Consider the following 56,435-nt stretch of genomic DNA (forward strand, 5'->3'; position numbering starts at 1 on the left):
GTCGCCGATTATCGCGATCACTTCAAGGTCGGGACTTTGATCATTTGTCTGCTGAAGAATGTTATTCGCAACAGAAACGATCTGCGCCCGAAGTGGTGCCGGCAACGGATTGAGTGGATCGAGATTTGTAGCGAGAATCGTCTGCCAGAGCCTGCGGGCAGTTGCCAGTGCTCGTGTACGACTCAGATCATCGTCGGCCGCACGGAGCATAGAACTGACAGTGCGGAACACTTCGGCATCCTGCTCACGCTGACCTCGCAGTTGATTGGCGGATTCATAGGCTTTGAAGGCCTTTGCTGAATGAGACATTTACGATCCTTTTGATCACTGACATGACTGCAGAACGGCTGCTTCGTGGCGCATAATTCGCCGCGAAAGCTTAAGGGCTTCATAACAATCATCCGATTTTGCACATTCCAGCGCTCGGTCGAGGATCTCGCGGGCGAGCGCCGAAGTTGTCGCTTCCTTGAACTGCTCTATCAGTTCGCGGGCACGGACTAGCGCGGATTGGCGTTCTTCGTCCGTTCCGATATAGGCCGTCTGGAGAGCAAAATAGATCTGCTTCGCAGGCGTGTTGACCTCGTCTGGCCGCAGTATTTGTTTGCCGAACATGAAGCGTGCCTTCGCCGTCAACTCGATGCGTGACTTCGTGCGGAACCGGATCGGTGCGCCGTTGAGTATCATGATATCGCCTTGGCGAAGCTCCAGCACCAGAACCGACATATATTTATCCTTCGTAACGCGACTAGTAGGCCCGGCCTGCTATTGAAGCAGGCCGGGTTACGGCGGATGAATCAGATCAGCTTGGTGAGGATCGACGGCTGCTGGTTCGCTATGGAGAGGGCAGATGTTGCCAACTGCTGCTGGATCTGTAGCGACTGCAACTTTGCGGACTCCGCCGCCATATTGGCATCAACGAGCGCGCCGAGGCCATTGCTGAGCGCGTCCATTTTGTTCTGGTTATAGGTTATCTGCGCATCAACCTGGTTGGTCAGGTTACCGTAGGTGTTAAGATACGAACCGACATTGGAAACCTGGGTACTGAATGTACCACCAGCAGTCATCCAGTTTGTAATTGTGGTGGAACCTGCGGAGGCCGTGCCAAGCGACGTTCCAATCTTGCTTAGAGCAAGATAAACAGTTGTCATGCTCTGTGCTGCAATTTTAATCTGCCCGCCGGAGGCATCCGAAGAGACTTGCAGGGCCTTGCTCGTAAACGAAGATGACGAACTGGCCAGGGTGCCCGACGAAGCACCGATCAGCGCCTTACCATTATAGCTCGCGCCTTTGATGTAGTATTGTAAATTCTGAAGTTGCGACGAAAACTGCGCAACGTACTGGGACTTCTGGCTTGTAGAAATCGTTGAGCTCGACAGATTGACCAGTGTCGCATCCATGCTCTGCATAAGATTGGAGATATTGGTCAGTGCCGTGTTAGTGGTTGCAAGAAGTCCCTGGGTATCGCCGAGCTGCTGGTTCGCGGCAGTGAGGCCCGCCATATTTGTGCGAACCGACTGGGCAACAGCGAAAGCAGCACCATTGTCAACCGCGCTGCTGACAGAGTAGCCAGTGGAGATCTGGTTCTGAACGTTGTTCAGAGAAGTATTGATCGAGTTGAGAGTTTCAACGCCGACCATCGCGGCCGAGTTGGTGATGATCGAGCTAACAACGCCGGACATGCTTTGTATCCTTGGCTATAATTTAGTCTGTGGTCCGCGTTTTGCGGAGAAGACGTATTTTACGTCGAAGTCGTTAACGCCAGATGAAGTCCGCCTCAGATATATTGGGTAAGGCTCATTGTCTTCACCGCGGCGATAAGCTGGTACGAAGCCTGGAGTTGCGTTTGGGTGGCGGACAACTGGGAAAGGGTCTTGGTCATATCGACTTGATCGAACCCGGCAACCTGGTTGGTGAATGCGTTTGACGTCTGCTGGAGATCTGTGATTTGCGTATTCACCAGTGCCTGGTTGTTTCCCAGAGCGCCGGCGTCCTGTGCCATTGTATTGATTGCGTTACCGAGGCTGGTTGAGATCGCATTGGCGAAATTTGTGAAGCCCGAATTTGAAAGTTGCCCAGGCTGCAGGCTGCCGATAGCCGAAAGAGTGGCCAGAATATCCGTCATATAAGATCCGGTAGTATTCGTTCCCACGCTAGGACCGATGAACTGATTGGCATTTGCGGCGATACCGGTTGTAATCGGGACTCCCCCGGCACCCAGAACACTTGGGACGCCAGGATTACTAGCAAGAGTGCTTGAGAATGGGCTGTTCGTACTGTTACTTGCCGCCGCGAACACTCCAGAGACCGAAAGGCTGTTGGTAGCGCTCTGAATGCTGACATAGAACGCGGCACTCGTGAAACTGGTTGCATTCGGCACAGGCGGAACAGTACTGTCCTGACCTGAGAAGATGTATCGAGTTCCATCCTGACTATTGAGAAGGCTAGCGATCTGCGTGACCGCGCTACGCGCTGTGGCTGCTGCCGTACTCAATGCGCTCCCACTTAGGGAGTTGACACCTTCGAACTGCGTTAACGCTTTGGATGCAATATCGCTGATCGTCTGTATTGCATTCTGTTGCACGCCCATCTGGCCCTGTGCAACTTTCAAGTTTGAAATTGTATTGTTAAGCGTGGCGATTGACGAGTTCAAGATGAGCGTTTGGCCGGCGGATCCGGGCTGAGCAGTTTCGAGACCAGCATACGTCGTTGCGACATATCCTGTCTGCGATTGTATGGTTAGTTGCGCCAGTTTCTGACTTGTTATGCTCGAATCTGCTGCCAGTTGCTGGATTAGACCGAAGTTGCCAGTGGATAGGCTGGCAATTGATGTGCTCATTGGACCATCGCTTGGACGGCTTGCCACATTTGCTGTGCAATCGTCACTGTCTTTGCGTTTGCGGCGTATGCGTTTTGTAGTGTGACAAGAAGACTCATCTGTTGGTCGATATTGACGCCACTGGTTGAGGAGGCTTGAGCCTTGAGTGCGGTAACCAAGTTGCCGACATTTGAAACCTGGGTCTGAGCAGCGCTGCTTATCGAGGCTTCATTTGCCGTGAAGTTGGTCGCGATTGCCGACAGCGACCCAGACCCGGAGTAGGGAAGGGACACGGTGCCGGTTGCGTCGGTGTAAGCAGTGATTGCAGGAGGTTGAGCGCTCCCACCCACTGTGGTTGTGCCGAACGCGGAGTTCAGTACATTTTGGATCAATGCCGTGTAGCCAGCAGGGCCACCGGCAGGATTCGGTGGAATTGGCGTTCCGGAGGCGTTCGTGACGGTAACATTACCATCTCGGACCAGGGCGGGATTTGAAATGACTGCTGGATTTACTGTAATTACCGCAGAAAGACCTTTTGTTGCGGCCATTGGCACATTGCCAATAGGGTCTGTAAACAAGCTGAGGCCTGCTCCAGCGAACCGACTCGACAATGCCTGTGAGAATGAATCTAGTCCAGCTTGGATTTGTGGGAGTGTGGCGTTAATAAGTTGCTGCGCGCCGCCCAACTCGCCGCCAAAAGTAACTGGGGTTCCGCCAATCGAATACGACGTGTTATTTGTTGTGGTGGTTGCCGTGATCGGTGATGACCCATTAAGTGGCAATTGTATTCCGTTCGCCGTGAACAGGGCTATGGAGCCGTTCGTCTGCGTAAGTGCTTTGGCGCCGGTGAGCGATGCGATAGTTTGGATGGCTGCGTCACGCTGATTTGCTAGGTCGGCTGTACTTTTGTTCTGCTGCGCAAGATTGACGATCTGCGCATTCAGCGACCCAATCGTGCCGAGAGTCGAATTCAGTTTCTTGATATCTGCTGTAATCGTACTTGCCGCAGATTGGCCAGCCGATTGCAAGGTACTGGCAATTGAGTTGATCTGCCCCGTCAGTGTCTTTGCTGCACTTACGACCGTGTTCTGCTGTACGACATTCGATGGGTCGGTCATCAAGGTCTGGAAGCCAGACTGGACATTGGCGAGCAGGCTTGGCAGGTCGTTGCCTTGACCTGGCATGCCCATTACCTGATCAATGCCCGATAGTGTCGTTGATATGACGGCTTGATATGATTGCTGAGCGATCGAGTTGTTGACCTGTGTCTGTATGCTGGTGTTGACCTGACGGGTCGCCGGCGCGCTGATCACGCCGGAACCTTGGCCGCCCGCTGTCGCGGCGGACAGATTTGCGGTTTCAACTGAATAGCCGGACGTATTCGCGTTCGCAATGTTTTGCGAAACTACGGCCAATTGCTGATCGATCGCACTTAGGCCGCTGCTTGCGATCGCGAGTCCCGTGCCCACACTCATGCGTTGTATGATCCCGTGAAAAAATTACGGAAGGGTAAATTGTTACTGAACCATATTCACAGTGGTCGTGAGGATCTGCTGTGCAGCGGTGACGACCTTGGTATTTGCCGTATATGCCTGTTGGGCGTTGATTAGATCGGTAAACTGTGTGGCGATGTCGACGTTTGAGTTCTCGACGGAGCCGGTGACCAGAGCGCCTCCGCTGCCACCTACTGCATTGATTGTCGCGGCTCCGGAGGCTTGGGTGGCCGTCTCGATCTGTCCGCTCTTGTTTTGCAGCGCGTCGGGTGACGCGAAGGAGGCGAGGGGAATCTGGGCAATCTGTTTGGAGAAGCCGTTTGTATAGTTTGCGGTGATATTGCCTTGTGTGTCGATCGACAGGTTGCTGAATGCACCGGAAGGTGAGCCATTCTGGCTTACGCCCTGGAGATTCAGACTCGTGCCGGCGTATTGGGTGAGGCCGGCGGTGCTCCCGGGGGCTCCAAAATCCAGCGTGATGGGTTGCGCGCTGCCATTATAGCTCGGCGAGATCTGTAGTTGCCCGGCAGCAGGGGACGTTGTCCCAGTGCCCGCTGTGATCGAACTCAGCGTTCCGTTCGTATTGAAAGCCATAGTTGCGGAACCCACCGTCGAGGGTGTCGCGTTCGGTGAGGAGACGTTCAGTGTCCACGTATTTGCCGAACCAGTGACCGGAGACCAGCTTAGGTTGAGTGGCTGCATGTTGCCAAGCGAGTCGTAGACATCAACCTGAGTGGTGACGGGGGTCGAACTCGGTGTGGTTGGCAACGTCGCCGAAAGTGTAACATTGGAGGTCGGAACCGGCGGAGACGCCCCCTGCGAAACCTGGATCGGTGCGAGCGACGAAGTGTTGACGGTGCCTGTCGTCGGGTTGACGGACCACCCGTCAAGATAGGCGCCGGCGCCGTTTACAAGGTATCCGGATGAATTCAGGGTAAAATCGCCTGCGCGAGTGTAATATTGCTGAGCGTCGAATGTCTGCGTTGTCTTTCCAGCCGTGGTTGTGGTCGGACCGGGGAGACTGACGTTGAAGTATCCATTGCCGTTTATTGCCAGAGAGAGTGGATTGCTCGACTGCGTTATCGTCCCCTCAACCGTATTTGTGTATTCGGGATTGGCAACAACGGAATCGGGTCCATTATTGGAGGCCGTACTCTGAACAAGGTAGTTGGTGAAGTGAGTATTGACGCCCTTGTAGCCGATGGTCTGGGAGTTCGCGATGTTATCACTGATATTGGTGAACGCGCTGGACTGGGCCTGAAGGCCGCTGACCGAAGTATCCAAAGCACCGAAAATCGACATCCTGTCCTCAGCTCCATAGGGTTGGGGGCTTGCCCGTGGCACTATCGCACATGTCTTGTGCCGCAACGGGCTGCATCCGTTCGCTGACCGTCCTGCACGAAGCGTGCCAAGTGTGGGAACTGAGTTTTGCAGTCATTCGGTCCCATAGTTGAAATTGCCTACCCGGCAGAATCGGCCGGGTTTCATGGATACAGCCCTGCAAATTTTGCCGGCTTGCCTCCGAGAATGCAGCGCCAGCCGCCTTTCGTCGCGTATTTTTGTTTGGCCGATATCTTGCATGTGGGGCGGCATGAGCATTGGAACCGCCATTTCCGCCGTGCCGGCTACGTCGACTGCGAGCGCAGCCGCCGGCGCGACTTCAGGATGCGGAACTGCAGCGTCGGCGTCGACAAGCGCCGTGCCGACGTCGGATTCGTCCGGGCCCGCGAGTGTTTCAGGTACTCGCACCATAAGCGCGGGGCAGGGGAGTGCGGATTGCGGTGCCGGTAAGGCCGCTTCAGGCTCGTTTAGCGCGGCTCTCGCCGGCGCATCGGCATCATCGTCCCAGCACGCGGCGGGAAATGCGTCCCAGTCACCAAGCTCGACCACGGACGCGAAATCTGCGTCCGATCCACATGCTCATCATGGCAACAGTAATGGAACGTCATCCGCCGCCCTGATGCGCGATCGGACGGCCTCACCGCCGGGCGCTGCTTATGCCAATGCGCAGGGCATGGCTCCTGTCTCTACGGAACACGGCAAGGCGGCGAATAAGAGCGGCCATCATGATCTTGCCCGGGCCACCGCGGCGCCCTCTTCGGGCCAGGCGCAGCAGGCGCAGCAGGCGCAGCAGGCGCAGGCTGTGCAGACCTCGCAGCCACCGCCCGTATCAGCGGGCCTACCGGCTCAGGCCTCCGCCGCGTTGGCCGTCCAAGCATTGTCTTCGCATCAGGTCGCCGATATTGCTCCACAGTCTGACTCTCATGCGTCCGTGGTACCCGGTTTGGCGAGGCAAGTGACACCGGCTACCGACGCCAAGGCACAGTCGGTCCCTGTTGAGGGTTCCGCAGGCTCGCCCGGGTCAGCCACTACCGGGTCGTCGTCTCAACAGGCGGCATCTTCAGGAAGCACGACCTCGGGCGTCCCCCATTCAACAATCGACTCCCTGGCCCGTGAGGCGATCGGCCGTCTCCAATCGGCGGCAGGCGGGCAGGCCCACCACACGGCTGCTGCCGGTCCGTCATCATCCGCGACCGCTCATGCGAGTGCCGAGACACGGATATCTGCGACATCAGCCAATTCGACGGTCGCAAGACAGGTTCAACCGGCAATGTCGTCGGCAGGACCGGCTCCAGTGGTGAATGTCTCGTCATCTGCAGTTCCGGCCCTTCCAGGGGGAGGGGAGACGAATGGTGCGGCCAGTAGCGCCTCTTCGAATTCCGTGTCCGGACAGATCGCGGCCGCGTTGGTCGGCGTCAGCCAGATCCAGCCGCCTCAGGGCAGCTCAAGCGCGACGCCAGGCACACGTCTCACCATCGCTTTGGCGCCCCCTGCCATCGGAACCGTGACGCTTCAGATCGATCGCCATGCTGATGGGAGTTTGACTGTTGCGATCGGCGCATCGCATGCTGACACCCTCCAGCAACTGCAGAACGATCGGAATACTCTAAATCAGGTCCTGACGCAGGCCGGTCTGCCGGACACCCATCGAACAGTTACGTTCGACCTGATTGCGCCGCACGCAGACGCTTCTGGTTCGCATCAGGCTAGCGTTGGCGCCGGTGCGAACGGATTTGGTGGTGGCTTCTCCCTTGCCGGAGGCGGGCCTAACGGTGGTTCATCGGGTAGCGAGGGAAGTGGCCGGTTGCCCGTCTACGTACGGAGTCCCGCTGCCGCAGCGGGCATTGCATCAGCCGTGGACACGGTATCATCCGTTCCGGCCGTGACGTTGCGTCGCTTCGGCGTGAACGTCGTGGCCTGACCCAAATCTTCATTTGCAGCGCCGAATTCAATCCAAAAGGAGATCTTCATGACCAGCAGCGTCGCATCAGTTGCCTATCAGCAGAGTCAGCTCACGGCAGCCGCGAATGCCGCCGCTGCAGGCATCGGCTCGTCGACGTCATCAAGCGGTACGAGTGGTGCGTCTGGCACGAGCAGCACATCCGGCACGAGTGGCAATTCCACGACGAGCGCGCTCGGCGCCCTGTCGTCGAACTACAATGACTTCCTGACCATGCTCACGACCCAGTTGCAGAACCAGGATCCAACCAGTCCGATGAGTTCAAGCCAGTTCACCTCGGAACTCGTACAGTTCTCTCAGGTCGAACAGCAGATCAGCACGAACCAGAGCCTGACTCAGCTATTGCAGCTGACCCAGGCCGGCGACCTGACCCAGGCGAGTTCAATGCTGGGAAGCAAGGTGACCGCTACATCGAGCCAGTTGCCGCTGCAGAACGGAACCGGGACGCTCAATTTCACCGCGCCGACTTCGGGGCCGGTCGCCATCGCGGTGTATAACGGTGCGGGGCAACAGATTCTCGATACGTCGATGAACGCGACAGCCGGCAGCAATTCCTGGACCTGGAATGGCAAGGATGCAAGCGGCACTACGGTGCCGGACGGTGCCTACAAGGTTGCGGTGGTCGAAGGAGGCGCGAATGGCAGCACGACGACCCTGCCGTTCACGGTCACCGGAACCGCGACCGGTGTCACCAGCGGGTCGAACAGCGTCTCTCTCCAGATGGGCGGCGTTTCGGTACCTTTCACCGCGGTTACCAACGTCACAAAGTAACGGTCGGCCGGCGCTTACGGCTGAGGATCGACGCACAAAAAGAAGCGCGCCCGGGCACGATGCCAGGGCGCGCATTTTTAGTGGCCGGCTGTCTCAGAAGTTATATTCGAGATAGAAGCGGCTGCTGAAATAGGGATTATGATTGTATTGCGTGTAGCCAGCCCGGTTTTCTGCTTGCGCTATATCGGTATCCTCGGCGACCGAGAGCCCTTTCAGCACCGATGAGAGATCATACGATGCGCTAGCATCAAGTGCCCAAAGTTGCTGGTTCGGGATATAGTTCGTGCTCGAGAAACCGTAAGCGCCACCATACGTATAGTTTCTGGAGTCGCCGCCGAACCCATAGCGTGCAAGGTAGCGAATGTACGAGACGTCAACCTTCAGCTTCTTGTTGAGGAAAGCGTAGCTCGTCGTCACACCATATGCATAGCCTGGCCCCAGATTCGCGATGCCGGTTTGCATGGTATCTGTAAAGGAAGTGCCGGTATTATCGTTGTACGGGTGCACAACACCGCCATGATGGAACGAATTGTACTCGGTCGGCGCGTAGTCGCCAACCAGCGCAATGCTACCATCGCCGAAGGAATATCCTAATTTTGCACCATAGACATGTGCATTGACGCTACCAACATTATTATTCGTCAGAGCGGCGATATTGTTAGAATTTCCAGCGGAATTGCCTTCCGTCAGGGCCTGGACTGCGCCGAAGATGGCCTGGCCATTGCTCAAGGGTTGCACTACGTCGAGTTGGCCATAAACCATCTGCGCGTACTGATAGAAATCATAATACCAGGCCTGCGCGGTCAACTGCATAGAGCCGACGTCGCCGTGATACCGGGCGCCGATGGCGATAAAGCCGTTGGTCGGCTTCGTGCCGGAGTAGCGGTTGGCTGCAGTAAATGAGCTGCTGTAGCGGCTTTCGTAATCAAACATCCGGGTCATGAAGACGCTGAACGCAGCGGGATTATCTTCGAGACTCAGCGCGCCTGCATCGACCTTGTCGGAGCCATTGCCAAGCACGTTCACAACACCGGCAACGCCCATGAAGGCGCGCGGGTTGAACGTGTAGTAGTCCTGATTGGCGTAGGGCGTCTGGATCAGCTGACGGCCGAAACGGATTTCCACTTTCGGCGTCTGATACTGCAGATAAGCCTGCCGGAACGACTGGATGCCAAAATACGAACCGGTCAGTTCGCTGTCGTAGTGTGTGTCGTTCTTGCTGTAGAGGCCGAGCGACTGCGCCGTGTAACCGCCAAGGCCAACACTGAACCCGTTGAACGATCCGGTGTGGGCAATCAGATGCCCGCCGATCGCGAAGGAGTGAGTGCTCTTCGAAGTGTGACCATTATTTGCATAATCGAAGTGAATCGCCCCGATCATGCCCTGGAAGGTGGTCTGCCGCAGTGCGTCGCCCAGGCTCTGCGCGTGCGCGAGCGGTGCGAGGCCGAAAAGGCTGATCACGCCTGCGGCGCATGCTGCGCGGCGCAGCTTCCGCGTCGCAGACCGGGCCGGGACGTCGCCCGCCTGGTTGCTAATGTTTCGCATTATGGTTGAACCTCCATGTTGAAAGACTTTTTTGCTGGCGAAATCCGCGCCTTGCGCGCAGATCCTGCCCGCTGCTTCGCCATCTGCAACGGGTAGACGGGGGCATTGACCGCGCCGGGCCACGCCACGTGGAAGACGCGCGGAAACTGCGTCGCGCGCGAAATTGTGCAAACTGGATGATGTGCTTCAGTCGCCGACGTCGGCATTGTTCCGTCCCCGTTTGATTTCTGTGCCGCGCTGCCCCGAGCTCGCTTGCACGAATTATTTTTACTCTTTAAGAAACCACTAGAGAGGAGCGTTTTCAATGTCAAGAAAGATTCATATCGGTGGCGTCGCGGCTCGGACGGCGCGATGATTCGGCCGGCGAGGGGGCGCGGATGACCCGCGCGCGCGTGAATTCTGCCCTGGTGCGGCGCATCAATTCGGCGCGGCTGTTCCACATGATCCGCCAGAATCCAGGCATCTCGCAGCAGAAGCTTTCGCAGATTTCCGGTATCGATCCTGCGACCATTTCGATCATCATCAACAATCTTGAATCGGGCGGCATTGTTCGGCGCGACACTGATGCGCCGACCGGCCGAGCCGGGCGGCCAACCACGGCGCTGAGCCTTGATCCGCGAGCCGGATATCTCGCGGGTATCAGCGTCGAACCGGACGCCATCCGCATCGTGATCTCGACCATCGACGGTACCGCCTGCGCCGATCTCGCGGTGCCCGGCAGCACGGCGCCAGAGGCTGCAATCGCCGCCGCCCGCAGCGGCGTTACCGCAGCCTTGCGCTCGTTGCGCGCCACGCGCGCCACGCTTCTTGCCGCGGGAGTCGCCATGCCAGCGCTCGTCTCGACCGGCGGGCGTATCGTCTTCGCGCCCAATATCGGGTGGCGTGATCTCGATGTCGCCGAAAATCTCGCCCAGAAACTGAAGGTGCCGGTCCGTGTCGAGAACGACGTGAAGGCGGCAGCCTTGGCGGAGCACCTCTTCGGAGCAAGCCGCGACATAGCCGATTTCGTTTACGTGATGGGTCGTTCGGGCATCGGCGGCGGGCTCTATTTGATGGGTGAGCTTTACCGCGGCCCTCATGGACTGGCTGGCGAAATCGGCCACATGAAGATTGTGCCCGGCGGACGTGCCTGTGGTTGCGGTGGTCAGGGCTGCTTCGAAGCCTATGTATCCGAAAAGGCAATCCTGAGCGATCTCGCCGCCCGAGGCCACGGGGCGAGAGATGTCGCTTCCGTCCGCAAGGCCTGCGAGGCTGGCGACCCCGTGGCACGCGCCGTGCTCGCCGAGGCCGGGCGTCATCTCGGGCTCGCCTTGGCGAACCTGATCAACATTATCAGTCCGCGCCGTATCGTGCTCGGCGGCAGCCTCGCGCAGCTCGCGCCGTTCCTGCTGCCCGCGGCGATGGAGACGCTGGAAGCCAATGCGCTTGCGGCTATCTATAGAGATGTCGAGATCGTCGTCTCCGAGATGAGCGGCAGTGCGGCGGCGATGGGCGGCATAGCCCTCGCGCTCCAGCAATTTCTCGATGATCCGCCGGTTCGCCTCGATCGCGCGCGCCCCACGCCTTCGCCCTGAAATCCCGATCGACTCTCCGGCCACGCAAAAACCCAGCATGTCGCCGTTCAGTTGCCTCCCAGTTGACGGCACCCGAGCCGAGCGCCGCATGACTCTTACATATTTTGGGCAGTTTTTCCGGGTGCAGGCACGTGGGTCAAGTGTAAATGACAGAATTGCGTCGGCTGGCGAGCAACTAATGAAGAGTGTTGCAGATTTGCCAAACCTGGCGGCAGGAAATTTGAAGGTTGCAAGAAGGCATCGAGATTGTTCCAGATGTCTGATTTTCCGCCAGAAATGAGGCGTTGGCCCAATGCGTGGAAGAGGCCAACGGGCAATCTGATTTCGAGTTTTTGCGATGTCGAAAGTTATGGCGTCAGATATGCTGCGCTGCAGATTCGCCTGATCGGATCGCCCCTTCAATGGTCGAGGGCAGGCCGGTCGCGGTATAGTCCCCGGCGAGGCGCAGGTTGACGAGCCGGGTGCTTGAGCCCGGTCGGCGCGCAAGCTGTTCCGGTGTCGCAGCGAAGGTTGCACGCTTCTCCTTCACAACGCGCCACGGAGGCATGGCGCGTGGCAGACCGAAACCTCGGCGCAGATCGGACCACACTTCGGCGGCAAGGCGATCGGTCTCCTGCTCGAGACGGTCATTCGCCGCGCTGATGGTCACGGAGACCACTTCGGGTTTCTCGAACACCCATTCGGCGGCACCGCCGATCAGGCCGTAGAAGCCGGCCGGCCCCGGATCGATGCCGGCACGGAAATGCAGGTTGATGATCGCCTCGTGGGCGTCGGGCACGGTGAGGCCGGGCAGCAGTTCGGCCGCGACCCAGGGTGGAGTGGCCAAGATGACCCGTTCGTCGGACCCGACGATCTCATCGACATTGGGGCCGACCAGGCCGGTCACCCGCGCATCGGTCATCGTCAGTCCGGCGATCCGCGCACCGAAGCGCAATTCGGCCCCGCTTGCGCGCAGAAAGGCGAGGGCGGGATCGACAAGGCTCTCCGAAAGCCCGATCTTCGGCATACGCGGTATGGTCGCGGCGCCTCCGCGCGCGAGGCTTTCCCGGACAACCGCGGCCAGCGGCGCAGCGGAGGCCGTCTCCGGTTTCGTGTTGAGCGCCGCGATCGCCAGCGGTTCGAGCAGCCGATCATACAACGTGCCCAATCCGCCAAGCATCCCGGCCACTGTGTCTGTTACCGCCGCGCGTTCGAGCCGGCGCAGCGCGAGATAGTCCAGCGCGTCAGTGCCAGGCACGCGCCAATCCCGGCGCAGCACCCACCAAGGCAGCCTGCCGCGGTTGAGCCGCAGCGTCCAGGCATCGCCGGAAATAAGGTCGATGAACGGAAAAAGCGGGCGGCTCGGCCCGGTCAGCGTTTCCTCGGCGCCGATCCGCCGCAGATAGGCCATCGTGCTGCGGTTGCCCGACAGCAGAAGGTGGTTGCCATTGTCGATGCGGCAGCCAAGTGCGGCGTCGTGATAGGAGCGGCAGCGCCCACCGGCCCATTTCGCCGCCTCGTACAGCACCACCCGGCGCCCCCGCGCGGCGAGGGTTGTCGCGGCGGACAGCCCGGCCATGCCGGCGCCGATCACATGGACGCGGGTCATCGGTGCCGGTCGGTCCGGATGAGAAGCTCGGCGGCAAGGCGCAGCTTGCGCCAGGCTGGCAGGCTGGGCCGGCGCTCGGGATGGGCGAAACCCGCCGCGCGCATCACCCCCAGCAACGGCCGATAGGCATCCGCCATCATTCGTGCCGGCAGCACGGCGCGGCGGTCGCAGCCGCGCATCGCGGCAGCGGCCTCAGCGAAATGTTGCTCGGCCAGCCCGGCGATCTCGGCCATTGCCCGCTTCAGCCCCGGATCGGCCAGCAGCGTTGCCGGATTGGCAGCAGCATCGGCAGCCTCCAGCGCCTCGCGCGGGAGATATATTCGCCCCCGCGCCGCATCCTCGCCGACATCGCGCAGGATGTTGGTGAGTTGCAACGCCCGGCCGAGATGATGTGCCACCCTGTCGCCCTGTGCCGAAACCTCGCCGAACACCCGGATCGACAGGCGTCCCACTGCCGAGGCCACGCGGTCGCAATAAAGATCGAGCACCGCCATGTCGGGCGCGATGATCGGCTTGCCCGCATCCATCTCCATCCCGTCGATGATCGCGTGGAAATCCTCCCGCCGCAGCGCGTAGCGCAGCGAGGCATCGCGCAGCAGGCGGGTGACCGGGTCATCACCGCCTTCGGGCAGCGCGTCGATCCGCCGGCGCCAGGCATCGAGCCCTTCGCGCTTCGCCGCAAGCGGCGCCTCTTCGTCGGCGATATCGTCCACGATCCGGCAGAACGTGTAGATTGCATACATCGCGGTGCGGCGCGGCGCAGGGAGAACACTCATGCCGCGATAGAAGGACGTGCCGGCGGCGCGCGTCGCGGCGGCGACGGTTGCGGCGTCATCGGCGAAGCGCGCGGCGTTGGCGGGAATGAACATCAGAGCAGGCGTGGAAGGCCGGCGAGTACGGCGCTGATGGCGTCGTTACGGCGCAGCTTCACGCGCCCGGCCAGCGGGTCCTCCCGCAATAGGCGGCGGTGCAGCCGGCGGGCGAGGCCAACGATGATCGCCGTCTCCACCCGCAACCCGCGGGCGACCACGAATCCCGGAAGACGCGCCGCCTTCGCGTTCAACTCCGCCGTCCTTTTCAGCATCGCATCGAACACCGAGCGCAGTGCCGGCGGGGTCGCCTTCGCGGTGACGGCGTCCGGCCCGAGCCCGACCGCCTGCAACCAGTCACCGGGGATGTAGGATCGGTCGAGGGTGTCGAAATCCTTCGCGCAATCCTGAAGGTGGTTGAGCACCTGCAGGCTGGCGCACAGCGCGTCGGAGGCAGGCCAACTCTGGCGGCTCTCGCCGTGCAGATCGAGCACGTAACGTCCGACCGGCGCCGCCGAATAGCGACAATAGCGCATCAACTCGTCCCAACTCGCATAGCGTGTCTTGGTCGCATCCTGCCGGAAGGCAACGAGCAATTCGCGCGCATGGACCGGATCGACGTTGGTCTCCGCCAGGCTCTCGCGAAGCCGTGCCGCCGAAGGCGAACGCGTCGGATCGTCGCCGTCCAGCACCGCTTCCATTGCATCGAGGCGGGCGATCTTTTCCGCCGGAGCAAGATCGGGATGATCGGCGATGTCGTCGGCATTGCGCGCGAACGCGTAATAGGCATGCACGTGCCGGCGCAGCCCGGCGCGAATCAGCCAAGAGCCGACCGGGAAATTCTCGTCACCGCGGTCCTTGCCAGAAGCGTGTTCGATGCTCGCGGCGGCACTCATGCGTCGGCTCCATAATCGCGGCTTTTCCAGGCAGCCCCCGTGCCACGCCAGTAGCGCAGTGCGGAGGCCAACGTCGCCTCCATATAGACAAGCGCGATCAGCGGTAGTGCCAGCCCCCAATACCAGCCGCGTCCGTAGCGCCGCAGCGTCGGCTGATAGCTCAGCACCGCGAGCAGCGAGGCAATCAGCCCGCACAAGGCCGCGACTTCATGCCCGAAAACGAGGGCAAGCGGCGGCACCAGCCAGACGACCGCCAGCCCAGCCAGCGTGAGCGCGAGCAGCAGCCCGGAATAATGCAGCTGGGTAAAGGCAGTGCGCGAGATCATCGCCCTGATGTCGGCAAGCCGCGGATAGGGGCGGATCGAGCGAGCGAGGCCGGAATGCCCGAGGAACACGGCGCCGCCGCGCTTGACCCGGCCGGCCAGCGTGACGTCGTCGATCAGCGCGCCGTGCATCGCCGCGAGCCCGCCAGCCCGCTCCAGCGCCTCGCGCCGGATCAGCACCGTGCCGCCGGCCGCGGCGGCGGTGCCGTCGAGCGGATCGTTCACGCGGGCGAACGGGTAGAGCATCTGGAAGAAGTAGACGAAAGCCGGCACCAGCGCGCGTTCGGCGGCGCTTTCGCAGTTCAGACGCACCATTTCCGAAACCATGTCGAGCCGCGCGCCGCGCTCCGGTGTCACCAACCTCGCGGCCAGCGTCGCCAGATGCCGCGGATCGTGAACAATATCGGCATCGGTGAACAGCAGCACTGGCGCCGCGCCGTGCGCCACTCCCTGCTCCAATGCCCAGAGTTTGCCCGACCAGCCGGCTGGCTTGTCGCCGCCGCGCAGCAGGGCAAAGCGCGGATCGCCGTTCGCCGCCCGGATCGCGATGTCGCCTGTGCGATCCGTACTGCCATCGTCGACCAGGATCACCCGGAACGGCCCGGCATAATCCTGAGCCAGCAGCGATTGCACGACCGCCCCGATCGTTTCCGCCTCGTCGCGCGCAGGCACGATGATGTCCACCGGAACCGCGGTTGCCGGCCGCGCCGGGGCGAGTTCCGGGCCGCTCTGCCAGAACTGGCCGTGCAGCAGATATAGGTAGATCCAAGCCAGCAGCGCGAGCAGGGCAAGCAGGGTCATGCGGTCGCTCCATCCGGCTCGAAGGCGAGGCTCGGCAGCAGGCCGCGGCGGCAGAAATCGGCGAGCGCATCGCGCATCGCTTCCTCTGCCGGGCGGGCATGATAGCCGAGTTCCCGAACGGCCTTCTCCGAAGAATAGAACATCCGCTTTCGCGCCATGGTCAGCATGTCGCGCGTCATCAGCGGCTCATGGCCCGAGATCCGCGCCCAGGCTTCCATGAGCGCCGCAACCGGCATCAGCGGGCCGATCGGCAATTTTACCCGTGGCGGCGGCTTGCCGGCCAGCCGTGTGATCATTCGCCCGATTTCGGAGAGCATGAGATTCTCGCCACCGAGAATATAGCTCTCGCCGCGCCGTCCCCGCGTCAGAGCAAGCACATGACCCTCGGCGACGTCATCCACATGCACGATGTTCATGCCGGTCTCGACATAGGCCGGCATATGGCCGCGAGCGGCGTCCAGCACCATGCGGCCGGTCGGCGTCGGCTTGATGTCGCCTGGTCCAACCGGGGCGGCCGGATTGACGATGACGATATCCAACCCCTCGGCGACAAGCTTCTTCACCGCCAACTCGGCCTCGTATTTCGACCGCTTGTAGGGGCCGACATGATCCGCCGCCGCATGCGGCGTCGCCTCGTCGGCCGGGCTGCCATCGTGAGTCAGGCCGAGAGCGGCGACGCTGCTGGTATAGACCATCCGGCACGCCCCGTCCGCCTGTGCCGCGCGGAACAGGGCAATGGTGCCGTCGATATTCACCGCCCGCATCGCCGCCGGATCGGGCACGTAGAGACGATAATCGGCGGCCACGTGAAAGATGTGCGAGCAGCCCTCGACCGCTTGCGCCAACGAGTTTGGATCGGTGAGGTCACCGACCACCCGCTCGCCGGGCAGTTGCGCGAGATTGCGCATGTCGCTCGAAGCGCGGTGCATCAGCCGCAGCCTGAAACCGTGCCGGACCAGCGCTCGGGCCACGGCGGCGCCGACGAAGCCGGTCGCGCCGGTGACAAGAACCGGCCGGTCGTCGGCGATGGGGCGCGCAACCGTCTCGAGCGGAGAAGAAGAATCGCTGCTCATGCCTGCCATGGAAAAATCCTGCCGAGGGCATACTTGATTGCCGGCGCCGAGGCAAAGTGCAGGCCCCCCGGCGATGGCAATACCCCGGACCCGCGCGATCTGCTAAGGGCGAACCAGTGGTGTCAGGCCGCGCCCTTTTTCCGGCTTGCGGAGTGAGTGAAATCAAGTGTTAGGATCTTATCCTGCCCGTCTCTCCTTGCTGAGCGCCGTGTCGTGATCCGCCGTCTCGGCATCTGGCCGGCCGTGTTCGCGCTGGTCGGACTCCTCCTCTTCACCGGCACGATCGCATGGCTCGGCTGGGGCGATGTGATTCGCGCGCTCGAACGGATCAGCCTGCCCGGCTTCATCGCCTATCTCGGCGTGCAGATGGTGATCATCGCCGGACTCGCGTTGGCCTGGCGGCTTTTGCTGCGCCGCCGCTATGGCGGAAGCTTCCTCCTGCTCTACTGGGGCCGGATGGTGCGCGACTCGGCCGGTGAATTTCTGCCCTTCTCGCATGTCGGCGGGTTCGTGATCGGCGGCCGGGCCATCGCCCTAGGTGGGGTCGCCTTCGCCGACGCGGCAGCCTCGACGCTGGCCGACGTAACTCTCGAATTCCTTGCCGAACTCGTCTTCGTCGGCATCGGCGTGATTCTGCTGGTAGCCTTGGTGCCGGACAGCGCTCTGGTGCTGCCGATGAGCATCGGCCTCGCCATGGCGCTGGTCGCCGGCCTGTCCTTCCTGCTGATGCAGAAGGGGATGAGCCGCCTTTTCAGTGGGCTGGCGATGCGGATCGCCGGGCAATCGGCCGATGCCGCCTCGATCGGGATCCAGCGCCTGCAATCCGCGCTCGATACGATCTATGCCCGCCGCGGGCGGCTCATCGCCGCCGGCGCGATGCACCTTCTGTGCTGGTTCGGCACCGGCGTCGCCTCCTTCGTCGCCTTTCGCGCGCTGGGCCAGAATATCTCGCTCCGCGATGCCCTGGCGATCGAGGCACTTCTGCACGCGATCCTGTCCACCGGCTTCTTCGTTCCCGGCCGACTCGGCGTGCAGGAGGCGGCCTATACATTGCTCGGCGCCGTATTCGGCATTCCGCCCGACATTGCGCTTTCGGTCTCGCTGCTGCGGCGCGCGCGCGACCTTCTGATCGCTGTACCCGTCCTGCTTGCCTGGCAGGGCATCGAGGCGCGCCGGCTTCAGCCCGTCTCCGGCGACCTGGGCTGACAGGCGGCCTTGTCCGCACTGAGGCGGTCCCCCATCTCTTGTCTCACGAACGAAAGAGGGATTCGGGGAATGCACCTGATAGGTTTTATCATTCTTGGCCTGATCGCGGGCTGGATCGCCAGCCAGATCGTCGATAACGGCGGCAAGGGACCGATCCTCGATATCGTACTCGGCATCGTCGGCGCGCTAGTCGGCGGCCAGATTTTCCTTGCGCTTGGCTTCGCGCCCGGTGGCGGCTTTCTCTACAGCCTGTTCGTCTCGGTCGTCGGCGCGGTGATCATACTCGTTGCCTATCATGCCCTGCTCGGTCGTCGCCGATTGTAATATTCTGTTCAATACAATTTGAAGTTGTGATATTCTCCGCGCCATGGTGGCGCGGGAGGAAGGTTCTGCAATAGGCCGGCTGATCCGGCTTGACGGATTGCGCGGCGTTCTCGCGATATATGTGTTGGTCGGCCATCTGGTACCGTTCCTGCCATTGCCGCCGCTGGCCATGTGGGCTGCGCAAGGGCTTGTGAGCCACGGTCTCGCTGCGGTCGACCTGTTCTTTGCCCTGTCCGGGCTGGTGATCGTGCAGTCCATGACCCGGTTCGGTCGCCGCCCGGGATCGTTCCTCGTCGCCCGCGCACGCCGGCTTCTGCCCGTCTATATGATTGTACTGGTCGGCTCGACTCTGTTGATGCTCAAGGGGGGCTCGCCTTTCGCAACCATGCCATGGCTCGCGCCCGGCGACCCGGCGGCCGATATCTGGCCGGCTGGCCCGCCGCAGCACCCTGTCTTCGAGATACTGGCTCATCTGGTCTTCCTGCACGGGGCGTTGCCGCACCGCTTGCTGCCGGACGGCCCCTTCGCCCTCCTCGGCCCGGCCTGGAGCCTTTCGACCGAATGGCAGTTCTATGCGGTAATCGCGCTTGTCGCTCTCCGGTGCGATGGTCGCGATGGCACCCTTGTGCGTCTTTCGCTGGCTCTCATCGGACTGGCCGTTCTTGCCCGGATCTATGCCGCCTTTATCCCGGCTCCCTGGCGGTTCAGCAGGGCCTTTCTGCCGAACGAAGCCGCCTATTTCGCGCTCGGCGTCGCTGCCTCGCGGTTCTGGTCCGGCGATCGGGTAGGGGCGTGGAGGTTGTTCGTGATCATGCTCATCATGACGATGGCACTCGGCGCCAGTCACGGCGCGGGTTGGGGGCGGCTTGCCAAGCTCTTGCCGCCTCTTGCCTGGGCGATTGCGGTTGCCGCCCAGCGCGTGCCCGCATGGCGGCCGTTCAGGCTACTGGCGCGATGTCTCGGATCGCCGCCCGTGCTTTGGCTTGGGCTGATTTCCTATCCACTCTATCTGGTGAACGAACCTGTCGGCCGCGCGCTCGCCTTGGCGCTTGGCCCGGTTCTATCCGGCAGCCCCCTCCTGTTCGGGCTCTGCTGGGGCGGGGCGACGGTGGCTGGGTCGATCATCCTGGCCGCTATGCTGCACTACGGCATCGAGCGCCGGTTCCTGCGCCGCCGGCGGATTGTCAGGCCGCCGGTTGCGGTGCCGGCAACAGGCGGGGCGTAGACTCGGCATTCGTCCGGCGCAACCAGCCGAGCGAACCGATTGCCCCACATTTGCGGCAGGTCGGCTGCCACGCCTCGTGTTCGGTGTCGCAGGTCGCGCAGACCCATACGCCTTTGCCGCCGCCGTGCCGTTCGTGCCGTTCGGCCTCGCCGACCAGGTTCGCAGCGCGGGCCGTGCGCGCCAGTAACGCCTCGCTTTCCGGATGCCCGGGGTTGAGTTCGGCGAGTTTGGCCGCTGCCGTCGCCCGTTCCAGCGGCGATGTCAGCGCCGCCAGCCAGGCATCGGCAAGGTCGGGATGCGGCGCGATCCGCCAGCCCCGCTTCAGCGCCCGCTTTGCCCGCCAGGCCTGGCCAGCCTTCGCACGCGCCTCGAAAAGTGCGAGATGCGCTTCCGGCAGGCCCGGTGCCAAGCGCACGGCGTCCCGCGCCCAGTCGATCGCCAGCGGTTCGCCAGCCACCTCGCGTGAGGCCATGATAGCCAGCGCCGCGCGCGCCGCCGGATCGGTCGCCAGCCGCGCCGCCTCGCTGAACCGTCCCTGTCCCAGCGCGATCCGCACCCGCTGCTCGCGCAGCCACGCCGAATTAGGATAAGATGCCGCCGCCTGGCGGGCCTGTTCTGCCGAGCGCGCCAGCCTGTCTGGGTCATCTTGGGGCAGTGGGCGTGCGGTCAGCAGGCCGCGCCAACCGAGGAATCCGGCATCGCCATGTTTCGCCAGGCTGGAGAACAGCGCCTCGGCCCCCGCAGCGTCGCCCGCCTGCCGCGCCGTTTCGGCGCTCACATAAAGCGTGAGCGGCGCCTCTGGTGCATGCCGCCGTGCGGTTCGCGCATGGCCGGCGGCAGCTTCGGTGTCGCCCGCTGCGAGCGCCGAAAGCGCGCGCAGCGCGGCGGAATCGGCGGCATCACGCCGCGCGCGGCCGCGCCTCACCGATATCCGCCTGGGCAGGCTGAGTGCCCCGCGCAGCAAGCCAAGTACCAGGACAACGACAACAATCAGCAGAACCAGCAGCAGGATAGCCACCGGCGTCGATGCGGTGGCGGCATAGGTCCCGATCTCGACAGTCACATGCCCTTGCAGGCCGGCAAGAAACCAGGCGATGCCCAGCAGGGTGATCGCGACGAGGGCGAAGCGGAAAGCGCGCAGCATCAGGCCTTCTCCGCCATTCCGGCAAGCGCCGTTCGCGCCGCAAGAAGCCCGCTGGCTTTTTCGGTCCAAGGCTTCATTGCCGTGGCTGCGTCCGGCGGAAGTTTCGCGAGGACAGCGAGGGTTGCCTTCAGATCATCCCGTCCAAGCGCGGCCTGCGCCTTGCCGAGAATGCCCTCGGCCAGGCTGCCGATCAGGACCTTGTCGCCATGCCGCACGGTGACGAGGCTTTCCACCCGCGCTTTCGTCCTCTGCCAGAACCCGCCTTGCGGCGCGGCGTCACCGGCAGCGTGTGTGGCGGCTTCCGCATAGGTCGGGAAGCTTGCCTTCAGCCCGGCAAGCGTCGGTGGCTTTGCGGTGGCGTAGGCGGCGAGGGCAGCCGGTGCGCCGGGAATATTGCCGAGCGGCAGTCCGTTCTGCAGGTTCAGGCTCGCCTGCGCGATCAGAGCCAGGGTCTTCGCCTTTGCCGCGAGTGCGGGCAGGTCGCCGCTCTGCTGCCGCAGCCGCGTCACCGCGGCGTGATCGGCGAGGGTGGTGGTCGACAGCGCTGCGATGCTGGACTCGATCTTGCCGATCCGCGCTGCGAGATCGGCGGGCAGGGCGGGCGCCGGTTCGGCGGGCACTGGCTTTTTCGCCTCCGCGGCAACAGTGGTCAGTTTCTGCTCCAGCGATGCCACCCGATTTCGCAGCGCGCCGATCCGGGTTGACAGCTGCGCGATCCGGGCTGATTGCCCCGCCGCGTCGAACTGGGCGCGAAGCAGAAAGACCTCGCCGACAGCAAGCGCGAGAATGGCGACGGTCACGAGGCCGAGCGCCGTGCGCCTGTGCCGGGGCACGTCCGTCGCGGCCTGTGCGGTCGCGGGGTCGGCAGCCTGAGGCTCTGGCGCGGCGGCTAGCGCCGGTTCGCCGGTGGCGGAGGGAGCGGTCGGGGTCTGGTTCGGGTCGTGCTCGGTCATGCCAGTATCGTTATCATGTGATCCTGATCGGGCGAAACCGCGCTGCGGATGTCGCGGAAGGGCAGGCGCGTGAGCGGGGCCGCAGCCGCCGGACTGATTGCCACGGCAATCGCCCCGGCCAGCGCCCCGTCGAGCCCCGCCTCGGTGATGAGGGTCACGAAACGCCGCGCGCTGGCTGGTGAGAATACCATCACCCGGTCGATTTCGCCTGCCTCCAGCGCCGCCTGGGCTGCCGCGTCGAGCTGCCGGGCCGGGCGCGAGCGGTACACCACCCGACGTGTCACCCGGAAGCCGCGGCCGCGAAGATCAGCAGCGAGATCCATGCTGTGCCCCGCACCACAGGCCAGCAGCAGCCGTGCGCCGGGAGCGAGCCGCTCACCCAACAGCGCCGCCAGTTCCCGTGCCGTTCCGGCGGCACTCGCGACGTCGATGAACCCGGCTGCCCGCGCGCGGGCGGCGGTGGCATCACCCACCGCGAACAGCGGCACGGCCCGCAGTGCCGGTGGCAGGCCGGGCAGCGCCTGGGTGCTGGCGATCACGATTCCATCCACCAGCGTCGGCAAAGCCCCCGGCAATGGTTCGATCTCAAGACAGGGTGCGAGAACCGGCACATATCCTGCCGCGCGGAGGGCGGCGGCGGTGGCGCTGCCGCCCGGTTCGGGGCGCGTCACCAGGACGGTGAGCGGCTCTGTCGCACCGGTGTCAGTCAAGAAAGATGTCGGCCGGGCTGTCGCGCCGCAGCGAGGCACCGAGTTCCGCCCCCAGTCGCGCTGCATCGGCGGCGTTCGCCACCTCGCTGCGCTTCAGCAGGAAACTGCCATCCGGACGCGCTGTGAGCCCTGTCAGGTGCAGATTGCCATCCGGCAGCAGCCGTGCATGTCCGCCGATCGGCGTGCGGCAGGAACCGTCAAGCGCAGCGAGCAATGCCCGCTCTGCCTTGGAGACTGCCTTCGCCTCGTGATTCTCGATCGCCGCGAGCAGTTCGGCGAGCCGGCTGTCTGCCGCCCGCACGGTAATCCCGACAATCCCCTGGCAGGCGGCTGGCACCATCGCTTCCGGGTCGATGGCTGCGGCCACCTCCTCTTCGAATCCAAGCCGCCGCAGCCCGGCGAGAGCGAGCAAGGTTGCATCGAACGTGCCGATACGTGCCGCATCCAGCCTGGTGCGGACATTGCCGCGCAGCAGGCCGATCTGTAGGTCGGGCCGGGCATGCAGCAGTTGCGCCTGCCGCCGCACCGACGAGGTCCCGACCCGCGCGCCCTTCGGCAGGCTCGACCAGATATCGCCGTCGTTCACCGGCCCGAGCCCGTCGGCAAGGATCAGCGCGTCGCGGGCGTCCTCGCGCTTCATCGTGCAGGCGAGGATGATGCCGTCCGGCAATGCGGTCTCGAGATCCTTGAGGCTGTGCACTGCGAAGTCGATCCGCCCGTCGAGCAGCGCCTCATGGATTTCCTTGGCGAACAGCCCCTTGCCGCCGATTTCGGCGAGGGGGCGGTCGGTCACCCGGTCACCGGTCGTGCTGATGATCTCGGGCGCGAAGGCATCCGGCGCGAAACCGAGGGCCGGGCAGATCTCGCGCAGCGCCGCGAGGAACATGTCGGTCTGCCGGAGGGCTAGCGGCGACCCGCGGGTGCCGACTCGTAGCGGCAGCCGGCGGCCGGAATGGGGGGCGACTTTGCTGCCCGACGAGCTTTCCTGGTGCATCTTCACTGCTTAAAAGGATCGCGATGGAAAGAAAAGCCGCAAGCGGCGACGCGTTGGGCCACGACTCGCTGATCCTCGGTATCGAGAGTTCGTGCGACGAAACAGCCTGCGCCGTGCTCGACGGCGCGGGGCGGATCCGTGCCGAGTTCGTCGCCAGCCAGATCGCCGACCACGCGCCCTTCGGCGGCGTGGTGCCGGAAATTGCCGCGCGCGCCCATCTCGCATTGCTGCCGGACATGATCCACCGCGCGCTGGCGGCGGCCGGCACCACGCCGTCCGGCCTTGTCGCGATTGCCGCCACGGCCGGCCCAGGCCTGATCGGCGGCCTTATTGTCGGCGCCAATACGGCCAGAGGGATGGCGCTAGCAGCCGACGTGCCGTTCATCGCGATCAACCATCTCGAAGCCCATGCGCTCACCGCGCGTCTGCCGGACGCCGGCGGCAACCCGCCGAATTTCCCCTATCTGTTGCTGCTTGTCTCCGGCGGGCACACGGCGCTCATCGCGGTGGAGGGGGTCGGACGCTATCGCCGGCTTGGCACCACGCTGGACGATGCGGCCGGCGAGGCCTTCGACAAGGTCGCGAAACTGCTTGGCCTGCCCTATCCCGGCGGCCCCGCGCTGGAGCGTCTTGCCGCCGAGGGGCAGGGCGGCCGATTCGACCTGCCGCGGCCGATGCTTGGCCGGCCCGGCTGCGACTTTTCCTTCTCCGGCCTGAAGACCGCCGTTGCTCAACTTGTCGCCCGGCAGCCGGAAGGCGGTCTGCCGCGCGATTTCGCGGCCGATCTCGCTTTCGCCTTCCAGAGCGCGGTGGTCGCGGCCCTGGCCGATCGGCTGCGCCATGCCCTGGCGATGCTGCCCGGCGCGACAGCGGTGGTCGTCGCCGGTGGAGTCGCCGCCAACAAGGCGGTACGCGCCGCGCTGGCCGATATTGCCGCCGGCGCAGGCCTTCCCCTCGCCGCACCGCCGCTCCGCCTCTGCACCGACAATGCGGTCATGGTCGCCTGGGCGGCGATCGAGCGCCTGCGCGCCGGCGACGCCGCCGATCCGCTCGGCGTGCGCTGCCGGCCGCGCTGGCCGCTGGAGCAGGTGCGGAACATGCAGATTGCAGGCTGAGCGGGTTTCGTGCCACGCTGGTACATCATCCGGTCGAATGACCTCATCTGACCGGATCAGGATACTCGCTCTTTCAGACTGATGGCGCTCGGTATCCGACCCCACAGATCGGAAAGCGCGCCATACATGAAAACCGGAAACAGAGGCGCTCCCGATGAGTAACGTGTCTACGCGGGATCACTCCGATCTTCCCGCATCCGGCCGCGCGCCGGGCCCTGCCGTTCCGCTGGCGCTCGCTCCCATCCGTTCCGTTGCCGACTGGCGGGACGCAATTCTTGCGAAGCTGGTCTATGCCCTTGGCAGGGACCAACGCACGGCCAGCGATCGCGACTGGTTCGAGGCGCTCGCTCTTGCCCTGCGCGACCGCGTGGTTGCGCACGGCCTCGATTCGGACGATCTCACCCGCGCGGCCGGGCACAAGCGCGTCTATTATCTCTCACTTGAGTTCCTGGTCGGCCGCTTGCTGGTGGACACCCTGACCAATCTCGATATGACCGGCCTGACGCGCGCGGCCCTTGGCGAACTCGGTGCAGATTTCGAGCGCGTCCGAGCCGCCGAGCCCGATGCTGCCCTCGGTAATGGCGGGCTCGGTCGGCTCGCCGCCTGTTTCATGGAGAGTGCGGCCAGTCTTGCGATCCCGACCTGCGGTTATGGAATCCGATACGAGAACGGATTGTTCCGTCAGGAGATCCGCAACGGCGTTCAGGTCGAATTACCGGAAGATTGGCTCGCCGCCGGCAATCCCTGGGAAATCCGCCGGCCGGAGCGGGACTGCGATATCGGCTTCGGTGGCCATGTCGAGCAGGTTGGCGACGATGATGGTGCCACCCGCTGCGTCTGGCATCCCGCCGAACTCGTGCGCGCCGTTGCCCATGATACGCCGGTCATCGGCTGGCGGGCACGGCATGCGAACCGGCTTCGCCTCTGGTCCGCGCGGGCCGTCACGCCGCTGCGACTCGACGCCTTCAACGCTGGCGACTACCTCGGCGCCGTCGCCGACGACGTGCGGGCGCGATCAGTCTCGCGTGTCCTCTACCCGTCGGATACGACGCCGGCCGGCCAGGAACTCAGGCTCCGCCAGGAATATTTTTTTTCCGCTGCCTCACTGCACGACATCCTCCGCCGCCATCTCGCCGAAGGCTACGATCTCTCCCGACTGCCGGACATGGCGGCGATCCAGCTCAACGACACCCACCCCGCGATCGCGATCGCCGAGATGATGCGCCTGCTTGTCGACCGGCACGGAACCGCCTGGAATGAAGCCTGGCGCATCACCTGTGGCTGCTTTTCCTACACCAACCACACGCTGCTGCCCGAGGCGCTGGAGACCTGGCCAGTCGCGCTGATGGAGCGTCTGCTGCCGCGACACATGCAGATCATCTACCGACTCAATGCCGACCATCTCGAAGCGGCCCGCGCGAAGGGGGCGGCTTCGGACTCGCTGCAGGCAAGCCTGTCCATGATCGACGAGACCCAGGGCCGCCGCGTGCGTATGGGCACGCTTGCCTTTGTCGGCTCGCACCGTGTCAACGGCGTCTCCGCGCTGCACACCGGCCTGATGCGCGAGACCGTCTTTCACGACCTGCACGTGCTCCATCCCGACCGGATCACCAACGTCACCAACGGAATCACCTTTCGCCGCTGGCTGTTCGAGGCCAACCCGCGACTGACCGGCCTGCTGGTCGATGTGCTTGGCGACGCCGTCCTCGACGATCCCTCAGTCCTTGCCGGTCTGCGCGGGCTGGCCGGCGATCCCGGTCTCCGCGCCCGGCTCATCGCCTGCCGGCGCGCTAACAAGGTGGCGCTCTCGAACCTGGTCGGCGAGCAACTCGGTATCGGCCTGGATCCCGACGCGCTGTTCGATGTCCACGTCAAGCGCCTTCACGAGTATAAACGGCAACTGCTCAACATTCTCGAAGCGGTGTCGCTCTGGCAGGCGATCCGCGCCCGACCCGCGGCGGGGTGGGTGCCGCGTGTGAAGATCTTCGCCGGCAAGGCCGCGGCGAGCTACGCGCAGGCGCGGCTGATCATCAGGCTGATCAACGACGTCGCGAGCGTGATCAATAACGATCCAGTCACCAGCGACTTGCTCAAGGTCGTATTCCTGCCGAACTTCAATGTCAGTCTCGCGGAGATCATCATTCCCGCCGCCGATCTGTCCGAGCAGATCTCGACGGCCGGCATGGAAGCTTCCGGCACCGGCAACATGAAATTCGCGTTGAACGGCGCGCTCACCATCGGCACGCTCGACGGAGCGAATATCGAGATCCGCGATCACGTGGGCGCTGACAATATCTTCATCTTCGGCCTTACCGCAGCAGAGGTTGCTGTGCGCCGGCTCGACGGCTGGCATCCGGAATGCTCGATCGTCGCCTCGCCCGCGCTGGCCGGCGCAATCGAGGCGATCGGTCGCGGCACCTTCTCACCCGGCGAGGATACGCGCTTCGCCCCGATCGTCGACGAGTTGCGCCGTACCGACCGCTTCCTTGTCACCGCCGACTTCGATTCCTATGCCGAGGCCCAGCGCCGCGTCGCCGCGCTATGGCGCGATCGCGACGCCTGGTGGCGTGCCGCGGTGCTCAATACGGCGGGCATGGGGCCGTTTTCGTCCGATCGTGCGATCGGCGAATACGCGGAAAAGATTTGGCATGTAACAGGCTTGGAGAGATGAGCCGATACAACTGAAACAAGTCCGCCAGACGTCCCGGCGGCATGAGGGAGGAAAAACAATGAACGGACGCACCGAACGGACCACACCGCTGTCGCGCAGCGCCATGGCTTATGTGCTTGCCGGCGGCCGTGGCTCACGTCTTCACGAACTGACCGACCGGCGAGCCAAGCCGGCGGTGCAGTTCGGCGGCAAGTGGCGCATCATTGATTTCGCTCTCTCCAATGCCCTGAATTCCGGCATCCGCCATATCGGCGTCGCCACTCAATACAAGGCCCACAGCCTCATTCGTCATCTTCAGCTCGGCTGGGCGTTCTTCCGGCGCGAGCGCAACGAGAGTTTCGATATCCTCCCCGCCAGCCAGCGGATTTCCGAACAGAACTGGTATCTCGGCACCGCCGACGCCGTCTACCAGAACATCGACATCATCGAAAGCATTGGACCTGAATACATCATCATCCTCGCCGGCGACCACATCTACAAGATGGACTATGAGGTGCTGCTCCAGCAGCATGTTGCCCAGCAGGCAGATGTCACCATCGCTTGCGTGGAAGTCCCGCTTGCCGACGCCAGGGGCTTCGGCGTCATGCATGTCGACGAATCCGACCGCATCATCGACTTTCTCGAAAAGCCGGCGAACCCGCCGCCGATTCCGGGTCGCGAGGGAGTCGCGCTGGCGAGCATGGGTATCTATGTCTTCCAGCGGGACTTCCTGTTCGACGTGCTGCGACGCGATGCCGATGATCCCCATTCGAAACATGACTTCGGCGGTGACATCATCCCGGCGCTGGTGCGCGAAGGCCGCGCCTGTGCACATCACTTTGCGCGTTCCTGCGTCCGTTCGGCGCAGGAGCCGGAGCCCTACTGGCGCGATGTCGGCACGATCGATGCTTATTGGGAGGCCAACATCGACCTGACCGATTTCGTGCCTGCGCTCGACATCTATGACCGCACCTGGCCGATCTGGACCCACACCGAAGGCACGCCGCCCGCGAAATTCATCCATGATGAGGAGGGCCGGCGCGGCCAGGCGGTATCGTCGCTCGTCTCCGGCGGCTGCATTGTCTCCGGGGCGTCGCTGCGCCGCTCGCTGCTGTTCACCGGCGTACGCGTGAATTCCTTCTCGCAGGTCAGTGACGCGGTGATCCTGCCGGGTGCCGATATCGGCCGCCATGCTCGGCTTGCCAATGTGGTGATCGATCGCGGCGTGCGGATTCCGGAAGGGCTGGTCGTGGGAGAGGATCCCGAGGACGACGCGCGGCGGTTCCGCCGCACCGCGCAGGGGGTGTGTCTGATCACCCAGCCGATGCTCGACCGGCTGATGACCGCCTGATCATGCGCGTCCTCTCGGTCGGATCGGAAATCTACCCGCTCGTCAAGACCGGCGGCCTCGCCGACGTGATGGGCGCGCTCCCGGCGGCCCTGTCGTCCGAAGGAATCACGGTGCGGTCGCTGGTGCCGGGCTATCCAGCCGTCACCGCCGCGCTCGATCGCGCGGAATCCGTCCTGCGGATTCCCGACCTCTTCGGCGGTGCAGCGGAGATTCGCGCCGCGGCCGCTGGCAGGCACGATCTCTTCGTGCTGGATGCACCGCATCTCTATGCGCGCCCGGGAAATCCCTACATCGCCTCGAACGGCGTCGATTGGTCCGACAACGCGCAGCGCTTCGCGGCGCTTTGCCGGGCGGGCGCGCTCCTCGCCCGCGGTGCCGTCGGTGGTTTCGTGCCCGATCTGCTCCATGCGCATGATTGGCAGGCCGGTCTCGTGCCCGCCTATCTTCATTATGAAGGTCATGCCGCGCCGCCCTGCGTATTCACCGTTCACAACCTTGCATTTCAGGGCTGGTTTCCTGCCCATCTTCTCGGCGCGCTCGGTCTGCCGGCCAGCGCCTTCGTCATCGACGGTGTGGAATATTTCGGCGGCATCGGCTTCCTCAAGGCCGGTCTGCAATTCGCCGACGCCATCACCACCGTCTCGCCCCGCTATGCCACCGAGATCGCGACGCAGGATGGTGGCATGGGGCTCGACGGGTTGCTTCGCAAGCGTGGCAGCGCAGTGCATGGCATTCTCAATGGCCTCGATACGGCAACGTGGAATCCTGCTACCGATGAACATCTTGCCGCGCGTTATGATGTCGCAAATCTTGCTGCGCGGGCGGTGAACAAGCGCGCAGTACAGGCGCGGATGGGCCTCGCGCCGGATCCGCGCGCGCTGCTGTTCGGCGTGGTCAGCCGCCTGGCCGGGCAGAAGGGGATCGACCTGATCATCGAAGCCCTGCCCGTTCTCGACGCGCTGGGGGCGCAGCTCGCGGTGCTCGGTACTGGCGAAACCGGGATCGAGGCTTCGCTGCGCGAGGCGGTAGCGGCTCGGCCGGGCCGCGTTGCCGCGATCATCGGCTTCGAGGAATCGCTCTCGCATCTCATTCAGGGCGGTGCCGACGCGATTCTCGTGCCGTCACGGTTCGAGCCCTGCGGCCTTACGCAACTGGCGGCCCAGCGCTATGGCGCAATTCCCGTGGTCTCGCTGGTCGGCGGCCTGGTCGACACCGTGATCGACGCCAATCCCGTCGCCATATCCGCCGGTGTCGCCACGGGAATCCAGTTCGGGCCTGTAAGCGAGGCCGGCCTCTCGGACGGCCTCCGACGCACCGCGGCACTATATGCGGATCCCGACAAGTGGAGCCGTATGCAGCGCAACGCGATGGCGCTCGACGTTTCCTGGACCGAGCCAGCGCGAAACTATGCGGCTCTCTATCGGTCCCTGACGTCGCGTTAGATAACGCTCATTCCGCCGGCAGGGTCGCCAGCTTTCGGGCCCGGCGGCGGCCGAACCCGGTCAGCGCTAGATAGATCACGGGCGTGGTGTAGAGCGTCAATGCCTGGCAAACGATTAGTCCGCCGATCACCGCGATACCGAGTGGCCGGCGGAGCTGTTCGCCCGTGCCGACTGCGAAGGCGAGGGGCAGCGCCCCGAGGGCGGCGGCAAGTGACGTCATCATGATGGGCCGGAAGCGTTCGAGGCAGGCGGCGCGGATCGCCTCGGCCGGCGTCATGTCATGCTCACGCTCGGCATTCAGCGCGAAATCGACCAGCATGATGCCATTCTTCTTGACGATCCCCATCAGCAGGAAAATGCCGATAATGCCGATGACCGAGAGCGGTGTGCCGGTCACCAGCAAGGCGAGCAGGGCGCCAACGCCGGCTGACGGCAGCGTGGAGAGAATGGTCAGCGGCTGGACGAGGCTTTCATAGAGTACGCCTAGCACGATGTAGATCGCGATCAGCGCCGCGAGGATCAGGAGCGGCTCGTCGCTCACCGACTTCATGAAATAACGCGCGTTACCGCCAAAACTGATCTTCACGGAAGCGGGCAGCGGAAGTGAGGCGATGGCCTGTTTCACCGCGGTGATCGCCTGCCCGAGAGACGTTCCCTTTGCGACATTGAAGCTGATCGTCCCGGCTGGCAAGCCGTCGAGATGCGTGACGGAGAGCGGTGCCGTCGCCCGGACATAATGCGCGACAGCCGAAAGCGGCAGCGGCCCTTTCGTGCCGGCGACATAGATATGCTGGAGATCGACGGGTGAGCGATCCAATCCCTCCGGCACCTTCAGGATCACTGAATACTGGTTCTCGGCCTCGTAAATCCGAGAAATCTGCTGCTGCGCGAAGGCGTTCTGCAGCACGCCGTCGATCGCCGCAATCGAGACGCCGAGACGCGCAGCCGCGTTGCGGTCTATTTCGACCGTGATCTGGGTCTGTGCCTTGTTCTGATCGGTCGAGATATTGTCGACCTGCTTTAGCGTGCGCAGCTTCCGTTCGATCTCTGTTGTAACCTGATCCAATCCCGCAAGAGAGGGATCGACGACCGAGAAGCTGTATTCTCCGCCATTCGACTGTCCTCCAAAAAACAGGTCCTGCGCCACAAACATGAACGTGGTGATTCCCGGAATCCGCGCGAGTCGCGCTTGAAGCTGGCGCACGACCTCCTGTGCCGACGCCGTGCGCTCGGATAGCGGCTTGAGCTGGATGAACATCTGACCGCGATTGGCGGTGGAGAATCCGTTGGCGACGCCGATGCGCGAACTCACCGTATCCACGGCGGGATTTTTCAGGATCGCAGCAACAACGCGCGCTTCCAGCCGTTTCATCCGCGAGAATGACACGTCTGACGGTGCCATCGTATGGCTGATGATCAGCCCCGAATCCTGCTCGGGAATGAACGCCTTGGGTACCTTGATGTAGAGGAAGATGGTAAGGGCTACGGTGAGCGCGAAGCTCGCCAGCATCAGCCAGCGATGCGCGAGCGCCCAGTCTAGGCTGCGCGCGTAGGCATCGAGGCTGCGCCGGTAGAGCCGGTCGATCCCACGCGCGATCCGCGAGTCACGCCCCACTTTCGGAGTCCGCCCCATGAAATGCCCGCAAACCATCGGCGTGACCGTGAGCGAGATTGCGCCCGAGATCAGGATGGCCACCGAAAGCGTCATCGCGAACTCGTAGAACAGGTCGCCGATGACACCGCCCATCAGCGTGAGCGGGAGGAACACGACGACGAGCGAGATCGTGATCGAGATGACGGTGAAACCGATTTGCCGCGCTCCAACCAGAGCCGCCTCGATGCCGCTCAGGCCTCGCTCATGCTGTGTCACAATATTCTCGATCATCACGATCGCGTCATCGACCACGAAGCCCACGCAGATGGTCAGCGCCAGCAGGGAAAAATTGTCGAGCGTGAAACCCAGTGCCCACATCACGCCCACGGTCCCGGCCAGCGAGAGCGGCACCGTGACACCGGCGGCGATGGTCGGCGTCATGCGGCGCATGAACAGCGTGACCACCGCGAGCACGAGCAGGATGGTGATCAGCAGCGTGATCTGGATGTCGGCCACACTCGCGCGGATGGTTGTCGTGCGGTCGTTCAGGATCGACAGCTTCACCGACGGCGGCAGCCAGGTGCGGATGTCTGGCAGCAGTTTCCTCACGCCCTCGACCGTCTTGATCACGTTGGCGTCGGCGGTCTTGGTGATCTCGATGGTGATCGCCGGCTTGCCGTTCGCGCTCGCGGCAAGCTGCGTGTTGGCAACGCCGTCGATCACGGAGGCCACGTCCGATAGTCGTAGCAGCGCGCCCGACGCCGATTTGAGCACGATGTCGCGATATTGCGTTGCGCTGGTGAGCTGTCCGTTGGCAACCAGCGTCCAGGCTCGGTGCGGTCCTTCGATCACGCCGAGCGGCTGTGTGACATTGGCGCTGCGTACTGCGTTGTAGACATCGGCGCTGGTCAGTCCGGCCGCGGCGAGTGCCTGTGTGTTCAGCCGGATCCTGACGGCCGGCGATCCGCCGCCATAGATGCCGACCTGCGCCACCCCGGGTACCTGCGCCAGCCTCTGGTCCAGCACCGTGTCGGCAACGTTATAGATCTGCGCTAGGCTCATCGTGTCCGAGGTCAGTGCCAGCGACATCACCGGGCGCGACGCCGGATTGAATTCCTTGTAATAGGGCCGTCGTGGCATCGAGGCGGGCAGGTTGGGCAGCGCGGCGTTGATCGCGGCCTGCACCGCGTGGGCATAGACGCTGATATCCGGCCCTGGATTGAACAACAGCACGACCGATGTCGAACCCACCGAATTCTGTGAGCGGATGTCGTTCACCCCCGGAATCGTGCCCAGCGCGTGTTCCAGCGGGGCCGCAACGGTGCTCGCCATGATCGCCGGCGAGGCCCCCGGATCGGAAGCGAAGACGACGATTGCGGGAATCGGAATGCTCGGCACCGGTGCGACCGGCAGTTGCAGATAGGCCAGCGCGCCGGCGATCAGGATGCCAAGGGCAAGCAGCGTCGTCCCGATCGGCCGCCGGATGAAGATCGATGAGACGTTCACCGCCTATTCCGCCGGGCCAGTCTGTGCCGCCGGCGCTTCCCGCCGTGCCGGCCGCAGCCGGTCCATCGCGAGGTAGATCACCGGTGTCGTGAACAGCGTGAGCAACTGGCTGACCAGCAATCCGCCAATGATGGTGATGCCGAGCGGCGCGCGCAGTTCCGCGCCCGCGCCGCCTTCCAGCACCAGCGGCACCGCGCCGAGCAGGGCCGCCATCGTTGTCATCATGATCGGGCGAAACCGCAGGATCGCCGCCTCGGTGATCGCCGCCTCCGGGCTCAGCCCCCGCGTGCGCTCAGCCTCGATCGCGAAATCGACCATGATGATGCCGTTCTTCTTCACGATGCCCATCAGCAGCACGATGCCGACCAGTGCCACCAGGGTGAAATCCGCACCGAAGAGCATCAGCGCGAGCAGCGCGCCGATCCCCGCCGAGGGCAGGGTGGAGAGGATCGTCACCGGATGGATCGTGCTTTCGTAAAGCACCCCGAGCACGATGTAGATGACGACGAGGGCCGCGAAAATCAGCCACGGCTCCTGCGCGAGCGAGGTTTCGAACTCGGCCGCCGCCCCCGAGAACCGTCCGCTGATGGTATCCGGCACGCCGAGTTTTTGCTCCGCACTGCGTATCGCGCTCTCGGCCGCGCCGAGTGACGCGCCCTTCGCGAGATTGAAGCTGAGCGTCACCGAGGGAAACTGGTCTTCCCGGGTGATTGCGAGCGGTCCGTAGCGCTGGTCGATCTTCGCCACCTCCAGCAGCGGCACTTCGCCGGCTACCGACGTGCTGACGCTGCCCGCGGCCCCCGTTGCCGTCGTGCTGTTTCCGCTCACCGATCCGCCGGGGCCGAGCGCCGTGGACGAGACGCTCGCCGAAAGACTGCCGGTTGGCACATAGATGCTGGCCAGCGCCTGCGGCGATCGCGCATAGGCGGGATCCACGCCGAGCACCACGCGATACTGCGCGTTCTGCGTATAGATCGTGCTGACCTGCCGCTGGCCGAACGCGTCGTAGAGCGTCGCCTCGATCGTCGCCATCGAAATGCCAAGCCGTGCCGCCGCGGCGCGGTTGACGTCGATATAGGTCTCCAGCCCCTGGTTCTGCTGGTCGCTGGCGAGGTCGGTAATCTGCGGCAGGGCGGCGAGGGCGGCGCGGATCTTCGGCGCCCATGCGTCAAGTTCCGTCTGGTCGGCGTCGGTGAGCGTGTATTGATATTGCGTGGGCGAGACACGCGAGGAAAGCGTGATGTCCTGCACCGGCTGCATGTAGGCATGCAGTCCTGGAATCCCGGCCAGCCGCGCCTGCAGCCGCGACATCACCGTGTCGATCGCGGGGCGCTGGCCGATCGGCTTGAGCGTGATGCCGAGCCGGCCGGTATTCGGCGTCGGGTTGGTCAGGCCGGACCCCAGCAGCGAAGTGACGCCCGCCACCGCCGGGTCGGCGCGTATCGCCCTGATCGCCCGGTCCTGCAGCCGCGTCATCGCATCGAGCGAAATGCTCTGCGCGCCTTCCGTCACGGCGACGATCGCGCCGGTATCCTCCTGCGGCAGCAACGCCTTCGGGATGATCGCGAACAGGATGCCGGTGGCCACGACCGTCGCCCCGAAGGTGGCGAGCATCAGCCGCTGGTGCCGCAGGCTCCAGGCCAGGCCGGCGCGGTAGCGCTCCCGCACGCTCGCCAGCGCCGCCTCCGCCGCGCGCGCGATCCGTCCCGGCTGCGAGGCCTCGGCGCCGCGCAGCAGCCGCGCGCTCATCATCGGCGTCAGCGTGAGCGACACCACCGCCGAGATCACCACCGCGATCGACAGCGTTACCGCGAATTCCGAGAACAGCCGCCCGATCACTCCCGGCATGAACAGCAGTGGAATGAATACCGCGACCAGAGACACGGTGAGCGACACGATGGTGAAGCCGATCTGCGCGCTGCCGAGATAGGCGGCCCGCAGCGGCGACTCGCCCTGTTCGATGAAGCGGACGATGTTCTCGATCATCACGATCGCGTCGTCGACCACGAAGCCCGAAGCGACGGTAAGCGCCATCAGCGAGAGATTGTCGAGCTGGAAACCAAGTTCGTTCATCACCGCGAAGGTCGCGACGATCGAGAGCGGCAACGCCACCGCCGGCACCAGGACCGCGCGCGGATTGGGCAGAAACAGGAAGATCACCAGCACGACGAGAAGGGCCGCGGTGATCAGCGTGATCTGCACGTCCCGCACCGAGGCACGGATCGTCCCCGTCCGGTCGGCGACGACTTTCACATCGATGCCCGGCGGCATCGCCGCGCGCAGCCCCGCCAGCGCAGCCCGCACATCCGCCACCGTGCTGACGATGTTCGCCCCGGGCTGGCGCTGGATATCGACCACCACCGCCGGCGTGCCGTCATAACTCGCGCTCTGCAGGTCGTTCTCGAGGCCAGGGCTCACCGTCCCCACCGCCGACAGCCGCACCGGCGCGCCATTGCGATAGGCGATGATCAGGTCGCGATACTGCGCCGGCATGGTAATCTGGTCGTTGGCGCCGATCGTGTAGGCCTGATTATGCCCGTCCAGCGCGCCCTTGGCGCCGGACTGGTTGGCATTGGCGATGGCGTTGCGCACATCCTCGAGCGACACGCCATAGGCAGCGAGCCGCGCCGGGTTCACCTCAATGCGGATTGCCTTGGTCAGCCCGCCCTCGACCGTCACCTTGCCCACCCCCTTCACCTGAGAGAGCTTGGGCACAAGCCGGGTCTGAGCCGCATCCGCGATGGCGTTGAGCGGCAGCGTGCGCGAGGTCAGCGCCAGCGTCAGGATCGGTGCGTCCGCTGGATTCACCTCGGAATAGGTCGGCGGATATTGCAGGTTTGGTGGCAGCGTGCCCGAGGCGGCGTTGATCGCGGCCTGAACGTCCTGGGCGGCCGTCGTCATCGGCATCGAGAGGTCGAACCGCAGCGTGATCGCGCTGGTCCCCTGGCTCGAGATCGAACTCATCGCCGCCAGCCCCGCGATCTGCCCGAACTGCCGCTCGAGCGGCGCGGTCAGCAGTTTCGAGGCGGTATCCGGCGAGGCGCCGGGAAGCTTGGTCACCACCTGGATCGTCGGAAAATCGACCTGTGGCAGCGAGGAGACCGGCAGTGCCCGATAGCCCATCGCGCCGATCAGCAGCAGCGCGATCGCGAGCAGCGATGTCGCGACCGGCCGGGCGATGAACGGGGCGGAAATGTTCACGGCGCGCCGGCGGAACCCGTGACGATGTGGATCGCCGATCCGCCCTTCAGGCGCGAATTGCCCTCGGTTACCACCTCGTCGCCAGGGACAAGTCCGCTGGTGACGACCACGACGCGCGCCGTCTGCACGCCGAGCGTCACTTTCTGGTCAATCACGGTGAACGATCCCCCCTTCTTGGCCGGCGGCTTCACGAGAAAGACGAAGCTACCGGAAGGTCCCTGCTGCACCGCGACCGGTGGCACGGTCACCGCATTGTCGATCGTCCGGACCAGCGTGCGGACGTTCACATAGGCGCCGGGCCACAGCGTGAGGTCCGGATTTGCAAACGTGCCCTTCAGCGTCAGCGTTCCCGTGTTCGCATTCACCGTGTTGTCGAGAACGGCGAGCGTGCCGTGGTCGAGCACCTTCGCGGTCTGCGGATCGCCCTCCTCGGTGGCGAGCAGGTCAACCTTGCCACGCTTCATCGCGGCGATGATCGCCGGCAGATCCTGCTGCGGCAGGCTGAACTGCACCGAGATCGGCTGTAGCGTGTTGATCACCACGATGCCGCTGGTAGTGCTTGGGCTGACGATATTGCCGGCATTCACCTGCAGGATGCCGGTGCGTCCGGAAATCGGCGCGGTGATCCGCGTATAGCCGAGATTGATCCGGTCGGTCTCGATGCTGGCCTCGTCCTGCTTCACCAGCGCCCGATCCTCGGCGGCGGTGGCGAGCGCCGTCGCCGCCTGCAGTTTCGAGGTGTAGTTCTGCTTGACCAGCGAGGCGTATTGTCGCGCCTGCATTTCCGCGTTTGTGAGACTCGCCTTGTCCTGCGCAAGCTTCGCCTCCGCCTGGTCGAGTGTCGCGCGATAGGGTGCGGGATCGATCTCCGCGAGAAGATCGCCCTTCTTCACGAACTGGCCGGGCGTGAACAGGATTCTTGTGAGCGGCCCGGTGATCATCGGCTGCACCGTCACCGTGTGGTAGGCGACGACGGTGCCGAGCGCATCGAGGTAGACGGGCACGTTCTGCCGCGTCGCTTTCGCCACCTCCACAGGAATCGCCGTTGCCCCGCTGCCGTGCGCGGGTTTCGTCCGGTGCGCCAGCCGGTACGCCACCGCGCCGACAAGGGCGAGCGCCACCAGCCCGAAAATGATCCGTCCGCGCCGTTTCGCCATCGTCAGTGATCCTTGTCGGCGCCGGCCGTCCAGCCACCGCCCATCGCCTTGTAGAGATTGACCGCGGCATCGAGCCGGGTGAGCCGCGTCGTCACCAGCGTCGTCTCGTCCGACAGCAGGGTCTGCTCGGCGTTCAGCACCGTGCCGATATCGACCACGCCGGCCCTGAGCTGCGCCCTGGCGCCATCCAGCGCGGCTCGGGCGCGTGCGACCGCAACCTGCTGCAGCGCTTCCTGGTCGGTGGCGTAGCGCAGCGCGGTCATCGCGGTCTCGACATCGGTGAAAGCCTGCACCACCGCCTGCTCGTATTTTGCGACATCTTCCCGATAGGTCGCGCGGCTCACCCGCAGCTGCCCGGTCAGTGCACCGCCCTCGAAGATCGGCTGGGCGATCGAGGTTGCCGCCGAGATCAGTGTCGAGCCTGGCGCGAAGAGAAGGTTCAGCGCCTTGCTCTGCCAGCCGCCCGAGCCGGTCAGCGTGATCGACGGGAAGAACGCCGCGATCGCGCCACGCACATTGGCGTTGGCGGCGATCAGGTTGGCCTTCGCCTCCGCGATGTCGGGCCGGCGCTCCAGCAGTCCGGCCGGCAGTCCCGGCGCCAGCGCCGGCACCGTCAGCGCGCCGAGCGAGCCGCCCCGCACGCGCAGGAATTCCGGCGCCCGCCCCGTCAGGATGCCGAGGCCGATCGCCTCCTGGCGCATCTGCGAGACCAGGTTGGGAATGTTCGCCCGCTCAGACGCAACCAGCGCAGCCTGCTGCGCCACCGTCGGTGCATCGACGATCCCGGCCCGCAGTTCCGCCCGCAACTGTGCGAGCAGCCCCTCCGCCGCCTTCAGATTGCGTTGCGCAATTCCCAGCTGGTCCTGGTACGCCAGTACCTGGAAATAGACGGTGGCGACCGAGGCTTCGGCGGTCAGTGCCACCGTCGCCGCGTTGAATTCCGCCGCCGCCGCGTTCGCCTGCGCCGCGCGCAGCGCGTCATAGTTCTTGCCCCAGAAATCGAGCTGGTAGGAGGCCTGGAACGTCGCGGTGAAGCTGCGCGTATCCACCGCCTGCAGCCCGTTGCCGGCATTCGCCTGGATCTGCTGGAATGACCCGCTGCCGCTGCCCGTGATCGCTGGCAGCAGTGGCGCGCCGGCGATCTGTGCCTGCGCGTTGGCCGCCTCGAGCTGGTCGATCGCCTCGATCACCGAGAAATTGTGTGCCTTCGCCGCTTCCACCAGCCGGTCGAGCTCCGGCGAGCCGAAATGGCGCCACCATCCGGGCTTCGGCCAGGCCGGCTTTGCGTCCGCGGTGGCCGAAAACCGCGCCGGCACATTGGTCTGCGGCATGTGGAACGCGGGACCGACGGCGCAGCCTGCAAGTCCCGGCGTCAGCAGCGCGGCGGCGGCGAGGCGGAGGCGCCTCATGCGGTGATTGGTCGTCGTGTCACGCGCCTCTGGCCTTTCCGCGCCCGTCTTCTCGTCCCGATACGACTTCAGGCCTGACGTATTTTTTGATGTCTGACGCACGATTCAAGACCTCCTGCGCCGGCCGCGGTCAGGGACGCCAGCGCAAGGCGGACGGCGGCGGCGAGGTCGGATCATAGTTGATCCATGAACCGTTGGTCAGTGACTGTCCGGTGAGTGCCAGGATGAAGGCCCAATGGCTGACCACCAGCGTCTCCCGCCAATCCGGCCGCGCCGCCATCGCCGCGCGGAACCGATTCGCGCGTTCGATCACCGCCTCCTCCGTCTCGGTTTCGTCAGGCCACCAGCGAGTCGGCAGGTGCGCGAAATCGTGATCCGGGAACCTCTCGGCAAGGCGATCCGGTGGGCTGCCGATATCGCAGGTGAAGTGGAACCGCTCGCGGATCTCCGCCGAGATTTCGACATCGAGGGGCCGCCGCGCCAGCACCGGCGCCGCCGTCTGTAGCGTGCGGGTATAGGGCGAAACGATCAGCCGCCGCAGCGAGTGCCCTTCAAGCGCCGAAGCCGCGGCCTCCGCCTGCGCGTGCCCGTGTTCGGTCAGTCCGGGATCCTCGATTCCAGGGTCACGCCGCGTCGCGGTGAAGTGGAGGTTGAACTCGCTCTGGCCGTGGCGAAGCAGGATCATGCCTTCAGCGATACCCTGCGCCGGGGGCTTCGGCAAACCGCGCGTCGGGCATGCCGCGGTTGCGGGCGCGCCGCGCTCGGCCTATCACGAGGGCGGGCTTGCCCCGAGAACAGGTGTCTTAGCGTCATGCATACCGGATTTCCCGTCGATATCGTCCTTCTCGCGCTCGTCGCGGGCTTCTTGGTGCTGCGCTTGCGCAGCGTGCTGGGCCGTCGCACCGGCTACGAGCGGCCGCCCATGCCCGAGCCGACTGCGGCCGGCGGCATGCAGCGTCCCGGCGGCCCGGTGATCGAGGGGGTTGCCGAGCCGCCGCGGTCCACCCGCCCGGTGCCCGCGCCTCACACCGTCGTCGGGCAGACGCTCGCGCGCATCGCCCAGGCCGAGCGCGGCTTCGATCCGGCCCGGTTTCTCGACGGCGCCGAGGCCAGCTTCCGCCGCATCGTGCTTGCCTTCGCCGCAGGCGACCTCGCGGCCCTGCGGCCGCTGCTCACGCCTGGCGTGTTCGCGACCTTCGAGCAGGCGGTGGCCCAGCGCGCCGAGGCTGGCGAAACCCAGCACACCGAGATCGTCCGCATTGTCGAGGCGACGATCGACGAGGCCGAACTCCTCGGCGGCGAGGCCGTGATCGTCGTCCGCTTCGTCTCCGACCAGCAGAACTACACGCGTGATCGCCAGGGGCAGGTTATCGCTGGCACCGAGGCGATGACCGAGATCGTCGACCTCTGGAGTTTCGAGAAATCCCTCGGCGCGGCCGACCCGACCTGGCGGCTGGCGGCGGCGCGCAGCGGCTGATCCATGCACCGATCCACCTTGCGCGGCCTTGCCGCGCTGTTCACCGCCATCACCCTGCTCGCCGGCTGTGCCTTGCCGCCCGCCGGCGCGCCCAAGGCCGATCATGCCGGCCTCACCCCTGTGCCCTTCGCCACGCTCCCCGGCTGGAGCGTTGAGGCTGCCGTCGCCGGCCTGCCGAGTTTCCAGAGGTCATGCAAGGTGATCGCGGTCATGCCGGTCGACCAGACGCTGGGTGGCGTCGGCGTGGCTGGCGCGCTCGGCGGCAAGGCCGGCCAGTGGCGCGCTGCCTGTGCTGCCGCCGAAGCCGTCCCGCCGGATGACGCGGCCGCGGCCCAGCATTTCTTCGAGGCATGGATGGTGCCCTATGCAGCGTCCGGCGCCACGCGGATCACCGGCTATTACGAGCCGGTCTATCCCGGCTCGGAAATCCGCGAGCGCGGCTACGATGTCCCGATCTACGGTCGTCCGCGCAATCTCGTGAACGCCAACCTGTCCGCCTTCCGCGACTCCTCCGGCAAGCGCCGTATCGTCGGCCGCCTGCGCTACGGCACAATGGTGCCCTATTACACCCGCGCCCAGATCGAGGCCGGCGAGATCAACCGCGAGGCCAAGGTAGTTGCCTGGGTCAAGAATCCGGTCGACGCCTACATGATCCAGCTCCAGGGCGCCGCGCGCCTGCGTCTGCCGGACGGCACGCTCATCGATCTCGGCTTCGACGGCACCAACGGCCGCACCTACACGCCGATCGGCAAGCTGATGGTCGAGAAGGGCTATTTGAAGCCCGACCAGGTCTCGATCACCTCGATCCGCGCGTGGCTGCTCGCCCATCCCGTCGAGGCGCGCGGCCTGATGGATGCGAACAAGAACTACGTGTTCTTCAAGCGCATCCGCGGCGTGCCCGACGATCTCGGCACACCCGGCGCGCTTGACGTGCCGCTGGCGCCGGAAGGCTCGATCGCGGTGGACGAGAAGGCGATTCCGCTCGGCGCGCCCGTCTATGTCGCGACGAAGTCGCTCGCCCGGCTGACCACCGCGCAGGACATCGATGTCGGTGCCCACGGCACCTCCGCCGCGCAGATCTTCTTCGGAATCGGCAACGAGGCCGCGGCGCAGGCGAGTGCCCAGGACGGCACAGGCCGGATCTTCATCTTCCTGCCCCGCCAGCCCGCCGCCGCGCCGACATCCGCCAAGGGAGCGTCCTCATGAGTGAATCCGCCGCGGCCGCACCGCGCGTCGCCCTGTTCGTCACCTGCCTCGCCGATCTCTACCGGCCGAGCGTCGGCTTCGCCGCCATCCGCCTGCTTGAGGCCGCCGGCTGCACGGTCGAGGTGCCGCGGGCGCAGACCTGCTGCGGCCAGCCCGCCTACAATTCCGGCGATCATGAAACCGCCCGCGCCCTGGCCGAGGGCCTGCTCACCGCCCTCGCGGGCTACGATTACGTCGTCGCCCCCTCGGGCTCGTGCGCCGGCATGCTTCGCAAGCACATGCCCGGCCTGTTCGAGGCCGACCCCGACCTGCGCTTCAAGGCCGACGTCATCGCCGCGAAAACCTTCGAGCTCACCAGCTTCCTGGTCGACGTGATGGGTTTTGCCGGGCTCGATGTCGCCCTGCCGCAGCGCGCCACCTATCACGATTCCTGCGCCGGGCTGCGCGAACTCGGCGTCAAGGACCAGCCCCGCGCGCTGCTCTCCCGCGTCGAGGGGCTGGAAATCGTGGAAATGGACACGCCCGAGGTCTGTTGCGGCTTCGGCGGCACGTTCTGTGTCAAGCATCCCGACATTTCCGCCCGCATGGTCTCCGACAAGACCGCCGACATCGCCGCGACCGGCGCCGAGCTGCTGCTCGCCGGTGATCTCGGCTGCCTGCTGAACATGGCCGGCCGCCTGACCCGCGAGGGCAAGCCGGTTGCCGTGCGCCACGTCGCCGAGGTGCTCGCCGGCATGACCGGCGAGGTGGCGCCGATCGGCCGCGGCCGGGACGGGAGCGCCGCTTGAGCGAAAGCGCGACCCCGCACGGCTCTCCCGGCGAGAAGCTCCGTCTCGCTGGCCTGATCGGCGTGCTCGGTGTCGTCTACGGCGATATCGGCACCTCGCCGCTCTACGCGGTGCAGGCCTCGCTGTCATATTTCCCTGGCAATAAACTCCAGGAATCCGACGTCCTTGGTCTGCTCTCGCTCATCTTCTGGGCGCTGATCATAACCGTCACCATCAAATACGTCCTCCTGATCATGCGCGCCGACAACGAGGGCGAGGGCGGCACGCTCTCGCTGATGGCGCTCGCCCAGCGCGTCACCCAGTCCGACCGGACGAAATGGATCATCGGCATCATCGGCATCTGCGGTGCCGGCCTCTTCTTCGGCGATGCGACAATCACCCCCGCCATTTCCGTGCTCTCCGCCGTCGAGGGCATGGAGGTGGTCTCCCCGGGGCTCAAGGAATTCGTGCTCCCGATCGCCATCGCGGTCATTCTTGTGCTGTTTTTCGTCCAGCGGTTCGGCACGGCGCGGGTGGGCGGTGCGTTCGGCCCGATCATGGTGATCTGGTTCGTGGTGATCGGCGCGCTTGGTCTTCACCAGATCTTCATTCATCCGAATGTCTTGCGCGCGCTGGTTCCTGTCTACGGCGCCGCGTTCATCATGCGGCACGATCTTCTCGCCTTCATCGCGCTCGGCTCGGTCGTGCTGGCGGTCACCGGCGCCGAGGCGCTTTACGCGGATATGGGGCATTTCGGCGCGAAGCCGATACGCGTCTCCTGGCTGTTCTTCGTCCTTCCATGCCTGCTGCTCAACTATTTCGGCCAGGGCGCCCTCGTGATCCGCGATCCGCACGCCGCGAGCAACCCGTTCTTCTTCCTGCTGCCGCATGCTCTGGTGGTGCCGATGGTCATATTGGCGACCATCGCGACAGTGATCGCCAGTCAAGCCGTGATCTCCGGCGCCTATTCGGTTGCCCGGCAGAGCACCCAGCTCGGCCTGCTGCCGCGCATGCCGATCCGCTACACCAACGAGACCGAGCAGGGGCAGATCTATGTCCCGCCGGTCAACAGCTTCCTGTTCGTCGTCGTCGTGCTGCTGGTCCTCGGTTTCGGCTCGTCTTCCGCCCTCGCCTCGGCCTACGGCATCGCCGTCACCGGCACCTTCCTGTCGACGAACGCGCTGGCTGCCTTCGTCTATTGCCGGCATTTCAACTGGCCGCTTCGCCGCACCGTGCTGGTCTTCGGCGCCATCGGGCTGGTTGATTTCGCCTTCTTCAGCTCCAACGTGCTGAAAGTGTTCGATGGCGGCTGGGTACCGCTTGCCATCGGCTTCAGCCTCATCACCGTCATGACCACCTGGCGCCGCGGCCGCGCCCTGCTTCACCAGCGCTGGCAGCAGGATAGCCTGCCGCTCGCCTCGTTCCTCGGCCGGCTGCCGCAATCGCGCATCGTCCGTGTTCCCGGCGTCGCCGTCTTCATGACCGGAAACCCCGAATATACGCCGTCCTCGCTGCTGCATAACCTCAAGCACAACAAGGTACTGCACGAAACTGTGGTCTTCGTCACCGTGCGCAATCCCGGCGTCCCCTTCGTGGGCGATGCGCGGCGCGCCAAGGTCGAGGAACTCTCCGAGGGCGTCTATCGCGTGCTGCTTTCCTTCGGTTTCATGGAAAGCCCCAACATCCCCCGAGCGCTCGACCTGCTGCGAGAGCAGGGGCTGCCCTTCAACCCGATGCAGATCAGCTATTTCCTCGGCCGCGAGACCATTGTCGCCGCGACCGTGCCCAAGCTCGGCTTCATCCGCAGGGCGATCTTCCTGTTCATGCTGCGCAACGCGATATCGGCCACCGAATTCTTCAAGATCCCGTCCGACCGCGTCGTGGAACTCGGCGTGCGGATCGCCATCTGAAGGACATGGCCGTCGCCATTCCCCGCGCCGTCGCTGCCGACGGCACCGAACTGCATCTCGTGCCGATCCCGCCGGCACGCCTGCCACGCGTACAGAAGCGAGATCTTGAACAGGCCTGGGAAGCCGCGCACCGCGCCGCCCGCGCCGGCGCCGAGGGGCCGCGCCGCGGCTTCCGCTTCGCCGGCGGCCCCGATGTCGTGCTGCGCGACCGCGATGCCAGGGTCTGGGCCTCCTCGGTCGACCATATCGCCGATCTCTCGACGGCGCATGGCGTCTCCGTCTGCCTCCGCCTGCTCGGCCTCGTCGCCCTGCTCGCCGGTGGCGGCTGGACCGCCCGTTTCGTGCGGTTCGACCGTGGCGCCGCAGAGCTCGACGGTGCGCTGCTCGGCGCCGCGGCCCGCACTGGCTTGACCGATACGGGCGCTCTCGACGAGAACGCCCTGCGCGCACAGCTGCTCCCGCGCGAATCCAAGGAAAACCCGCCATGCCGCGCCCCATCCTGACCCTGGCCCTGCTGATCCTGCCGCTCGCCGCCTGCACCTTCGGCGCGCCGCCGCCCGCCTCGCCCGCCGAGCAGGCCGACATCGCGGCCTGCACCCAGCAGGCCAATGCCTATGAGCGCGCGCACGACTATGCCTATCTCTCGCGCACCGACCAGTTCGCCACCCCGTTCCAGGGCACGCCCGACCAGGGCTCCCGGTTCGACCGCCTTGCCGAGATCCACGCTCGGCGGGACATGATCTCGCGCTGCGTGCGCAATGCGAATCCGGCCTATGTCGGCAGCGGCGCCGCCCTGCCCGAACCCACGATTGTCGGCCCCGCCCGGTAGCGCCGGGCCGGGCCGCACCTCGTCCGATCGGATGACGCGGTATCGTCACCCCAGGGCGGTTCCGGTTGGCGCCAAACCGATCTAGTCTGCCGCGCGCCGCCGAAGATAAGGAGGAGCCGCGATGAAGCCGCTTGGCTATTCCATCGTCAATCGCTTCGACCCCGAGGCCCTTTTTGCCCCGAAGACCATCATGCTCTCGGGCGGCGACACGGCAGTCGGCCGATCGCTACGCGCCTCGCTGGACGCCGCCGGCTTTCCGGGCGACATCAGGGAACCGGGGGAGGGCGCGCAAACTGTCGATCTTGCGCTGATCGCCGATCCGCCCGAGGCGGTGCCCGGCGTCATCGCCGGCCTTGCCGGCCGCCTCCGCGGGGCTGCGGTGGTCTACGCCGCGGTCGACGGATTGCGGGAGGCAGCGCTGGCCGCCCGAGTGCGGGTCGTCGGCCCGCGTTCCTTCGGCATCGCCGCACCGGGGGCGCGGCTGAACGCCTTGCGCAGCCACATACCGCCGCCGCCCGGTCGGGTCGCGCTGCTCGGCCAGTCCCCCGCGCTAGCCCGCGCGGTGATCGACTGGGCGGCGCCCAACGGCATCGGCTTCTCCCATGTCGTCGGCATCGGCGGCAATGCGGATATCGGCTTCGGCCGGGTGCTCGACCATCTCTCGCGCGACCCCGGCACCGGCCCGATCCTGATGGAAATCGCCGGCCTGCGTGATCCGCGCCTGTTCCTCTCGGCCGCCCGCGCGGCGGCGCGCCTGCGCCCCATCGTCGCCATCGTTCCCGGCGCCCGGCTTGGCGATCCAAGCGGCATCGCGCTCGCCGGGTTCGAGGCCGCGCTGCGCCGTGCCGGCGTGATGCTGACCACCAGCCTCGGCGAATTTCTTGCAGCCGCCGAAACGCTCACCCGCGCCCGTCCGGCCCGCAGCGACAGTCTTGCGATCATCGGCAACAGTGTTGGCGCCTGCCGCCTCGCCGCCGACACCGCGCTCGCCGCCGGCATCGGCCTTGCAGCGCTGTCCGACGAAACCCGCCGTGTGCTCGGCCTGTTGCTCGGCGCTTCACCCGAGCCAGCTGGGCCGATCGCGCTACAGGACGCACCCGGCACCCGCCTTGCCGACGTCGCCGCCATGCTGGCCGCTTCCCCCGAGGTGGGTGGCGTGCTGGTCATCCATGCCCCCTCCGGCCCGGCGGACGATGCCGCGATCGCCGGGCTGATTGCCTGTTCCGGCAGCATCAAGGCGCCGCTGCTCGCCGCCGTGCTCGGCGAGACCACCGCCGCCCCGCAGCGCCGCCGGCTGGCCGAGGCCGGGGTCGCCGCCTTCGCCACGCCGGAACGTGCCGTCGAAGGGTTCGGCGACCTGCTCCGCCACCGCGCCATCCGCGCCGCCGCCCGCGAACTGCCGCCCTCCGCGGTGCTCGATGTCGCCCCCGACCGGGCCGCCGTCCATGCCGCCCTTTCTCTCGCCCGCAATGGTGGCCGCACCGCACTGCCGCAGGATGCCGGCTTCGCCATTCTGCGGGCCTATGGCATCGAAACCGCCGCAACACGCATCGTCGACACGCCGGAACATGTGGCGGCGGCGGCCTCGTCGCTCGGCTTTCCGGTGGTGGTGAAGGTCTCCCACCCCGATCTCGCGCGGCGCCGCCCCGAAGGCAGCGTCTCGCTTGACCTGCCGGACGCCGCTTCCGCCAGCGCGGCCGCCACGCTGATCACCGCCCGCCTGCGCCGCAGGGGCGAATTTCCCGAGGGGGCGCGCTTCCTCGTCCAGCGCCAGCTTCCTCGCGCCCGAGAGCTGCGCATCCTGGTCGGCGAGCAGCCCTTCGTCGGCCCCACCATCGGCTTCGGCCCCGGTGGTGGCGACGCCGCCGATACCTCACGCCTCGCCTTCGATCTCCCGCCCCTCAACCTGAAACTGGCCGAGGGACTGATCCTCCGCGCCGGCGGCAACGCGCTGCTGCGCCCCGCCCGCGGCCTGGACGAGGCGGATCGCGCCGCGGTCGCCGGCACCCTGGTCCGCATCAGCCAGCTCGTCGTCGACTGGCCGGAAATCGAGCGCCTGGAAATCGACCCGCTATTCGCCACCGGCGCCGGCGTCATCGCCGCCAATGTGCGGATCACGCTGCACGCGCCCGGCGAGCGTCGCCAGCCGCTGCCGATCACGCCCTATCCCGCCCATCTCGCCCACACGATGACGCTGAAAGGCAGGGGCTTCCAGATCCGCCCGATCCGCCCGGAAGACGCCGCCGCCCATCAGCGCCTGTTCTCCCGCCTCACGCCGGAGGATGTCCGCTTCCGGTTCTTCTCTGCCGTGCGCCAGCTTACGCCCGAGCAGGTGGTCCGCCTCACCGAGGTCGATTACGGCCGCGAACTCGCCCTGATCGCAGTCGAAACCGCCACCGGCGAGACAGTCGGCGTCGCCCGCCTGGTCCGCTCCGATACCGACGGCACCGAGGGCGAGTTCGCCGTCCTCGTCGAGGGTGCGGCGAAGGGCGTCGGCCTCGGCTCGGCGCTGATGCGCGACCTGATCGACTGGGCGCGCGACGAGGGTGTTGTCGACATCATCGGTCAGGTTCTGGCCGACAACCACCCGATGCTCGCCTTCATCCGTCATCTCGGCTTCGCGATCGCCCATGTTCCCGGCGAGGAGGATGTCGTGGAAGCAAGGCTGCGTCTCACCTGATCGCGCGGGCTTGCCGCCGGTCCGCTTATCGCGTTGATGGAGGCCATGAGCGACATCGCCCGTCCGTCATCGCCGGTCTCCGGCTTCCTGTCACGTCCGAACGCCCCGGTCCTCGTCCTGCTTTCGGTGACCGTGATCTGGGGCTGGACGTTCCTGCTCACCCGCCTGTCGCTGCCCTTCATCGGGCCGTATGCCTTTGTCGGCTGGCGCTTCGGCGTTGCCGCACTCGCCGTCGTGCTCGTCACCCGCCCGCATCCGGCGAGCTTCACCCGGATGGAGATCACCGGCGGCATCACCATCGGTCTTGTTCTCTTCCTCGGCTACGGTCTGCAGGCGGACGGGCTGCGCACCGTGGCGAGCGGCGAATCCGCCTTCCTTACCGCGCTCTACGTGCCGATGGTCCCGCTGCTCGAATTCCTGATCTTCCGCCGCCGTCCCGGCCTGTTCGCGACAGCTGGCCTCGTGCTCGCCTTCGTCGGCCTCGTCCTGGTCTCCGGCATGACCGGCCTGTCGCTCGCCTTCGACCGCGGCCAGTGGCTCACCCTCGGCGGCGCGCTGGGGGCGGCGCTCGAAATCGTGCTGATCGGCCATAGCGCGCTCGCCGCCGATCCGCGCCGTATCGCCATCGTCCAACTGGCCACCGTCAGCGTGATTTCCTTCGCCGTCGAGGCGGTGCGCGGCGGCATCATGATCACCACCCGTGCCTTTCCCTTCGCGGCGATGACCGGCATGGGCCTCGCCACCGCCTTCGTCCTGGTCGCGCAGAACTGGGCGCAGCGCAGCATCCCGGCCAACCGGGCGACGCTGATCTACACGCTGGAGCCGGTCTGGGCCGGGCTTGTGGGTGCTGCCTTTGGCGAGATATTTGCCCCTGCCCAGGTGCTCGGCGGCGTGCTGATCATCGCCAGCGTGGTGCTCAGCCAGTGGAAATCCTGAAGCCGCGCCCCGTAAGCGCAAAAACCCGGCACCGCGCGGCGCCGGGTCTTCCCTTGAAAGTCAAGCCTCAGCGCGTCGGCGTCGGCGGGTTGGTGGAATAGTCGTAGAAGCCGCGCCCGGTCTTGCGGCCAAGCCAGCCGGCCTCGACATAGTTCACCAGCAGCGGGCAGGGGCGATACTTGTCCTCGCCGAGCCCGGCATGCAGCACGCGCATCACTTCCAGCGCGACATCGAGCCCGACCAGATCGCACAGCGTCAGCGGCCCCATCGGATGCCCGGCACCGAGCTTCATGCCGTTGTCGATCGAGACCACGTCGCCGATCCCCTCGTGCAGCGCGAAGATCGCCTCGTTGAGCATCGGCACCAGGATGCGGTTGACGATGAAGCCCGGCATGTCCTGTGCTGCGATGGTGATCTTGCCCATCCGCTTTGCCAGGTCTTCGACCGCGGCAACCGTCGCATCCGCCGTCTCCAGCCCGCTTATCACCTCGACAAGCTTCATCATCGGCACCGGGTTGAAGAAATGCATGCCAACGAACCGCTCCGCGATCCCCGACGCCCGGCCGAGCTTCGTGATCGAAATCGACGAGGTGTTCGAGGCGAGGATCGCGTGCGGCGCGAGATGCGGGATCACCTGGGCATAGACCGCGCGCTTGATCTCCTCGCGCTCCGGCACCGCCTCGATCACCATGTCGCATTTCGCAAAAGCGTCATGCGTGGTCATGGGCGAGACGCGGGCGAGGGCGGCTGCCTCGGCCGCCGCGTCGATCGTGCCCTTCTGCACCTGGCGCTCGAGGTTCTTCCGCATGGTCGCCATGCTCTTCTCCAGCACCGCCTGCGCGGTGTCGACGAGCACGACATCGAGCCCGGACAGGGCGGCGACATGCGCGATGCCGTTGCCCATCGCGCCCGCGCCGAGCACGCCGAGAGTCCTGATCTCCATCTACTTTTCCTTCCGCCTGAAACACAGGCCGGGCTAGCCTTTATGGCCGCCCGGCGCCTTGATGTCGCTCAAGCCCGCAGGGCTCAGCCGAGCTCCTTCTGCAACTCCGGCAGCACTGTGAACAGGTCGCCCACCAGGCCGTAATCGGCCACCTGGAAGATCGGCGCGTCCTCGTCCTTGTTGATCGCGACGATGACCTTGGAATCCTTCATGCCCGCGAGATGCTGGATCGCGCCGGAAATGCCGACCGCCATGTAGAGGTCGGGGGCGACGATCTTGCCGGTCTGCCCCACCTGGTAGTCGTTCGGCACGAACCCGGCATCGACCGCCGCACGCGAGGCGCCCACCGCGGCCCCCAGCCGGTCGGCGATCGGGTCGAGCAGCTTGCCGAAATTCTCGCCGTTCTGCATGCCGCGCCCGCCGGAAACCACGATCCGCGCCGCCGTCAGCTCCGGCCGCTCGCTCTTCGAAAGCTCGGCGCCGACGAAGCTCGAACCACCGGCGTCGACCCCGACCTCGATCGTCTCGATCGCCGCCGCTCCGCCTTCGGCCGGTGCGGGATCGAAGCTCGCCGCGCGCACGGTGATGAGCTTCTTCGCGTCGGCGGATTTCACCGTTGCCATCGCGTTGCCGGCATAGATCGGGCGGACGAAGGTGTCGGCATCCACCACCCCGGCGATGTCGCTGATCGGCTGCACGTCGAGCAGGGCTGCGGCGCGGGGCATCACGTTCTTGCCGGTCGCGGTGGAGGCGGCGAGGACATGAGTGTAATTGCCGGCGAGTTTCACGATCAGGTCGGCCAGCGGCTCGGCCAGCGCGTGCGCCAGCGCCTTGCTGTCCGCGACCAGCACCTTGTCCACCCCGGCGATCGCGGCGGCTTCCTGCGCTGCGCCCCCCACGTTTTCGCCAGCGACCAGCGCATGCACCGTGCCGAGCTTCGCCGCCGCCGCAACCGCGCTGCGCGCCGGCTGCTTCACATGCGCGCCGTCGTGCTCGATGAGAACCAGAACCTCTGCCATGATCAGATCACCTTCGCTTCGTTGCGCAGTTTCTCGACGAGTTCGGCCACCGAGCCGACCTTGACCCCTGCCTTGCGCTGCGGCGGCTCGGCCACCTTCAGCGTGGTCAGCCGCGGCGCCGGGTCGACGCCGAGATCTTCCGGCTTCACCGTCTCGATCGGCTTCTTGCGCGCTTTCATGATGTTCGGCAGCGAGGCGTAGCGCGGCTCGTTCAGCCGCAGATCCGCCGTAACCACCGCCGGCAGCTTCAGCGCGACCGTTTCCAGCCCGCCATCCACCTCACGCGTCACCGTCACCGTGCCGTCGGCGATCGCGACCTTGCTGGCGAAGGTGCCCTGCGGCCAGCCGAGCAGAGCGGCGAGCATCTGGCCGGTGGCGTTCATGTCGTCGTCGATCGCCTGCTTGCCCATGATCACGAGGTCGGCCTGCTCGCGCGTCACCAGCGCCTTGAGCATCTTCGCCACCGCCAGCGGCTGCAGCTCGGCCTCGGTCTCGACCAGGATGCCCCGGTCGGCCCCCATCGCCAGCGCCGTGCGGATAGTCTCCTGGCAGGCGCTCACCCCCATCGACACCGCGACGATCTCGGTTGCCACGCCCTTTTCCTTGAGCCGCACCGCCTCCTCAACCGCGATTTCGTCGAACGGGTTCATCGACATCTTCACGCCGGCAAGCTCGACCCCGCTGCCATCCGATTTCACCCGGACCTTCACATTGTAATCAACCACACGCTTTACAGGCACCAGCAGCTTCATGGTCACTCCACAGGTTTGGCGTTTCGCGTCGCTGTCGTTTGCTGGATGATCTATGGGGCGTCGTTCGGCAAGTCAATCTTTGCGGACGCTTCCTGACGTTTGCGTCATGGTTTCGCCGGTGCTTCCGGCGGCCCGATGCCGAACAGGTCGCGGATGAATCCCGGCGCCAGTGCAGAAACCGGATTGACCACGACCCTTGGTGCGCCAAATGGCCCGACCACGGTATAGCGCGCGGCGAACAGCCCGCCGCCTTTCTCCGGGCTGAACAGCCGGCCGATCAGCGGAATCCGGCCGGGCAGGGTGTTCAGCGCATAGGCGGGAACGATCGTCCCGGACAGGTCGTAGCGCTTCCGCGCAAGGTCGATCTGCCCCGTGGTGGTGAAGCCGAGCGAGGGCGACCATGCCCGCGCCCCGCCGAGCGTCACCACCTCGCCGGACATGGTGAACGGCGCCACCAGCCGGGTGAAGGCGAGTCCCGGCCCGGAGGTCGCCGCCGGCATGCCGTAGATGGTCAGCGCCTGCAGCACCTTCGCCATCACCGGCACCTCGGTCAGGCGGAAATCGTCGATGCCGAGGCGCCCTTTCGTAAGACCCCCCTGCCGCGTCGCATCGAGCGTGAGCGTGCCGCCGTTCACACCTCCGGTAGCACCCGTCGCCGCCAGCAGCGCCCCCGCGTCCGGCGCGTCGAGGCGGATCCGCGTCAACCCGCCGGCGCGGCGATAGGTCAGCCGCCCGGTTTGCCGCGGCCCCTGGGCAAGTGTCGCCTCGAGCCCGGTGAGGCGGTCGCCATCCCCGGTCGCGGCGAGTTGCGTCGCGCCGAGTAACGGCGCTGGCGCGGCGTGCAGCCGCAACTGGGCGAACGCTCCATTCAACGCCCAGACCGGGCCGGATGCCGGGCGCGGCGCGGCCGCCGCCGTGCCGGCTTGCGCACGGGCTTGCGCGATCAGCGCGGAAAGATCCAGCGTTCCGCCGGAGAGCGAAATCCGCCAGGGCGCGCCGAGCCGGGCCGGCGGCGCCACCGAGCCGCGCGCCCGCAACTGGCCGAGCCGTGCCATGGCAACGGCGAAGCGCCCCGCCCGCCGCACGCCGTCGAACAGCAGCCCCGGCGCCTCCACATGCGCCGCTTCCAGCCCGCCGAACGGGCCGCCACCGCTCAACCCGATCCGCAACGTCGCCCGGCCGGGTTGCCCCGCCGCCTTGTGCCAGCCGAACGCGGGAGCGGCCAACGTCGCGCCGGTCAGGTCGGCGCCGATTTCCAACACACCGCCGCCCGCCTGGTCGCGATAGGTCACCGTCAGCGGCGCCGCCCCCGACCGCCAGGCGGCGACCGGCAGGCCCATCCGCGCCAAAGCCAGACGTGTGGCGTTGGCCTTGGCCTCGAGCGTGAGCGGCCCGCCAGGCAGCGTCATCGCCGCCGTGAAGCGCGTCGCGGTCGCCGCAACGCGCCCGTTGCCATGCAGGGCGAGATGGTTTGGATCGACCTCCAGCGCCGCGCTGCCGTCTTCGAGTGCCAGTCCCGCGAACGGCAGCGGCAGATGTACGGCGGTCAGAGCCGCATCGGCCCTGATCGCGATATCCGCGAGCGCCAGCCGGCGCTTCAGCGGCACGCTCGCATGGATCGTCGCCGCCATTTGTCCCGTTGCCCGGTCGAGCTTCAGGGCGGTCGTCTTCAGCCGTAGCGGCGGCTTGCGCAGCAGGCCCAGCGCGTCGGCCAGCCCGCCTGTGGCATGGGCGCCGATGGTTGCCGTCTGGTCGTGCCGGCTGAGCGTGGTGATCCGCATGTTCCCACGCAGTGCGAGACCGTCGAGCCGCCCCGCGGTCGCATCGATGTCGAGCGAATCATCGGCTGCGAAATGCAGTTTACCGGCAAGGGCCGTCATCGCCGGCGCACCGGGAAACCAGTCGAGCGTCACGCCGCTGGCCGCGAACTCGCCCGTCACCGCCCCCGGCGCCAGTTTTCCGGTCGCGAGGTCGAAGACAGCATGGAACCGCCCGTCCCGCGCCACTCCCGCCTTGATGTGCCGGGTGACATAGTGCCGCGCGTCGCGCAGCAGGCCCTGCGGCCAGTAGCGCGTCAGGTCGGTCGCCGAAACCTGATCGACCGTCGCATCGATCGCGGCGGGCAGGGCGCCGCGCAGCGCGATCTGCCCCCGCAGCCGCACCGCCGGTCCCGCTGTCCCGTTCGGTCCAGCAAGATCTATGCGCGCATCCGACAGCAATACCTCATTCCGCGTCGCCACCGCGTGGGCCTGCAGGCCGGCGATCGGCACCTGCCCGGTACCCGCCGCAATGCCGCCGGCGGCTGCGCTGACGCCGAGATCGAGCTCCGGTGTCGTGAACCGGCCCACCGGCCACGATGCCGCCAGCATCACCGGCAGGTCGACCGCGGTGAACGGGCTGCCGGGTTTCATCAGCCGCCCCGGATCGAACGGGCCGAGCAATGCGGTCACCCGTCCCGCGCCGGCATCCCCCGCGATCGTCAGGCCGAGCGGGATCACCTCGCCGCCATTGTGGAAATCGGCGCTTGCAGCCCCCCCCATCCGCCCGCCCGGATGGCGGGTAAAGACCAGCGCGCCATCGGTCGCCACCAGCTCCGGTAGCGCGCCGACGGGCTCGATTGCCACATGCGCGTCGGCAATGCGGATCGCCCGGAGCGCCGAAAGATCGAGCAAGCCGGTGCGCGGCGATTGAGAAATCAGCGCGAGCAGTTCGCCCACCGCCTCGGGCGGCGCGGCCAGCCCGCCGGGCGCCTGTAGCGCGGGGCGCAGCACGATGGCGGGATCATGCGCGATGATCCGGATCGGCGTGATCGCGCCCTTGATCAGTGCCGCGAGCGACAGCGTCACCCGCAGCGTCGAGATCCGCGCCGCGACGACCCCCGAGCGGTTGCGGATAGCGATGTCGGCGAGACGCAGGTCGATCGGCGCGCCGCCGCGCCGGAACCCTTCCCAGGCCAGCCCGGCCCGCCCAACCGTGACCGTCAGCCCCGGCTCGGCGGCACTTACCGCCGCCCCGATCCGCGCGGCGAGTGGCGGCAGGTCCACCGGCCCCTGGCCGAGCCGCCAGGCCGCGCCCCCCAGCAGCAGCAGCGCGACCAGCACAAGCGTGCCCGCCAGCCGCGCGCCGTGGTGCCCGACATGCCCGGCGACCCGCCCGGCTTGACGCAGCCGCCGCCTCATCGAACACTTCCGGCGGCATGAACGAGTTCCTGGCGCCGGCTTCCGGATTTCCGCCCCCCGCCGACACGCGGGCCGCCGCGTCGTTCGTCGCGGATTTCGCCGCCATCGGCGCCGCCGCGCGGCGCTTCGCCGATGCGGCGCCGGGCCGCGCCCTGCTCGACTGTCTCGGCGGCAATGCCCCGCATCTCGCCAATCTCGCCCTGCGCGAGTCCGATATTCCGCCGCGCGTGCTCGCCGAGGGCGCCGGCCCGGTGATGGACGAGGCGCTGGCCCTGCTGCGCGAAGCCGACCCGCTCGCCACCCGCGCCGCGATCGGCCGCATCCTGCGCGAGGTCAAGCGCCGCGCAGCACTGGCCATCGCGCTGGCCGACCTGTCGGGCGCCTGGGGCGTCGAGCAGGTCACCGCCGCGCTGTCCGACCTTGCGGATGCCAGCATCGGCCTCGCACTGCGCCATCTGCTGCGTCATCTGCACGAGCGCGGCACCATAAGCCTGCCCGATCCGGCCGACCCCGAACGGGCTAGCCGCTTCGCCGTGCTGGGCATGGGCAAGCTCGGCGCGCGCGAGCTGAACTATTCGAGCGATATCGACCTCGTGCTGCTGTTCGATCCTTCATCTTCCGTTTACCGGGACGATTCGCAATCCGCCATGGCGCGCCTCGCGCGCGATCTCGTTCCGCTGCTCACCGAGCGCGATGCGGATGGCATGGTCTTCCGCGTCGATCTGCGCCTGCGCCCCGACCCCGCTGCCACCCCGCCGGTCGTCAGCCTCGCCGCCGCGCTCAGCTACTACGAAAGCCAGGGCCGCACCTGGGAGCGCGCCGCGTTTTCCAAGGCAAGGCCGGTCGCCGGTGACCGCGATTTCGGCGCATCCTTCCTCGAGCAGATTCGCCCCTTCATCTGGCGCCGCAATCTCGATTTTGCCGCCGTCGCCGAAATCCACGAGATGAAGCGGCGGATCGACCAGCGCCGGCGCGACGCCCCCGGCCGCATCGCCGGGCGCGACGTCAAGCTCGGCCGCGGCGGCATCCGCGAGATCGAGTTCATCGTGCAGACGCTGGAACTGGTCTGGGGTGGGCACGAGCCGGCGCTGCGCATCCCGGCGACGCTGCCGGCCCTGCGCGCGCTCGCCGCCGCCGGCCATCTGCCGCGCGCCGCCGCGCGCGACCTCGCCGCCGCCTATCGCGCGCTCCGCCAGGTCGAGCACCGGTTACAGATGGTCGAGGACCGCCAGACCCATACCCTGCCCGAAACCGAGGCCGGCCTCGCCCGCTTCGCCACCTTCATGAACATGCCAGATGCCGCGCGCTTCGCAGCATGGCTCGATGCGGTCTGCGAGACAGTGAACGCCATCTTCGCCGATTTTTTCGATACCGATCCCGGCAGTGGCAAAGACGGCGCGCCCGATCCCGGCGAGTCCGGCGCCGCTCCCGACGCGTTCGCCGGCCAGGCGCAGTCGCTCGGCTTCGCCGATCCGCAACATCTCGCGGTCAGGCTCCGCCTCTGGCGCAACGGCACGCTGCCAGCGCTGCGCACCGCCCGCGCCCGCGAACTGCTCGATTCGATCATGCCCGCGCTCCTGCGCGCCCTCGGCCGCCAGACCGACCCCGATCTTGCCTTCCGCCGGTTCGACCGGATGCTGGAACGCCAGAGCGCCGGCGTCAGCCTGCTCTCGCTGTTTCAGCACAACCCCGCACTGCTCGACCGGCTGGCGACCGTCCTCGGCGCCGCCCCGCCGCTCGCCGATCATCTCGCCAGCAATCCCGGCG

At 65.8% G+C, this 56,435-nt stretch carries 44 protein-coding genes and 1 pseudogene; 19 read left to right on the forward strand and 26 right to left on the reverse strand.

Annotated elements, in window-relative coordinates; all coding sequences use genetic code 11:
- The 7 genes from RT91_RS20450 to RT91_RS22510 form a co-directional block, all read right to left on the reverse strand.
- The coding region (locus tag RT91_RS20450; protein ID WP_152982808.1) for a flagellar biosynthesis regulator FlaF at positions 1–309 on the reverse strand (309 nt) is incomplete at its 3' end.
- Between the two features lie 15 nt (positions 310–324).
- Positions 325–723, reverse strand: a complete 399-nt coding sequence (locus RT91_RS07595; protein ID WP_007423973.1) for a flagellar biosynthesis repressor FlbT — start codon at positions 721–723, stop codon at positions 325–327.
- A 71-nt stretch (positions 724–794) separates the two neighbouring features.
- Complete coding sequence (locus RT91_RS07600) at positions 795–1,679, reverse strand: flagellin (RefSeq protein ID WP_011941284.1); 885 nt, start codon at positions 1,677–1,679, stop codon at positions 795–797.
- A gap of 95 nt (positions 1,680–1,774) precedes the next feature.
- A complete protein-coding gene (locus RT91_RS20455) occupies positions 1,775–2,836 on the reverse strand; it encodes a flagellin (protein ID WP_082468561.1) in 1,062 nt (353 codons plus the stop codon).
- Positions 2,833–4,290, reverse strand: a complete 1,458-nt coding sequence (flgK, locus tag RT91_RS20460) for a flagellar hook-associated protein FlgK (RefSeq protein ID WP_082468562.1) — start codon at positions 4,288–4,290, stop codon at positions 2,833–2,835. The genes RT91_RS20455 and flgK overlap by 4 nt, the downstream gene beginning before the upstream one ends.
- Positions 4,291–4,332: 42 nt before the next feature.
- Complete coding sequence (gene flgE, locus RT91_RS07610) at positions 4,333–5,610, reverse strand: flagellar hook protein FlgE (RefSeq protein WP_011941286.1); 1,278 nt, start codon at positions 5,608–5,610, stop codon at positions 4,333–4,335.
- A gap of 132 nt (positions 5,611–5,742) precedes the next feature.
- A complete protein-coding gene (locus tag RT91_RS22510) occupies positions 5,743–6,198 on the reverse strand; it encodes a hypothetical protein (RefSeq protein WP_240314234.1) in 456 nt (151 codons plus the stop codon).
- Between the two features lie 832 nt (positions 6,199–7,030).
- Between RT91_RS22510 and RT91_RS22515 the strand changes: the two genes are divergently transcribed.
- Positions 7,031–7,570 (forward strand): flagellar hook-length control protein FliK, encoded by a 540-nt coding sequence (locus RT91_RS22515; protein WP_240314235.1) that lies wholly within the window; start codon positions 7,031–7,033, stop codon positions 7,568–7,570.
- 48 nt (positions 7,571–7,618) lie between these two features.
- Positions 7,619–8,380 (forward strand): flagellar hook assembly protein FlgD, encoded by a 762-nt coding sequence (locus RT91_RS07620; protein ID WP_007421308.1) that lies wholly within the window; start codon positions 7,619–7,621, stop codon positions 8,378–8,380.
- A gap of 93 nt (positions 8,381–8,473) precedes the next feature.
- Here the strand turns inward: RT91_RS07620 and RT91_RS07625 are convergent, their stop codons facing one another.
- Positions 8,474–9,925: a hypothetical protein gene (locus tag RT91_RS07625; protein WP_011941289.1), complete on the reverse strand. Its 1,452-nt coding sequence runs from the start codon at positions 9,923–9,925 to the stop codon at positions 8,474–8,476.
- A gap of 326 nt (positions 9,926–10,251) precedes the next feature.
- Between RT91_RS07625 and RT91_RS07630 the strand changes: the two genes are divergently transcribed.
- Complete coding sequence (locus RT91_RS07630; RefSeq protein ID WP_035186559.1) at positions 10,252–11,499, forward strand: ROK family transcriptional regulator; 1,248 nt, start codon at positions 10,252–10,254, stop codon at positions 11,497–11,499.
- Positions 11,500–11,854: 355 nt separating this feature from the next.
- Here the strand turns inward: RT91_RS07630 and hpnE are convergent, their stop codons facing one another.
- From hpnE to hpnA, 5 genes are read right to left on the reverse strand one after another with little or no spacing between them, the layout of a single operon-like run.
- Entirely contained in the window at positions 11,855–13,087 is a 1,233-nt protein-coding gene (gene hpnE / locus RT91_RS07635) for a hydroxysqualene dehydroxylase HpnE (RefSeq protein ID WP_035186560.1), read from the reverse strand.
- Positions 13,084–13,956 (reverse strand): presqualene diphosphate synthase HpnD, encoded by an 873-nt coding sequence (hpnD, locus tag RT91_RS07640; RefSeq protein WP_035186563.1) that lies wholly within the window; start codon positions 13,954–13,956, stop codon positions 13,084–13,086. The genes hpnE and hpnD overlap by 4 nt, the downstream gene beginning before the upstream one ends.
- The gene (gene hpnC, locus RT91_RS07645; protein ID WP_007424606.1) at positions 13,956–14,792 is read right to left on the reverse strand and encodes a squalene synthase HpnC; all 837 of its coding nucleotides are present in this window, start codon (positions 14,790–14,792) and stop codon (positions 13,956–13,958) included. Before hpnC ends, hpnD begins: the two co-directional genes overlap by 1 nt.
- A complete protein-coding gene (locus tag RT91_RS07650; protein WP_007424607.1) occupies positions 14,789–15,916 on the reverse strand; it encodes a glycosyltransferase in 1,128 nt (375 codons plus the stop codon). The genes hpnC and RT91_RS07650 overlap by 4 nt, the downstream gene beginning before the upstream one ends.
- On the reverse strand, positions 15,913–16,989 hold the full coding sequence (gene hpnA / locus RT91_RS07655; RefSeq protein ID WP_050807223.1) for a hopanoid-associated sugar epimerase: 1,077 nt from the start codon (positions 16,987–16,989) through the stop codon (positions 15,913–15,915). The genes RT91_RS07650 and hpnA overlap by 4 nt, the downstream gene beginning before the upstream one ends.
- A 213-nt stretch (positions 16,990–17,202) precedes the next feature.
- On the opposite strand from hpnA, the gene RT91_RS07660 reads away from it, so the two are divergent.
- The 3 genes from RT91_RS07660 to RT91_RS07670 all read left to right on the forward strand — a co-directional run bounded on the left by RT91_RS07660 (position 17,203) and on the right by RT91_RS07670 (position 19,744).
- On the forward strand, positions 17,203–18,195 hold the full coding sequence (locus RT91_RS07660; protein WP_007424609.1) for a lysylphosphatidylglycerol synthase domain-containing protein: 993 nt from the start codon (positions 17,203–17,205) through the stop codon (positions 18,193–18,195).
- A gap of 69 nt (positions 18,196–18,264) precedes the next feature.
- Positions 18,265–18,519, forward strand: coding sequence for a GlsB/YeaQ/YmgE family stress response membrane protein (locus tag RT91_RS07665; RefSeq protein WP_007424610.1), 255 nt, complete (start codon positions 18,265–18,267; stop codon positions 18,517–18,519).
- 43 nt (positions 18,520–18,562) lie between these two features.
- Positions 18,563–19,744, forward strand: coding sequence for an acyltransferase (locus tag RT91_RS07670; protein ID WP_035186569.1), 1,182 nt, complete (start codon positions 18,563–18,565; stop codon positions 19,742–19,744).
- On the opposite strand, the gene RT91_RS07675 is transcribed toward RT91_RS07670, so the two are convergent.
- From RT91_RS07675 to hemC, 4 genes are read right to left on the reverse strand one after another with little or no spacing between them, the layout of a single operon-like run.
- On the reverse strand, positions 19,704–20,888 hold the full coding sequence (locus RT91_RS07675) for a heme biosynthesis HemY N-terminal domain-containing protein (protein WP_035186572.1): 1,185 nt from the start codon (positions 20,886–20,888) through the stop codon (positions 19,704–19,706). The genes RT91_RS07670 and RT91_RS07675 overlap by 41 nt on opposite strands.
- A complete protein-coding gene (locus RT91_RS07680; protein WP_007424612.1) occupies positions 20,888–21,841 on the reverse strand; it encodes a COG4223 family protein in 954 nt (317 codons plus the stop codon). The genes RT91_RS07675 and RT91_RS07680 overlap by 1 nt, the downstream gene beginning before the upstream one ends.
- Complete coding sequence (locus RT91_RS07685) at positions 21,838–22,551, reverse strand: uroporphyrinogen-III synthase (protein WP_035186575.1); 714 nt, start codon at positions 22,549–22,551, stop codon at positions 21,838–21,840. The genes RT91_RS07680 and RT91_RS07685 overlap by 4 nt, the downstream gene beginning before the upstream one ends.
- Positions 22,544–23,545, reverse strand: coding sequence for a hydroxymethylbilane synthase (gene hemC, locus RT91_RS07690; RefSeq protein WP_035186576.1), 1,002 nt, complete (start codon positions 23,543–23,545; stop codon positions 22,544–22,546). Before hemC ends, RT91_RS07685 begins: the two co-directional genes overlap by 8 nt.
- Positions 23,546–23,568: 23 nt before the next feature.
- Between hemC and tsaD the strand changes: the two genes are divergently transcribed.
- The 4 genes from tsaD (at position 23,569) to glgA (ending at position 30,103) form a co-directional block, all read left to right on the forward strand.
- Positions 23,569–24,660 carry a tRNA (adenosine(37)-N6)-threonylcarbamoyltransferase complex transferase subunit TsaD gene (tsaD, locus tag RT91_RS07695; RefSeq protein WP_035186577.1) on the forward strand — a complete coding sequence of 364 codons (1,092 nt, stop codon included), beginning with the start codon at positions 23,569–23,571 and terminating at the stop codon, positions 24,658–24,660.
- Positions 24,661–24,814: 154 nt separating this feature from the next.
- A complete protein-coding gene (locus RT91_RS07700) occupies positions 24,815–27,331 on the forward strand; it encodes a glycogen/starch/alpha-glucan phosphorylase (RefSeq protein ID WP_035186579.1) in 2,517 nt (838 codons plus the stop codon).
- Between the two features lie 58 nt (positions 27,332–27,389).
- Positions 27,390–28,661, forward strand: coding sequence for a glucose-1-phosphate adenylyltransferase (gene glgC / locus RT91_RS07705; RefSeq protein WP_035186580.1), 1,272 nt, complete (start codon positions 27,390–27,392; stop codon positions 28,659–28,661).
- 2 nt (positions 28,662–28,663) lie between these two features.
- Entirely contained in the window at positions 28,664–30,103 is a 1,440-nt protein-coding gene (gene glgA, locus RT91_RS07710; RefSeq protein WP_011941302.1) for a glycogen synthase GlgA, read from the forward strand.
- A gap of 7 nt (positions 30,104–30,110) precedes the next feature.
- Here glgA and RT91_RS07715 read toward each other — a convergent pair whose 3' ends face one another.
- The 5 genes from RT91_RS07715 to RT91_RS07735 form a co-directional block, all read right to left on the reverse strand.
- Positions 30,111–33,203 (reverse strand): efflux RND transporter permease subunit, encoded by a 3,093-nt coding sequence (locus tag RT91_RS07715; protein ID WP_035186582.1) that lies wholly within the window; start codon positions 33,201–33,203, stop codon positions 30,111–30,113.
- A gap of 3 nt (positions 33,204–33,206) precedes the next feature.
- Positions 33,207–36,404 (reverse strand): efflux RND transporter permease subunit, encoded by a 3,198-nt coding sequence (locus tag RT91_RS07720; protein WP_035186585.1) that lies wholly within the window; start codon positions 36,402–36,404, stop codon positions 33,207–33,209.
- Positions 36,401–37,561 carry an efflux RND transporter periplasmic adaptor subunit gene (locus tag RT91_RS07725; protein WP_035186586.1) on the reverse strand — a complete coding sequence of 387 codons (1,161 nt, stop codon included), beginning with the start codon at positions 37,559–37,561 and terminating at the stop codon, positions 36,401–36,403. Before RT91_RS07725 ends, RT91_RS07720 begins: the two co-directional genes overlap by 4 nt.
- A gap of 2 nt (positions 37,562–37,563) precedes the next feature.
- Positions 37,564–38,970 carry an efflux transporter outer membrane subunit gene (locus RT91_RS07730; RefSeq protein WP_240314236.1) on the reverse strand — a complete coding sequence of 469 codons (1,407 nt, stop codon included), beginning with the start codon at positions 38,968–38,970 and terminating at the stop codon, positions 37,564–37,566.
- A gap of 130 nt (positions 38,971–39,100) precedes the next feature.
- Complete coding sequence (locus tag RT91_RS07735; protein ID WP_007424623.1) at positions 39,101–39,655, reverse strand: histidine phosphatase family protein; 555 nt, start codon at positions 39,653–39,655, stop codon at positions 39,101–39,103.
- 126 nt (positions 39,656–39,781) lie between these two features.
- Here RT91_RS07735 and RT91_RS07740 point away from each other — a divergent pair, with 126 nt between their 5' ends.
- The 8 genes from RT91_RS07740 (at position 39,782) to RT91_RS07775 (ending at position 48,775) form a co-directional block, all read left to right on the forward strand.
- Positions 39,782–40,447 (forward strand): Tim44/TimA family putative adaptor protein, encoded by a 666-nt coding sequence (locus RT91_RS07740; RefSeq protein ID WP_011941307.1) that lies wholly within the window; start codon positions 39,782–39,784, stop codon positions 40,445–40,447.
- Positions 40,448–40,450: 3 nt separating this feature from the next.
- Positions 40,451–41,653 carry a murein transglycosylase A gene (locus tag RT91_RS07745; RefSeq protein WP_035186591.1) on the forward strand — a complete coding sequence of 401 codons (1,203 nt, stop codon included), beginning with the start codon at positions 40,451–40,453 and terminating at the stop codon, positions 41,651–41,653.
- Positions 41,650–42,441 carry a (Fe-S)-binding protein gene (locus tag RT91_RS07750; protein WP_035186592.1) on the forward strand — a complete coding sequence of 264 codons (792 nt, stop codon included), beginning with the start codon at positions 41,650–41,652 and terminating at the stop codon, positions 42,439–42,441. The genes RT91_RS07745 and RT91_RS07750 overlap by 4 nt, the downstream gene beginning before the upstream one ends.
- Entirely contained in the window at positions 42,438–44,330 is a 1,893-nt protein-coding gene (locus tag RT91_RS07755; RefSeq protein ID WP_007422440.1) for a potassium transporter Kup, read from the forward strand. The genes RT91_RS07750 and RT91_RS07755 overlap by 4 nt, the downstream gene beginning before the upstream one ends.
- 5 nt (positions 44,331–44,335) lie before the next feature.
- Positions 44,336–44,833 carry a hypothetical protein gene (locus RT91_RS07760; protein WP_035186593.1) on the forward strand — a complete coding sequence of 166 codons (498 nt, stop codon included), beginning with the start codon at positions 44,336–44,338 and terminating at the stop codon, positions 44,831–44,833.
- Complete coding sequence (locus RT91_RS07765) at positions 44,815–45,159, forward strand: hypothetical protein (RefSeq protein WP_007422442.1); 345 nt, start codon at positions 44,815–44,817, stop codon at positions 45,157–45,159. The genes RT91_RS07760 and RT91_RS07765 overlap by 19 nt, the downstream gene beginning before the upstream one ends.
- Positions 45,160–45,280: 121 nt before the next feature.
- Entirely contained in the window at positions 45,281–47,839 is a 2,559-nt protein-coding gene (locus RT91_RS07770) for a bifunctional acetyl coenzyme A synthetase (ADP forming), alpha domain/GNAT family N-acetyltransferase (protein ID WP_035186595.1), read from the forward strand.
- Positions 47,840–47,884: 45 nt separating this feature from the next.
- On the forward strand, positions 47,885–48,775 hold the full coding sequence (locus tag RT91_RS07775; RefSeq protein ID WP_240314237.1) for a DMT family transporter: 891 nt from the start codon (positions 47,885–47,887) through the stop codon (positions 48,773–48,775).
- A gap of 67 nt (positions 48,776–48,842) precedes the next feature.
- Here the strand turns inward: RT91_RS07775 and RT91_RS07780 are convergent, their stop codons facing one another.
- The 4 genes from RT91_RS07780 to RT91_RS07795 all read right to left on the reverse strand — a co-directional run bounded on the left by RT91_RS07780 (position 48,843) and on the right by RT91_RS07795 (position 54,668).
- Entirely contained in the window at positions 48,843–49,718 is an 876-nt protein-coding gene (locus tag RT91_RS07780; protein ID WP_011941311.1) for a 3-hydroxybutyryl-CoA dehydrogenase, read from the reverse strand.
- An 83-nt stretch (positions 49,719–49,801) separates the two neighbouring features.
- The gene (locus RT91_RS07785; protein ID WP_007422670.1) at positions 49,802–50,737 is read right to left on the reverse strand and encodes an FAD-binding protein; all 936 of its coding nucleotides are present in this window, start codon (positions 50,735–50,737) and stop codon (positions 49,802–49,804) included.
- A gap of 2 nt (positions 50,738–50,739) precedes the next feature.
- Positions 50,740–51,489: an electron transfer flavoprotein subunit beta/FixA family protein gene (locus tag RT91_RS07790; protein ID WP_007422669.1), complete on the reverse strand. Its 750-nt coding sequence runs from the start codon at positions 51,487–51,489 to the stop codon at positions 50,740–50,742.
- A 104-nt stretch (positions 51,490–51,593) separates the two neighbouring features.
- Positions 51,594–54,668, reverse strand: coding sequence for a DUF3971 domain-containing protein (locus tag RT91_RS07795; RefSeq protein ID WP_035186599.1), 3,075 nt, complete (start codon positions 54,666–54,668; stop codon positions 51,594–51,596).
- 17 nt (positions 54,669–54,685) lie between these two features.
- Here RT91_RS07795 and RT91_RS07800 point away from each other — a divergent pair.
- Positions 54,686–56,435: pseudogene (locus RT91_RS07800) on the forward strand (glutamate-ammonia-ligase adenylyltransferase); the annotation flags it as partial.

It is taken from the genome of Acidiphilium sp. JA12-A1, assembly GCF_000724705.2.
GTDB lineage: Bacteria > Pseudomonadota > Alphaproteobacteria > Acetobacterales > Acetobacteraceae > Acidiphilium > Acidiphilium multivorum.

What these genes read in the sequence shown, in the direction of transcription:
- RT91_RS07595 (WP_007423973.1), bottom strand. Translation starts at nt 723, where the DNA reads ATGTCGGTTCTGGTGCTGGAGCTTCGCCAAGGCGATATCATGATACTC.
- RT91_RS07600 (WP_011941284.1), bottom strand. Translation starts at nt 1,679, where the DNA reads ATGTCCGGCGTTGTTAGCTCGATCATCACCAACTCGGCCGCGATGGTC.
- RT91_RS20455 (WP_082468561.1), bottom strand. Translation starts at nt 2,836, where the DNA reads ATGAGCACATCAATTGCCAGCCTATCCACTGGCAACTTCGGTCTAATC.
- flgK (WP_082468562.1), bottom strand. Translation starts at nt 4,290, where the DNA reads ATGAGTGTGGGCACGGGACTCGCGATCGCAAGCAGCGGCCTAAGTGCG.
- flgE (WP_011941286.1), bottom strand. Translation starts at nt 5,610, where the DNA reads ATGTCGATTTTCGGTGCTTTGGATACTTCGGTCAGCGGCCTTCAGGCC.
- RT91_RS07620 (WP_007421308.1), top strand. Translation starts at nt 7,619, where the DNA reads ATGACCAGCAGCGTCGCATCAGTTGCCTATCAGCAGAGTCAGCTCACG.
- RT91_RS07625 (WP_011941289.1), bottom strand. Translation starts at nt 9,925, where the DNA reads ATGCGAAACATTAGCAACCAGGCGGGCGACGTCCCGGCCCGGTCTGCG.
- hpnE (WP_035186560.1), bottom strand. Translation starts at nt 13,087, where the DNA reads ATGACCCGCGTCCATGTGATCGGCGCCGGCATGGCCGGGCTGTCCGCC.
- hpnD (WP_035186563.1), bottom strand. Translation starts at nt 13,956, where the DNA reads ATGTTCATTCCCGCCAACGCCGCGCGCTTCGCCGATGACGCCGCAACC.
- hpnC (WP_007424606.1), bottom strand. Translation starts at nt 14,792, where the DNA reads ATGAGTGCCGCCGCGAGCATCGAACACGCTTCTGGCAAGGACCGCGGT.
- RT91_RS07650 (WP_007424607.1), bottom strand. Translation starts at nt 15,916, where the DNA reads ATGACCCTGCTTGCCCTGCTCGCGCTGCTGGCTTGGATCTACCTATAT.
- hpnA (WP_050807223.1), bottom strand. Translation starts at nt 16,989, where the DNA reads ATGAGCAGCGATTCTTCTTCTCCGCTCGAGACGGTTGCGCGCCCCATC.
- RT91_RS07665 (WP_007424610.1), top strand. Translation starts at nt 18,265, where the DNA reads ATGCACCTGATAGGTTTTATCATTCTTGGCCTGATCGCGGGCTGGATC.
- RT91_RS07670 (WP_035186569.1), top strand. Translation starts at nt 18,563, where the DNA reads ATGGTGGCGCGGGAGGAAGGTTCTGCAATAGGCCGGCTGATCCGGCTT.
- RT91_RS07675 (WP_035186572.1), bottom strand. Translation starts at nt 20,888, where the DNA reads ATGCTGCGCGCTTTCCGCTTCGCCCTCGTCGCGATCACCCTGCTGGGC.
- RT91_RS07680 (WP_007424612.1), bottom strand. Translation starts at nt 21,841, where the DNA reads ATGACCGAGCACGACCCGAACCAGACCCCGACCGCTCCCTCCGCCACC.
- hemC (WP_035186576.1), bottom strand. Translation starts at nt 23,545, where the DNA reads ATGCACCAGGAAAGCTCGTCGGGCAGCAAAGTCGCCCCCCATTCCGGC.
- tsaD (WP_035186577.1), top strand. Translation starts at nt 23,569, where the DNA reads ATGGAAAGAAAAGCCGCAAGCGGCGACGCGTTGGGCCACGACTCGCTG.
- RT91_RS07700 (WP_035186579.1), top strand. Translation starts at nt 24,815, where the DNA reads ATGAGTAACGTGTCTACGCGGGATCACTCCGATCTTCCCGCATCCGGC.
- glgC (WP_035186580.1), top strand. Translation starts at nt 27,390, where the DNA reads ATGAACGGACGCACCGAACGGACCACACCGCTGTCGCGCAGCGCCATG.
- glgA (WP_011941302.1), top strand. Translation starts at nt 28,664, where the DNA reads ATGCGCGTCCTCTCGGTCGGATCGGAAATCTACCCGCTCGTCAAGACC.
- RT91_RS07725 (WP_035186586.1), bottom strand. Translation starts at nt 37,561, where the DNA reads ATGGCGAAACGGCGCGGACGGATCATTTTCGGGCTGGTGGCGCTCGCC.
- RT91_RS07730 (WP_240314236.1), bottom strand. Translation starts at nt 38,970, where the DNA reads ATGAGGCGCCTCCGCCTCGCCGCCGCCGCGCTGCTGACGCCGGGACTT.
- RT91_RS07735 (WP_007424623.1), bottom strand. Translation starts at nt 39,655, where the DNA reads ATGATCCTGCTTCGCCACGGCCAGAGCGAGTTCAACCTCCACTTCACC.
- RT91_RS07740 (WP_011941307.1), top strand. Translation starts at nt 39,782, where the DNA reads ATGCATACCGGATTTCCCGTCGATATCGTCCTTCTCGCGCTCGTCGCG.
- RT91_RS07745 (WP_035186591.1), top strand. Translation starts at nt 40,451, where the DNA reads ATGCACCGATCCACCTTGCGCGGCCTTGCCGCGCTGTTCACCGCCATC.
- RT91_RS07750 (WP_035186592.1), top strand. Translation starts at nt 41,650, where the DNA reads ATGAGTGAATCCGCCGCGGCCGCACCGCGCGTCGCCCTGTTCGTCACC.
- RT91_RS07760 (WP_035186593.1), top strand. Translation starts at nt 44,336, where the DNA reads ATGGCCGTCGCCATTCCCCGCGCCGTCGCTGCCGACGGCACCGAACTG.
- RT91_RS07765 (WP_007422442.1), top strand. Translation starts at nt 44,815, where the DNA reads ATGCCGCGCCCCATCCTGACCCTGGCCCTGCTGATCCTGCCGCTCGCC.
- RT91_RS07770 (WP_035186595.1), top strand. Translation starts at nt 45,281, where the DNA reads ATGAAGCCGCTTGGCTATTCCATCGTCAATCGCTTCGACCCCGAGGCC.
- RT91_RS07775 (WP_240314237.1), top strand. Translation starts at nt 47,885, where the DNA reads ATGAGCGACATCGCCCGTCCGTCATCGCCGGTCTCCGGCTTCCTGTCA.
- RT91_RS07780 (WP_011941311.1), bottom strand. Translation starts at nt 49,718, where the DNA reads ATGGAGATCAGGACTCTCGGCGTGCTCGGCGCGGGCGCGATGGGCAAC.
- RT91_RS07785 (WP_007422670.1), bottom strand. Translation starts at nt 50,737, where the DNA reads ATGGCAGAGGTTCTGGTTCTCATCGAGCACGACGGCGCGCATGTGAAG.
- RT91_RS07790 (WP_007422669.1), bottom strand. Translation starts at nt 51,489, where the DNA reads ATGAAGCTGCTGGTGCCTGTAAAGCGTGTGGTTGATTACAATGTGAAG.
- RT91_RS07795 (WP_035186599.1), bottom strand. Translation starts at nt 54,668, where the DNA reads ATGAGGCGGCGGCTGCGTCAAGCCGGGCGGGTCGCCGGGCATGTCGGG.